This window comes from Helicobacter sp. MIT 01-3238, assembly GCF_003364135.1.
Taxonomy (GTDB): Bacteria; Campylobacterota; Campylobacteria; order Campylobacterales; family Helicobacteraceae; genus Helicobacter_B.
Genome location: NZ_NXLN01000004.1, coordinates 57,672 through 115,342, shown reverse-complemented (window position 1 = coordinate 115,342; position 57,671 = coordinate 57,672). Strand labels below are relative to the sequence as shown.

Genomic DNA, 57,671 nt, shown 5'->3' with positions numbered 1-57,671 from the left:
TAGGCGTAATCGCACTTCTATCAAGTAGCCAGCCACCAGCAACTAGGGATTCTTTGTTTGCTAGGGCGAGTTTTTTGCCACATTTTTGAGCGTGAAGCGATGGCAGTAGCCCCGCAAACCCCACAATCCCATTTAGCACAAACCCACTCTCACACCCCTCTATCATCTCACACATTTCGCTCTGCCCTACAAACACTTGTGCACCTTGTGGCTCTAGCTTGTCCAAATCTTCCCTAAAAGCAATAGCGACTTTTTTTGGCTTGTATCGTGCAATTTGGGCATTTAGCAGGCTGATATTTCGCCCTGCTGCTATTGCCTCTATGCGCTTGCCAAACTTGCAAGCAATCTCTAAAGCACGCACACCTATCGTGCCTGTGCTTCCTAGTATAATCATCTATGAAGCCTTACAATGCCCCAAAAAGCGCAGGGCTTATACTATCTCCCCCAAGCAAAAACGACAGCGCGAAATACATACCAATCGCCCCAAACAACAGCGCGTCAAGCCTATCTAAAATCCCTCCGTGTCCGGGCAAAATACTACCAGAATCTTTTACCCCTGCCATTCGCTTCAAATAGCTCTCATACAAATCCCCAAACACTCCACAAACCCCCACAAGTATGCTAAGCAAAATACACACAAAAAAATTCACACCCAATGCCCAAATCCCAACGACACTCCCCACCACCACACAAAATGCAAGCCCGATAATCACGCCCTCAATCGTTTTTTTGGGCGAAGTGGGACTAAAGGGGGTTTTGCCAAACAATCTCCCACCAAAATACGCACCAATATCACACAAAGCCACGATAACAATAAGCCACAAAATGCCAGCCAAGCCAAAATCCTCATATATGCTATACAATGCCAAAAACGGAATACTAGGATAAATAAATGGCAAAATATTTTTGGGAGCAAGGGTTTGCTTAAAAGCGAGATAAGAAGACATAGCCATACACGCTGTGATACCACAGATAACGGGGTTTGAACTAAAAAACGCACATATCCATACAAAAGTAGCGATGACATAGAGATATGCCTCATCATTGATATTATATAGATTTAGGCTTTCTTTAAATCCTAGCAAAAACAGCACTCCAAGAGTTGCCCACATAAGAAAGGAGTTGTTTATATACATTAGCAATGCCACAAATGCGATGAGTAGCACACCTGTGATATAGCGAGCCTTGTCTTTTTTGAGCATTTCTATGAAATTAGACATTTATATCCTTAGGAATTTTGGTGTTTAGGATTTTGTGTTGCTGAAATTGCTAAAAAATCGTAGTATTATACCAAAGAAAATAAATAAGCGATAAAAGCAAAATCCACACACGCAACATAAAATAATGCTATGTCAAAAATAGTGTGCCAAAACCTAAAAGGAGTGCTTATGAGAAAACCACCGCTAGCAAAACCGCCACGCAAAAACACAAAACCTACAAAATTTACAATTTCCAAAAATTCTACAAAATCTGCCAGCCACGAAAATGGCAAAATCACTATAAAACCAAATAAAAACCCCCGCGCAAAAAGCGTCCTAAAAAGTAAAAAATATTATGAAAATTTCATAAAAAAAAGTGTGAGATTTTTGCAAAAAGAAGCAAAAAAGCGCGGTGTAGAAAACTTCGTAGTGGGGCTTAGTGGCGGGATAGATTCTGCAGTGGTGGCTTGCCTTTGCAAAATGGCGACAAAAAAGCAAAAAACGCCAAAATATCCAAAAAAAAGCAAGCTATCAAATGGCACTCCTAGCAATGTTTTTGCCCTCGCGCTTCCCTCGCTTAGCTCAAGTGAGAAATCACTAGAGCACGCAAAAGAGCTAGCCACAAAATTTGATTTGCCTCTAGAGATTTTGCCTCTAGAGCATTATCAAAATGCCTTTTTGCAAACTCGCTCAAATAGCACTATGAGAGATAGCACTCACAAAAAGCCATTGCCACTTGAAATGGGCAATTTTTGTGCAAGGATTAGAATGGCACTTTTGTATGACTACTCTGCGCAAAAAAAGGCTATCGTCATCGGCACTAGCAACAAATCCGAGCTAATGCTTGGATATGGGACGATTTTTGGGGATTTGGCCTGCGCGATAAACCCTATTGGCTCGCTGTATAAAAGCGAGATTTTTGCCTTAGCCAAAATCCTAAAAATCCCAGATTCCATCATCTCTAAGCCACCAAGCGCGGAGCTATACGCAGGGCAAAGCGATGAAGCCGAGCTAGGATTTAGCTATGATAAAATCGACATTGTGCTAGAAGCGATATGTGAGAAATACGGAGACTTTAGAGAGGTAAAAAATTTCCAAAAAATCGACATAAAAACCTTGTGTGATAAAAATCCAAAAGACATAGTCAAAATGGCAAAAAACCGCATAACCCAAAATCTATTTAAACGCACACTGCCTAAAATCTTTGTGCCTTAGATTTTGCGAGTTTGGCAAAATTTATCACAAAATCTAGTAAAAATTTGCTTGGAAAAAATATGAAACAAGATTCCCCTCACAAAAAAATGCAAGATTTTAAAATGCAGGATTTTTTGGATAGTTATTTTTATAAGCCAAATTTTTTTCAAAAAATTCTAGCTTTTGCTCTTTTGCCTATTAGCTTTGTGTATTTGTGTGTAGCGACTTGTAAGCGTAAGTTTTGGCGTTTGGGGATTTTGGCGTTTGGGGGCGAGAATTTGTCTCTTGGTGTTTTTGCAAAATTTTTTGGCACAAAAAATTTTGGCGTGCCTATCATTTCAGTGGGAAATATCATCGCAGGCGGCAGTGGCAAAACACCTTTTATCATCTATCTAGCGCGGTTTTTGCTATCCAAATATTCAGTCAAAATCTGCATAATCTCACGCGGATATGGCAGAAGTAGCAAAGGGCTTGTATGGGTAGCAAAAGATGGGCAAATATGCGCTAGCGTGCAAGAAGCAGGCGATGAGCCCTACCTCATCGCAAAAAGTTTGATAGCCCAGCAAAACCTGCAGCAAGACACCAAAAAAGACACCCAAAAATGCTTGCAAAAAATATCCCTCATCGTTTGTGAAAACAGAGAAAAAGCCATAACAGAAGCTATCAAAAATCAAGCAAAAATCATCTTACTTGATGATGCTTTTAGATTTTGCTTTGATAAATTTGATATTATTTTGCGTCCTAGCAAAGAGCCGTATTTTGGGTTTTGTTTGCCAAGCGGGCTATATAGAGAATCTATCCGTGTCTATGACACATACACGCAAAAAAATGATGTGCAAAAAAAATGTCTGCAAAAAAACGCAGGACAAAAAAATATGTCAAAAAATATCACACAAAAAAATTTGGCGCAAAAACACTACCCTTTGGGAATCATACTCAAAGAGGGGGTAGATTTTGTGCGAAAAGTGCGCGTGGATAATCCTAGCTCCAAAATGCTCCTACTAACTGCGATAGCAAACCCATCTAGGTTAGAATCTTTTTTGCAAGACTACTCCCAAAACATACTAGGCAAAATCACGCTAAAAGACCACGCTACTTTTGAAAAAGACGCGTGTGAGAAGTGGCTAAAATCTAGCGGTGCGACTTCTATCCTTACCACGCAAAAAGACGAAGTCAAGCTAGAATCTTTTGGACTTCCGCTTAGTGTTATGAAGCTAGATTTGGAGGTAAAAATAGAAGCACTAGAGCCAATCATAAACTACATAGATACGACTTTAGGCACAATTTTGGATACAAATCCAAAGTTAGATACAAATTTAGACATAGATTTAGACGCAAAATAAAAAACTTTCGATAAAAATATTTCGCAAGATTTTTGAAAAACCTAGCTTATTTTTTACAATTCTTTTTAGATTTTACTTCAAATTCTCTAGCATTTTTTGATATGCCGCCTTTGTCCCTGCACGAGGTGTGCTACATAGACTTACAAGCACTATGGCGATACTTGCACATATAAATCCCGGCACGATTTCATAGATGGGGAAATTTAGAGCACTTGCCAAGAAATTTTTATACACCACGACAACCACCGCACCCGTTATCATTCCGCATATCGCACCACTTCGCGTCATTTTGCTCCAAAATAGCGAAAAAATCATTACAGAGCCAAAGCTCGCGCCAAACCCAGCCCACGCATACGCCACTATGCTTAAAATGCTTGAATTTTTATCCGTAGAAATCACAAAGGCGATGAATGCCACAAGCAAAACCCCAGCCCTGCCTAGATTCATAACCGTTTTTGAGCTTGCGTCTTTGCGAAATACGCGCTTATAAAAGTCCTCTGCGATAGTCGAGCTAGACACTAGCAGCTGCGAGCTAGCCGTGCTCATAACGGCAGCTAGTATGGCAGAGAGTAAAATCCCCGCTATCCACGGATTAAATAGTAGTTGGCTCATAACGATGAAAATCTTTTCAGGGTCATTCAAACTTAGCTCAAATTTATACACATAAGCAATGCCTAAAACACCGATAAAGCAAGCCCCAAGAAGCGAAATCGCCATCCACGAAATGCCTATAATTGTCGCTAGCGGAATCTCTTTTGTGCTACGAATCGACATAAATCGCACGAGTATATGAGGCTGCCCAAAATATCCTAGCCCCCACGCAAGTGCGGATATGATACTTATCCAGCCGACACTTTCAGTTATACCCATAGATAGCGCACTTGGCTTGATTTCTCGCACGATATTCATCGCCTCGCCAAATCCTCCTAAATGATATAGCATCACCACAGGGACGACTATAAGCGCACTCATCATAAGTAGCCCTTGAATTAAATCTGTCCAGCACACCGCTTTATAGCCACCCAAAAATGTGTAAGCCACGATGATTAGCGCACCTGTGGTAAGGGCGTATTCATAGCGCAAGCCAAAGGTGCTCTCAAATAGCTTTGCCCCACTTACTAGCCCGCTTGAAACATAAAAAGTGAAAAACACCAAAATCACCACCGCGCACACCACGCGCAAAATATGCCTATCATCATCAAAGCGCGTTTCAAAATAATCAGGTATGGTTATGCTATTTGCCACCACGCTTGTGTAGATTCTAAGTCTCTTTGCGACAAATGCCCAATTTAGCGTAGCCCCGATAGTAAGCCCTATGGCGATATAGCTCTCTATAAATCCACTCACATACAATGCCCCAGGCAGTCCCATAAGTAGCCACCCACTCATATCGCTTGCCCCTGCGCTTAGAGCTGATACCACAGGTCCAAGCGAGCGCGAGCCCAAAAAATAATCCTCCGTATTTTTGTTTTTCTTAAAAAAATAAAACCCAATGTAGAGCATCAAAGCTGAATATGTGATAAACATTATGGCGATTTCTGTGCTGATTTTTACAACTTCCATTTCTTTTGCTCCTTTTATTTTATTAGATTCTGCGACTTGCTAGATTCTTACAGATTCTATTCCACGAATACCTAGATTTCCGTAGCGATGATAAGAAATACTCAAAGACTTTTCATTGTGATAGTAGAGTAGCTCAAAACGCCCATTTATGAGCGGTTTGGGAGAGATGATGATTTTGGCATTTGCCGAAGCACTCTTATAGATTATGTCATTTTTATCTGCCTTTGCGTGATAGCGCACTCGCTCAAAATCTGGGATTTTATCTGCAAAATCTTTTGCACTCTCTTTGATAAAATCTGCCTTCAATCCCAAATCATCATAAATCGCAAAGTCTAGCGCAAAATCGCTACTTACAAGCAGTGGAATCCCCAAAGTATTTGCCCCGATAATCACGCCTAAAATATCGCTTAGCTCATCATCTGCGCAGATTCTATACGCCATATTTTTGATTTTGGTATAAGAAAAGAGATTTTCCTCCCCGCGAATACCGACATAATCCTTTGCCAAATCAAACTCATTTGCTTTGTGATATGCGTAGCTTTGCGCCATTAGAAGCGCGGTTTGTAGGGCTTCTTTTTGGCTAAACTTATCTTGTGCTAAAAGTGCTTCTATGTTTTTGCTAATGGGATTTTGCGCTAAATTGCTATCGGCTTTATTTTGTGAAATATCCAAAAATTGCGTAATATAGTTATAAATCCCTACTTTGCGTCCAAAGCCTATGGCAGATTTTTTTATCCCACCAAAAGGCTGACGCAATACAATCGCCCCTGTGGTGGGCTTATTTATATAGATATTGCCCGCTTCAATGTGGGTGTGAAAATACTCCCACTCTCGCTCATCTAAACTCTCAAATCCAGCCGTAAGCCCATAGCCTGTGGAATTTACTATTTCAATAGCGTGTGGCAAATCCCTAGCGCACATTACCGATAAAATCGGTGCAAAAAGCTCGGTTGTGTGCGTAAAATCCCCCTGTTTTGTGCCGTATTTGATACAAGGGGTCATTAGATATTCGTTGTTATCGATAAATTTCGGTGGCAAAGCCCACTCTTCATAAGATTCTAGCTCATTTATCGCCTTTTTAATTTTATCATTTGGCTTATCAGCTAACGCGCTAATTTTATTTTTCAAATCAAAAGGCGAGCCAACATTTAGCGATTTTGTCGCATCAAGCAATGCTTTTTTAAACTCTTTATCCTCATAGACTTCCTTTTCTAGCACGAGCAAGGAAGTAGCGGAGCATTTTTGCCCAGAATTTGAAAAGGCGGAGTGAATGATATTTTTTATCGCTGCTTCTCTATCTGCCATTTTACTAACTATGGTTGCGTTTTTGCCCCCTGTTTCAGCACTTAGCATAAGCGTAGGATTTGCTTTTAGCATTGCATAAGCCGTATCCTCTCCCCCTGTCAAAATCGCGCATTTCACGCTTTCATCACCCAAAAGATACTTGCTAATATCACTGCCATTGCTTGGCAAAAATATAAGCGCGTCTTTTGGAATCCCAGCTTCCCAAAAGCACTCACATAGCTTGTATCCTGTAAGAGTTGATAGCGATGAGGGCTTATAAATCACTACATTGCCCGCTGCCAAAGGTGCTACAATCGTCCCAGCAGAAATGCCTATGGGAAAATTCCACGGAGCGATTGTTACGCAGATTCCCTTTGCTTTAAAATTCGTGTTTGGATTCTGCAATTTTAACGCGTCTAATGAATGTGGATAAAACTCCACAAAATCTATTGCTTCGCTTACTTCGGCATCCACTTCGGCAAATGTTTTGCCAACTTCCCTTGCGGCTATGCCGATGAGTTCGCCTCGCCTTTGCCTTAGATTCTGCGCGACATTTGCCAAAATCTCATAGATTTCAGCGTGGCTTTTTTGTGGGAATTGTGATTGTTTTGCTACACTCAAAGCCTTTTTTATTTCACTCTCCCCTGCTAAATGCACGATTCCTATTTTTTCGCCCTTGATTTTTTCAAATACTTCCATTGCTACAAGGCTTTTATCTTTTATCTCCGCTCCCATAACAGGATAGATTTCAAGCCCTTTTAGATGTTCAAAATCCTTTTTTATATCCTGCGCCCACGCCCTATTTTGTGGCAAGATAAAATCCGTGTCGCTTTCATTGTCAAATTTTTTGCTAAAAAACGAGCCTTTTATTTTGATTCCTTTGTCTCGCTCATTTAGGCGATTTTGGATTCTGCGAGTGGAGTTATCAAGCGATTTTATACCTTTTAGCGAATCCAAAAATAGCTCTTTTTGCGCATTGTAGGCACTAGAATCCACTTTTAGATTGAAAAAATGTCGCATAAAATTATCCTCGCTCGTGTTTTCATCAAGCCTGCGCACAAGATAGGCTATGGCGTTGTTGAAATGCGCTTCATCACACACGGGCGCATAAAGTATGAGATTATGTAGCTTTGAAAGCTCGCACGCACATTGCAAACTCATACCCTCTAACATTTCAAAGGTAAAGTATTCAAGCGCGCCCGCCTCACTTATGCGCGTGTAAGCATAAGCGATTTCAAAGATATTATGACTAGCTATGCCGATATTGATGAATTTAAAATTCTCATTTTCAAGGACAAAATCAAGCATTTTGTTATAGTTGCTATCTGTGTCTATTTTGCGCTTAAAAGTCGGCAACGCCCAGCCTTTTTGACTTGCGATGGTTTCCTCACTCTCCATATTTGCGCCTTTGACAAAGCGGATTTTGATAGGTTGCATTCCGCTTTGAATGCGCTTCTTTGAGAAAGCGAAAAGTTTTTTAAGATATTCAAAAGAATCAGGAATATAGGCTTGAAGCACGATGCCAGCCTTTATATCAAACTTGCTAATGCTCTCCATAAACGCCGCAACTGTCAGCTCTAAATCTCTAAATTCCTCCATATCTAAATTGATAAATTTTGGTATGCCCTGTCTTTTTTGCTCGCTCAAAGCTATTTCATAAAGATAATCAAGCCTTTTTACCACCTCATTTTTAGAATACTCAAAATCAATGATATTGATTTGCGAAAAAATCGTAGTGATTTTTATGGAAATGTAGGTGATATAATCGCTTTTTATGGCTTCTTCATACTTTGCGATTCTATACGCGCTCTCAGCCTCGCCTAGCACTTCCTCGCCGATGAGGTTGATATTTAGCGTGATATTTTCCTGTGCCCTTTTTTGTGAATGCGCCTTTAATGTGCGCGAATCTAACACGAGCGATTTTGTATCATCGCGCAAATGCTTGACAAAAAAAGGCACGCTAAATTTGGGCGCGAATCTGCCAAAATTTAAAAAAGCAAAAAGCAAAAATTTCTCAAAAGGCGTGAAAAAATCCGCTATGCCGTATTTAGCCAGAGTATGAGCGATAAACTCAAAACTTACACTAGCATCTTTTGTGCGAAATGCCCTATCAAGTAGCTCGATTAGCATTATTTTATTGCGCGGATTTTCAAGCAGTTTTTGCATTTTTTGATGAAATGCTCTCTCATTGTCGCTTATGTTTTGTTCTATGCCGTTTTGCAATCTTTCTGCTAGGGCTAAAGTTTGCTCTATTATTTTTGTGTGATTTTGCATTTTTGTCCTTTGGTGGATTTGCTTTGATTTTGCTTTGTAAGCATTTATCAACATCTAGTGAAGCAAAATTGATTTAAAAACAATACTTAAAAATCATAAAATCCTAAAAATTTTTATAGATTTTTAGAAGCAAATCCTCACATATATGTATTTTTGTAACATTTTTATTAAGTTTTTATTTTTTCTAAGCCAAATTTAATGCGCGATTGTGTAGAGTGCAAGACTTATCTTTAGAGTTTTAAGGACTTAATATTGAGAAAACTTTTACTTTGTATAATGGCTATTTTTCGCAAGTGTGAGTATGGTGAAAGCAAAGCCAAAAGTGGCCATACTTGCCACAGGTGGCACGGTAGCAGGTAGCACGGATAGCAGGTTAGCCGCCCACAGGACACACAGCGGGAGTTTTGGGCGTAGATACGCTTATCCAAGCTGTGTCTGATATTAAAGATTTGGCTAAGATTATGGGTGAGCAAATCGCAAATGTCAATAGTCTAATCTATTTCACTTATATCGTTATATTCGCTAAATTTCATTGTATGAGTGCAATGTGGATACGCATTGCAAGCGATAAACTTGCCGTATTTACCATTTCTAACACGCAAAAAATCCCCACAATCAGGGCATTTTAGATTCCACTTCACTTGCGCAATGTCAAAAATTACATAATCGCAGTAAGGAAAATTTTTGCAACCATAAAAAGGCTTTTGTTTATCGGCATTTCTTAGCGTTAGCTCACCATTGCAGTGAGGGCATTTTAGCGAAGTGGTATCGGTAGAATTTATGCTGCTATCTATTTCTTTGACAAAAATTGAAGGATTTGCTTGATTTGAAAGAATATAAACGATATTGCGCGTGCGTGTCAAAGCGACATAAAACAAACGCCTTTCCTCTGCGTGTGGGTATTCGTTTTTCGCTCCCAAAACTAATTCTAAAAGCCTATCGTCCTCTATGGTGTTAGGAAAGCCATTTGCTCCGCCATCTGCGTTGATTAAAATCACAAATTCAGCTTCCAAACCTTTTGATTTATGCACGGTTTTATACTCAAATGTGAGTTGGCTATTGCGCTTGATAAAAAACAAAATGCGTGCGATTTTTTCCTCATCTTTGTTATTTCTGCCCAAAATAAGCACTTTGGCAGTTTTGTTTAGAGTGGCGATTTCCTCACAAGCCTTGCGAAAGGAAGATTCTATGTCGCCATTATGATAAAAAATTCTCACAGGATTTTCTTGATGTTTTTGTGAGTTTATATGTTTGCTGATTTGCTGCTTATTTGCGCTAATAAAAGGCTCTACAATATCTTGTAATTCTTGTGAATTTCTATGCGTAGAAGTAATATAACAAAACCTTGCATCGCTAAAATAATTTTTAAATTCCAAAAATATATTTATATCACACCCTGCAAAGCGATAAATCGCCTGCCAATCATCACCCACAGCAAACAACTTAGAATCTCCATTTTTTATCAACGCCTGCAAAAATCGCGCCCTGCTTTGCGAAATATCTTGAAATTCATCTACGATGATATATTTGTAGCGATAGTTTGCCAAATGCGGAATCTTTTTAATCGCTTGCATTATCATATCATCAAAGTCAATTTTCCCCTCACTTCGCAAATGTTCATAATAAACCCCATAAAAATACTCACAAATTTTCAAAAAAAGTAGCGTTCTTTTGTCATCATAATTTTCGTTTTTGTGTTGAGATTTAAGTATTTCAAAGGTTGTAGCATCGGGATAGCGAGCTTTGTAAAGATTTAAAAAACTTGCCATAAGGTTGAAAAAGGATTGTAAATTATAGCTTTTGTAAATATCATTTAGATAGTTTGAAATCTCTTTCATTGAAAGTGGATTGAGGGTTACGCCATTATCTTTTAGCTGTTGTTTTAGGGAGGTAAAAATATCGCCCTCGCTAAATTGATACGAATAAGTCTCTATGCAAATGGTGTTGTTTTCTTTATGTGTTTGTCTTTTCCAAGCCATTGCTTCTTTGTATTTTAGTGCGTCTTTTGGTGGGTATTGTGGAGTGTCGCCGTTTTTATCAACGCCATAATGCTCCAAATATATATCATAATCGCTAAGATAAAAATCAGGCTTGTATTGGCGTTTTTGTGGAGTTGAAGTGTTGATTTTATAGGGCTTTTCATATTCATAATTTATGCCGTTGATAAAAAGAAAATTTGCGATAATGAGTTCTTGTTGGCTTTTTACACATTCTTTTTTCAAAGTTTTTAGCCGTCCTTTTTGAGAGGATTGTGAGAGTATATCTTTTAGCGTGCGAAAATTTGCTTGTTTTAAAAAGGCAAATTTTTCGCCTAGCGTTTGGTAGGTTTCATCACTACTTGCAAGCGGATAAAGTGTGCAAAAGCGAAAAATATCCCAAACAATCTCCTCATTTTTAAATTCTTCAAAAATCTTTTTTATATAAAAAGATATGTCTTGTTCCTCTATGAGTGGCTTTGTGGAAGTGTTTTGTCTAATGATTTCTAAGCCCAATGAATGAAAAGTTTTTACTTTTAAGTTTGACTCTATCAAATGCGCCTTTTCTTGCAAATCATTAGCCGAAGCCTTAGAATATGATAAAAGCAAAATTTCATCTGCGTTTGCCTTGCCTCTGCTAAGTAGCCATTTTACCTTACCGCAAATCGTAAGTGTCTTTCCCGCTCCAGCCCCAGCTATCGTCAAAATCGAGCCACTATCGCTAAGCACTGCTCTTCTTTGCTGTGCGTCCAAAGATTTTCCGTTAATGGTATCAAAAATAATGTCATTGCTGTGCCTTGCAATAAATTCCTCATTATGTCGTTCTATTAGTGCGTCATCGCACTTAGGTGTAGGGTAGAAACTCTTACCAAGTGCTTGTATGCTATCTGTAAGGCTAAGCATCTTTAAGGCAGTTTTGCCATCTATAAACTCATCTTTGAAATCCGCACTAAGGCTTTGAAAATCTGCAATGAGGCTATATTGTTTGATAATAGTCGCGTAATTATCAAAGATTTCGCCTATATCACGCATATACCGCAAGTAATCATCTCTTTGCTTTAGCGAATGTGGCAGGGTGTATTTACTCGCTTGCAGGGCGATTTCATTAAGAGAGTGGATAGCCTCAAAGCTGTATTTATCAATATTTGCCAAAATATATTTGGCGCTATGCTTTGCTAGGGCTTCATCTAGCTTTTGTTTTAGCTGGGTGATAATGTCATTATGAGATTTTATAAGCAACATAATATGGTTAAAGTCATCTACTGTTTGGGTAGCTTTGCCGTATTTGGCTAAACCATTTGCAAGCGCGTGAGTATCCTTGCTAATGCTTATGGTGTCAAAAACTTTGAGTTGCTTTTCTAACTGTGCTATGCGTTTGCGCAAAATGGCTCTTTTGCGGATATAGCCAAAGAGCGTAAGTAAGGTATCAATAAACTTCATTTTTGTTCCATTTGGCTTACTTCCCCATTCCTGTCTAATTCTATCAAAATCTCCCTTACACCCACTTCATAACATTCAAATCTATGTGCAAAATTCCGCGTAAAATTACCATTTTTGTGTGTCTAGCACCGCGTTGTGAGTTGTGATTTGTGTGTGGTTTTTTTTTAGATTTTTTTGGATTTGCTAGATTTGCCATTAGCGTATTCTAGCTTAGAGCTAGATTTTTACTCATTGCTTAGGAGATTTTACATTTCATCACTACTTGTTTTTATGCAGTTATGAAGTGCGTTTATGACGCGCTCCTCCTCGCCACTGCCTATCGTGCTTAGTCGCAAAAGTGTGAAATCATATTTTGCCAAAATCGCGTTTTTTAGCTCATCGCGCTTTGATTGCGCGTTTTTAGCATTATGAAACGCATAGCCGTCAATTTCGATTGTCAAACGCGGCTTTTTATCCATTTTGTGATACACGACAAAGTCAATATGCGTTCGCGGATTTTGCGCGTATTTACGCTCTCTCTCATCTAGCCTACTCATATCGCCAATAACGCGTAAAAGCGGGATATGACACGCAAGGGAGAGATTAGCAAAGCCATACTTTTGCAACATATCAGTGAGAAAAACAAAGGCGATATTTTCAGAATCATATACCGAAATCTTGCGTTTGTTTTTGAGATATTTTTGCCTTGCTTCGTAGTTTTGCTTATAGAGCAAGTCAAATATGGATTTTACGCTACCTTGCTTGATTGCGAAGTTGTTGTATTGGATATATTTGATTAAATCGCCAATGTGGCTATTTGTGCGCTCAAAGTTTGGCGACACCACAAGGATTAGGTGCTTTTTTGCCCGAGTGATTGCGACATTAAGTATTTGTGGATTATCTACAAAATCGCTTATTTCGTTATTTACCACGCTAATGATGATTGCATCTTTTTCGCGCCCTTGAAATTTATGCACAGTATCTACTTGGATTTTGCTATCTCCTAGCGCGTTTTGCAAGGCTTGCTTTTGTTCATTATATGGCGTGATGATTCCTATTTGCTCATCGCTAATGTGCTTTTGCACACTTGGCAAAAGGCTTAAAATCTCATCGATTTCGCGTTGATTGTGCCTCCCTCTTGCGTGATTACCTTGTGAAGTAAATTGCAGATAAATAGCCTCCATTTGAGTGCTATTTCTTGAATCTTCACTTAAAATGATGAGCTTATTATCATAAAATTTTTGATTGCAAAATTCGATAATTTTGGGGTGGCAACGATAATGCTCCCTTAGCAAGACTTTAGGCACATTATCAAACCTCGCACAAATAGATGACAAAAAGCAATGCGCCAAATAATCATAGCAAGGCGAGATTTTGTAATGCGTGTTTAGGGCTTGTATTTGTGGCTTTATCGCTTCTGTGATGACATTTGGTAGCTGCTTTGTGTCGCCTACGATGATGATATTTTTTGCCATTGAGAGAGCGAGCGCACCTGTGGCTAAATCTACTTGCGAAGCCTCATCGCAGATGAGATAATCAAACTCTAGCTTTGGATTTAGCGCGTTTGAAATAGAATGCGTAGTGCTAAAAATCACAGGATATTGTGTGATAAAATCGTTATATTTTGCAAATAAATCATTTTGGCTAAATTCTGCAATTTTAAGATTGCTATATCTCTCTACCAAGTGGGATTCTAACTCTTTTTTAGAGAGAGTTTTTAGCGTGGTAAGAATGTCTTGCTTTTGCAAGGTATCTAGCGATTTTTTATCATTGTGGATTTTATCTTTTAGTTGTGAAATAGCGCACTCATAATACACATACTCAAAACCTTTGATAATCTCAAAAAGCGCGTTTTTATAAAACCTAAAATCCCCAATCCCACGAAAGAAAATAAGTTTTAGCTTAAGCCAAAAACTAATTTTTCTAGATTCTAAAATCTGTGTTTTGTCATACAAAAGTGCTTGTGTATTTAGCTTTGAGAGATTTTTTACCTTTGGCAAAATGCTTATTTTCTCTTGCTTTTTAAAATGTGCAAATTCCATTTCTAGCTTTGATAAAAGCGCGTTATCTTGCGCGATAGAATTTTGGAGGATAAAAAATTGTTGCAAATTTTGGTTAAGCACATCTATGTGTGATTTATCGTTTGAATTAGCGTAATCTAGCGTTGTTTGGTGCAATTTTTCTAGCTCTTTTGTGGGTTGATTTGCTATAAAATTTTCTTTATTTTCCTTTTTGCCAAGTAGCGCACAGATACAATCCAAATGGGTATTTGCTAGCTCAAAACTTGCAAGTTTTTCAAGCACATTTTGGATTGCGGAGTTGTTGTTTGACACCACAGCTATGACTCTATCGCGGTATAAAAGATTTGCGATGATATTTAGGATAGTTTGAGTTTTGCCCGTGCCCGGTGGTCCCTCAATAATGCTTATTTGACTTGTGAGTGCGTTTTTTACCGCTTCAAATTGAGAGAGATTTGAGCCAAAGGGGAAGAGCAATGGCTTATCATTGTGAAGTGCAGCGATTTTGGAGTTTGTATCTAGGTAGGTAAAAAGCGCGTTTTGTGATTCGCCATTCGTGCATTCTAGCTTGGAGCTAGGGATTTTTTCATACTCATTGCTTAGTAGAGATTTTTCTCCATCATCGCTCTTTAGCCCCACTTTCAAGGCGATTTGCCTAAAATACTCTAGCGTATTTTGCGCACCTAGCGATAATCTCTCAATCTCTAAAAGCCTAAAATTTTCTTTGGTATAAGAGTAGATTTTGCCTTGATTTTTAAACTTCACTTGCAAATTTCCATTTACAAGTTCATAGCTTTCTATGTCTTTTGTTTTATCTTGGTTTTTTAGGATAATTTTGTGCTCCATTTGCCTACTTCCTCCCCTTTTGCCTAATCCTATCCAAAATCTCTCTCACACTCACTTCATAGCATTCAAACTCCGCGATATTACTCTCTTTTAGCCATAGCTGTCCCTCGCCTACATTGCCTCTATGCTGTCCTATGGAGTAGTATTTGTTGTGCGCCACTTCATCACTTGAAAGCACAAAAAATTTTGTTTCATTCATAAATTCTGCGATAAACACAAAAACATCACAACAATCAGGTTTAATCTGTTGGAAATTCATATCAAAGGCTAAATTTGCATTATTTTGCAATGCTCTTGTAATAAGTGGTCCTTTTACATTGCGCGACACAGCACGAGAAGATTTCACTTCAATCCTAATTCCATCAAGCCAAAAATCATATTGTCCAGAATAGTTTGGGTCGAGCACTTTTGTTGGCACTTGAAGTTCTGGTATAAATTCTTTCAAGCGATTTTGTGCATACTGTTCGCCATAATTTCTTGGCGCAGTAATTGTATATGGATACAAATATAGGTATTCAGAACAAAAACTAATACATTCTTGTCTAGTAAGCACATAGTTACTTTCAAGATGTGCTAGTATGTTTATAATTCCATAAAGATATATTTTGTGCCCATCTATTGGCTCAATTCGATTTGAGTTTAATATATTGAAAGTATATATTTTTTGATTTATTTCTCTAATTAGCTTTTCCACTTAGCACCTTTTTTATGTGGTTTTGCTCATCGCTGCTGATTTGATACATCTCATAGATTTTATCTTGCAATATCGCTTCACTCGCGCTATCTGCGCTAATTATTTTACTAACCAACGCGCAAATCTCGCTATCTTGTTTGCTTGTGATTTTGGGGAATGGCAACTGCGCTAGATTGCCCTTTAGCACTTTGATTTCGCCAAATAGCACGCTATGCAAATATGCAAAAAGTTCAGAATTTAAAAAGCCTAGCGCGGCTTTGATTGACATATTGGGTATTTTGGGGATTAGGATATTTGCGCTATTTAAAAACAACGCCCCGCTTTCATCATAGGCAAACACAAGTTTGCTTGATATAAATTTATACACAAGTTTTTCGCTCGCACGATAATACTCATCTTTTGCCACCTGCTGAAATTTCGCCCTATCATAAAGAATAAAATTCCGCGCTTGCTTTAGATGATATGGTGCAATCTCTTTGCCCGTGTAGATTTTCTCACTTCCTTGAATCCGCTCTTTATGCAAGGCATTTTTGTTATCCCCCGTAACGATTCCTAACGCCCAAATGCTTTGATTCAAATCATATTTGCCAATGCTTTTTGCCTTTTTTATAATCTCTAAATCTTTGCCTGAAAGCGCGCTAAAGTTATGATTTTGGCTTTGCAAAAATGCTGATAGTGGCGTTACAAACTCATCATTATTTTTTATGATTTTGCATTTTTGAGATTTTGGGTTTGGTTGAGAGACTTTATCCGCTCTAGATTGAATAGATTTTTTATGCGTTATGCTTACAAACTCCGTGCTAACGCCACTAAAGACATTTGCATAATGCTTGATTTGCTCTAACGCGCCATTATGCAAGATAAACTCTCGCAAATCCCTATGTGCTTTAACATTTAGCATAGCATTTGGAAGCAAAAAATTCATAACACCATTTGGCTTTAGCTTGGCATAAGATTTGACAAAAAATAGCGAAAATCGCTCGCCTGAAGTGATAATGCTTTGCGTGGGGTTTGTATTTTTGGATTGCACTTTTTTGCCATTTTGATTTTTTTGGTAAGTTTTGCTCTCATAGATTTTAGCACGATAATTTTTTGCGCGATAAATCCCCCACGGCGGATTTGTGCAGATATAATCAAAACTCTTATTTAGACATTCACTCACGCCTTTATCGCTACACAGATTCTCCTCAAAGTCCAAAAAATCCGCGCAATAAATCTGCGGGATAAAATCCATATCGCTAAATTTTACAAGCATATTTATTTTTGCGATAAACACGGCTAGCGGATTATTATCAATGCCAAAAATTTGATTTGGCATAGCATTTTCCAAGCTAAGCATAAATGCCCCACTCCCACACGCAGGGTCTAAAAAAATCTCTCCATTGCCAAAATCTAGCCCCTTTGTCATTTCTCTTGTGATAGCGTGTGGCGTGTAGTAAGCACCAGAGATATTTTTCTCCCCCTCAAGCAAAAGGCACTGATAAATAAGCCCAAGCAAATCCACTTCATCGCAAGGCAGGGAAAAATCTAGTAAATCATCATAGCACTCAAATCCGCTTTGAAAATCCTGCACACAATCGAGCGCAAAATCTTTGTATGTGTCTAGCACCGCTTGTATATGGGCTTTACGCAAGAGATTTTTCGCTTTTAGCAGATTTAGCGCAAGGGAATATATGGCGTTTTTGGTGGAGTAGTTTTTTTGGATAATGAATCTCACAATGCGCTCTATAAGCGCGATATTTTTGGCATTGCAAAAATACTCCGTAGGGATAATATTTTTGCAAGAGAGTTTTTTATTTGCCCGAGTTGTGAGCTTGGGTTTTGTGATTTGCGTGTGGTTTTGTGGGTTTTTTAGATTTGCTAGATTTGACAATCTTGAATCTAGATTCTGATTTTGCAAGATTCCAAGTTTGCGCCAATTTTGCCTTGTCGCAGGGGATATGAGGGAATCTAGTCGCTCTAGCTGTAATGTCATTGCTAAGCCTCATTCGTGTTAAAATAATTTTAATATTGTGCCATTATTTGCAAAACAATTCAAATTGCAATATAATCGCCAAGTGTATAGAAAATCACAGAATCTAAAAAGGACACGCTATGCCACGCCCACGAAATAAAGATGAATTGATAAAAGACATAAATGCCGAGTTTAGCAAACTTTGTAAGATTATCAATGAGACGCCAAAAAACATTTTGCAAGATGATTTTAAAAGCCCCTTGCCGAGCAATTCTCGCGATAAAAACGCTAAAGATGTGCTTATCCACCTTTATGAATGGCAAGTTATGCTCCAAAATTTTATTAGCAATAATTTAGACTTTAAGGGTGGCAAATTCACTCCAAAGGCTGAGATTTCGCCCTTTTTACCACACCCTTATAATTGGCGCACCTATCCAAAACTCAATGTAGAGATTTGGCAAAAGCACCAAAGCACAAACTTTGAGAGCGCACTATATTTACTCAAATCAAGTCATCAAAGCATTTTAGCTCTAGCTCAAAAGTTCAGCGACAACGAGCTTTTTGACAAAAAGCATTTTGCTTTTACGGGTGCGACAAATTTAGGCTCTTATGTGATTTCGGCAAGTTGTAGCCACTATGTATGGGCGATAAAGCAACTTAAAAGCGGACTTAAACATAGCTAAAATCTAAAAAATCCCAAGTCAAGCACTGCACCATTACTTGCATTACTCACTAGCTTTTGATATTGTGCGAGCCACCGCGAGTGTAGTGGTTTATCAATAGGCTTAAATTCCGCCCTGCGCTTGGCGATTTCCGCTTCGCTTAGTCGCACATTTATGGCGTAGCTATCCACATCTATGTCGATTATGTCGCCGTCTTTTAGTAGCCCGATTAGTCCGCCCTCTGCGGCTTCGGGGCTGATATGCCCTATGCTTAGTCCCCTTGTAGCCCCGCTAAACCGCCCATCTGTGATGAGCGCGACATCTGCGCCTAGCCCCATTCCCATTATGAGGCTTGTGGGGCTTAGCATTTCTTGCATTCCGGGACCCCCCTTTGGTCCCTCATAGCGTATCACGCACACATCGCCTTTTTGCACTTTGCCCTTTATGATGCCCTTTATCGCTTCATCTTGGCTATTAAAGCACACAGCTTTCCCGCTAAACTTGCGCTCTCCTGTGATTCCCGCTGTCTTTATCACGCAGCCTTGTTCTGCGAGATTGCCAAAGAGTATCGCTAGTCCGCCCACCTGCGAGTAGGCGTTTTCTACCTTGTGGATTACACTCTCATCTTTGATTATCGCGTCCCTCACGCGCTCACCCAAGCTCTCGCCCGTGATAGTGAGCGCGTCTAAGTCAAGCAGTCCGTTATCCCTGCGCGAGATTTCTTTGATAAGCGCGTTTATGCCCCCTGCGTTGCCGACATCTTCCATAGCCACTTCGGGCAAACTCGGCGCGACTTTTGCGATATGAGCGATTTTTTTGCTAATGTCATTTAGCTCTCTTATATCTAGTGGCGCACCTGCCTCGCGCGAAATCGCTAGGATATGCAAAATCGTATTTGAGCTCCCGCCCATAGCCATATCCACCACCATTGCATTGCGAATCGCGGATTTATTGATGATATTGCGGATTTTGTAGCGTTCCTCGATTCTAGAATCTTCAAGCGATTGCAGGGCAATTTCACAGATTCGCCTTGCGGCTTGGCGCAGTAGTTCCTCGCGCTCTTTGCTTTGCGCTAGTGCCGTGCCATTGCCACTTAGGGCTATTCCTAGTGCTTCGCAAAGCGAGTTCATCGAGTTTGCCGTAAATAGCCCCGAGCAAGAACCACCGCTAGGACAGGCTTTGCACTCTATGTCTTTGAGTTCTGCCTCATCTATTTTTTTGACTTCATACGCGCCCACCGCTTCAAACACGCTATTTAAGGTAAGCTTCTCGCCTTTCTCACTAAACCCCGCACGCATAGGACCGCCACTTACAAAAATCGTTGGCACATTCACGCGCAGCGCACCCATAAGCATTCCGGGCGTGATTTTATCGCAGTTTGGTATGCAGATAAGCGCGTCAAGCTGGTGGGCATTCATCACAGATTCCACCGAATTAGCGATGATTTCACGGCTAGGCAGGGAGTAGAGCATACCATTATGCCCCATAGCTATGCCATCATCAACGCCTATGGTGTTAAATTCAAAGGGCACACAGCCATTTTTGCGGATTTCGTCCTTGATGATTTGGGCGTATTCGTTTAGGTAAAAATGCCCGGGAATTATGTCTATGTAGCTATTTGCCACGCCGATAAAGGGTTTGCTAAAATCCTCTTCACTTAACCCACAAGCCCGTAATAATGAGCGATTCGGGGCTTTTAGGTAGCCTTTTTTAATAACATCACTTCGCATTGTTTTATCCTTTTTGTTGTGTTTGTTTTTGCGACTTTTGCGATTGCTTCGTCGCATTTGTGGTTTGTCGTGTTTTTGCCTTGTCGCGTTTATTTTGTCGTGCACTGGGTTTGTTTTGTGATTTTACATTTGCATTTATCTTTGATATTATAATGAATTTTGATTAAATCCATTTGCGCGACTTTAAAAACCTCAAATCATTATTTGTCATATTGATGTCCTTTAAGCTCAAAATATCCAAAATGTAACCATAAATGTGTAAATTTTTTTGAATACTTCGGGCTTAAAAGCTCTTAGGTATGACAAAATGTAAGTTTTTGGATATTTTATTTGCGTTTAAGAAAGGTAGTTTTTGCAATGATTAAAAGTATTTAAATTTTTAGGATTTCCCTTTTTGTTCTTTTTGTAATCGCTTTAGCTCTTTTTCAAATTTTTTCCTACGCAAGATTGGTAGTTTATCGACAAATAGGATTCCATCTAGGTGGTCTATCTCGTGCTGCAGACAGATAGCAAGTGTGTCATTTGCCTGCAGTATATGCTCCTTGCCAAATCTATCTTGATATGCCACGCTCACGCTCTCAAACCGCTCAACATCCTCAAAAAATCCCGGCACTGATAAGCACCCCTCTTTATACAAAGTCTGCCCCTCTTTTTTTAAAAACACGGGATTTATGATTTCTAGCAAGTCTTCTTTGCGCTGCTCTGTCGGCACAGCATAGCTACCATCTTCTTGCAGCTCTGGCTGTGCGCCCTCCACCTCACGCGGGATATTTATCACTAGCGCACGGATAGGCTCCCCCACCTGAATCGCTGCTAGCCCGATGCCTCCACGCTCTATCATCGTCTCATACATATCATCTAAAAGCCTGTGTAGATTCTCATCAAACTCACGCACGAGGTTTGATTTTGTTTTTAGCTTAGAGTTTGGGTGCTTCAATATCGTCAATATCGGCATTTTCGTCATCTTGCTGGTAGATTTTGCAGTGCTGTTTTTCTTCTAGGGCGACTTTGAGAGTTGAGAGGCAAGCACTTTGGGTTTCTTCTATGGACCGTTCAGGCATTATCTTTGCGATACTTGTGGAGATGTCTAGCTGCAAGTTCAAATCCCCCACAAACACATCAGTGATTTGCGCGGCTTGATAGAGGGCGACACAGATTTCTTGGGCTTCTCTAATGTCAGAATATTTTAGCAAAATCCCAAAAATCCCCTCGCCTATGTAGCCGATAAAATCACTCGTAGGAACGTGCTTTTGCAAAAACTTTGCCAAAGTCTTTAGCAAAATCATAAACACAGGCGAATCCTGCCCGACATTTCGCGATAGCTCATTAGAAAGCGAGGAATACACTAAGATTGATGGGTGGTTAAATTCTTGGCAGAGTTGCTGTTCTTTTTGCAAGGCGGCGTTGAAAAAATTGCGATTATAGACATCTAGATTTAAATCATAGACAGAATTTTGGCTAATTTGCTTTAGATTTTTGTCAGTCTTTACATACAAGTCGCGGATTTGGTCTAGCTGCTTTGAAGTAATGGTGGTTACTTTATTCATATCCCGCACAAAAAAATCCATAACATTTCTTAGGGTAAGTTTGTTGTCTGCTTGCTCCATATCTTGGCTATATTGCCTTACTACATTTTGTGCGATTAGGAAGTTTTGATACACCACGGACATACAATTTAGCACTTGCTTTATCACGCGCAGGCTTTCTCCCACTGACTTTTCAAAGATAAGTGCGCGATTTTCTAGGTCTGATTGAAGTCGCATAATCGTGCGGATTTTTTGCTTTGTCGTGGGGGATTCTTTTTCTAAAAATTTCTCAAAATACAAGCGATAGTTTGAGGGTAGGCAGGGTAGGGACTCTTGCTGTATGGTTTGGACTGCTGTTTCTGAAAGTCTGCTAACCACACTTAAAAAATCCTCCCCATCGCCCGGGGCTATATCGCCCTCCTCGCCACCTCTAGGCACGGTAGGATTTACGCCAGAGAGAAATGGATTATCTGAGATACTTGCTTTATCTTCTTTTGCCATTTGTGCCTACCTTGTTGTGGGATTTGATTTTGGGATTTTGTGTAATCTTGTAGTTTTTGCTCTATTTTTTTCACTTGATTTTATTTTTGACTTGCTTTTGGCTTGATTTACTTTCGCTTTGATTTTGCTTTTTTGGCTTTTGTGGTTTGGCTACTTCGCGCTTCGCTCCAAAATCTTATCTATCAAGCCGTATTCTTTGGCTTCTTTTGCACTCATAAAAAAGTCCCTTTCGGTGTCTTGGGCGATTTTTTTGAGACTTTGTCCTGTCGTGCCAGCCATTATCTCATTTAGCTTTGCTTTTAGTCGCAAAATCTCTTTTGCTTGGATTTCTATATCGCTAGCTTGCCCTTGTGCGCCACCTAGAGGCTGATGAATCATAATGCGAGAATTTGGCAAAGAAAATCGCTTGCCTTTCTCCCCACAGCTTAGCAAAAACGCCCCCGCACTCGCTGCCTGCCCGATACAAATCGTGCAAACGCTAGGGCGGATATAGTTCATCGTGTCATAGATACTAAACGCACTTGTGATGACACCACCGGGGGAATTTATATAGAGATTTATGTCCTTTTCGGGGTCTTCTGCTTCTAGGAAAAGTAGCTGCGCGACAATAGAGCTAGCAACCATATCATTTATCTCGCCACTTAGCAAAATCACTCTGTCTTTTAGCAAGCGCGAGTAAATATCATAGCTTCGTTCGCCTCGCCCTGTTTTTTCGATGACATAAGGGATATAGTTCATTTCTAGCCTTTATGCTTTTGTAGATTTGGTATGTTTGCTAGCAGTGCTTTTGGATTTTCCGCTAGAAGTAGAATCGGCTTTAGATTCCGCATTTTTAGCCTTAGAATCTTTAGACTCTGCTTTTTTACCGTTTTCTTTTGTGGCGGATTCTGCATTTTTGCTTAGTCCGGCCTTTTTATCTAGTAGTGTATGCAGCACACGATTTTCTATAAGCGACATTTTTATAGCAGGGAGTAGGTTATTTTTTTGGTAATACTCTAGCACTTCTTTTGGATTTTGCCCGCTTATGAGTGCTTCATAATAAATCGCATTCATCACTTCCCTATCATCGATTGTGATATTTTGCGCTTTGGCAATCGCATCAATGATAAAAGTAACCTTGACATTGCTTTGGGCTTCTTGGCGATATTCTTCGCGCTTATCTTTTGCTTTTTTGGCATCTTGCTGATAGGTTTTTAGCTCATCTTGTGAGATAGTGGATAGGGCGTTGCGAAATAATATATCCATTTCTTGCTCGACAATTATTTCAGGCAAATCAAAACCAAAGCTAGAATCTAGTGCTTCTAGGAATTTGCTTTTCATCTCTTCATTGTAGTGCTGTGTTTTTAGCTCATTTGTCAAATCATCTTTTATGCTAGATTCTAGCTCTTTTAGTGTGGCATCCTCTTTGTCCATTAGCTTTTTGGCAAGTGCGTCATCTATGACTTGCTTAGCTTTTTCTTTTAGGGCATTTATTTTGACTTTGAAAGTAGCGGGCTTTCCTGCGAGATTTGGTGTGTGATAAGTAGCGGGGAATGTTACGCTGATTTCTTTTTGCTCGCCTATTTTTGCGCCTATGAGTGCTTCCTCAAAGCCAGCGATGAACTGCCCAGAGCCGATAGCCAAATCAAACCCTTCAGCCTTGCCCCCATCAAAAGCAACGCCATCGACAAATCCCTCAAAATCAATATTTGCGACTAAGTCGTTTTTGACACTTTTGCTAGTTGATTCTATGAGTGGGGCATTGCTTGAAGCGAGGTTTTCTAGTCTTTCTTTGATTTGCTTCTCTGTGGGAGTTGGGATTTTGGGAGTTGGGATTTTGGACTCATAATCGCCTAGTTCAAATTCAGGCACGATAGAGATTTTTATCTCTACTTCAATGTCATCTTTGCCTTTTTCAAACTTGCTTACTACGGGATTGCCGATTAGATTTTGCTCTTTTAGCTCCAGCTTTTCTAGGGCGAGTTTTAGCATTTCTTGGATAGATTCTCTTTCTGCATCTTGCTGCATAGAATCTTTATAACGAGATTTGATGATATGGGTTGGGACTTTGCCTTTTCTAAAGCCGTCTATTTTTAGATTTTTGCTTGCTTTTTGTGCGATAGATTCTAGCTTGGATTCTAAGTCTTTGAGTGCGATTTTGCCTTTTGCTATGGCGTTTGCAGCGTTTATCTTTGTCGTCTCAATGTTCATTTATGCTTCCTTTGGCTTTATGATTTATGCTTTTTGACTGCTTTGTCTTGCCCTATTTTGCCTTTTGCTTCGCGCTTTAAATGGCTTTAAGATTTTAGAGCAAAATTGTCTAGCATTTTAGCCAAAAATCCCAAAAAACATTATAAAATTGCGCAAAACTTTGCGCTTTTATAAGCGTTTGCGATTTTAGATTTTAGAAATATTTAAGGATTGCAATGTCGCTTGATTTGCTAAAAAACAAGCTCGCCACTCGCCCAAATCTCTCCCCACAATATGGCGTTATCCACAAAATCACTCCTACGATTATCTATGCGCGTGGGATTACGCCAAGTGTGGGCGATATTGTCAAAATATTGCACAAAGACAATAGCCAATCTCTCGGTATCGTAACTATAAGTGAGGGGAATGGCTTTGGGTTCAATCCTTTTGAATTTGTCGAAAATTTTGGCATACACGACAAAGTCATTATCCAAAATAACGGACTTACTTTCCCTGTGGCAGATTCTATGCTTGGCAGGGCTTTTGACCCGCTAGGACAGCCTATTGATGATGAGCCACCCCTGCAAAATCCTACTTTTGTGCCTATCATAAATCCCCCCATAAAAGCCCTAAAGCGCGGAATCATAGATGAAGTGTTTGATGTGGGTGTGCGCTCTATAAATTCACTACTTACTTGTGGCAAAGGGCAAAAGCTAGGGATTTTTGCAGGCTCTGGGGTAGGCAAATCCACACTTATGGGAATGATAGTGCGCGGGTGCAATGCTCCAATCAAAGTCATAGCACTTATCGGCGAGCGGGGTAGGGAAGTGCCAGAATTTATCCACAAGTCTTTGGGGGGGAGTTTGGAAAATACCGTGCTTATCGTAGCTACAAGCGATGATTCTCCGCTTATGCGCAAATACGGCGCGTTTTCGGCTATGGCAGTGGCAGAATACTTCAAATCACAAGGCAGAGATGTGCTTTTTATTATGGATTCTATCACGAGATTTGCTATGGCACAGCGAGAGATAGGGCTAGCACTAGGCGAGCCACCCACAAGCAAGGGCTATCCACCAAGTGTGCTCACACTTATGCCACAGCTTATGGAGAGGGCAGGCAAAGAGGAGGGCAAAGGCTCAATAAGCGCGTTTTTTACTGTCCTTGTGGAGGGTGATGACTTAAGCGACCCAATCGCAGACCAAGCTAGAAGTATCCTAGATGGGCATATCGTGCTAGATAGAGGGCTAAGCGATTTGGGTGTGTATCCGCCAATCAATATCCTATCATCTGCTTCGCGCGTAAGCAATGACATCATAAGCGATTCTCAAAAAGAGCTAATCCAAAAATTTCGCCGTTATTACTCACTTTTGCGCGAAAACGAAGTGCTTATCCGCATAGGCTCATATCAGCGAGGTAGCGACCCCGAGCTAGACTATGCGCTTGATTTAAAGCCCGCTATGGAGGCATTTCTAAAGCAAGCAGAAAAAGAAGTCATAAGTTTTGATGAAGCATTAGAGCAACTAGAGAAACTTTTTAGATGATTTTTGTTTTTGTGCGATTTTTAGATTTTGGTGTTTTTATTTTGTAAGTTTTAGCTCTAAGATTTCGGCATTTTCTAAGATTTTTTGGAGAATTTTCTATCGTTTTTGAAAAAAACATATTGCAAAAATGTATTTCAACAAAAACTAGCGCGATTCTAGCGCGGGTTAAACCGCGCTAGTTTGCTACTTTTGCACAGCTTCTTCGTATTGCTTTGCTACTTCCTCATACTCTTTGACTGCTATTTCGTAGTCATTTACTAGATTTTCAAAAACACTTACCTTTTCTAGCGCACTTTTTACGACTACTTCGTATTCTTTTACCGCTGTTTCAAACTTACTTAGCGCAACGGTATTGATACCCTCGCTACCATTTGAAGCATTTTCCGCAGGATTTGTAGCAGGTTTTACCCTGCTTCGCGCATTATCGACTTTGCTTTTTATGGATTTTGCTTTATTTAGCTCTGCGCTTGCCTTGCTCGCGGCACTTTTTGCATCATCGCTTATCTCCATTACCTTAAAAGTCGCAGCCATATACTCGCCCTCTTTTGCCTTTGCATTTTCGCTTGTGCTTACCTCTGTGTCGGCTTTTTGGTTTGCTTCTTTGTTTTTAGCTATGGCTTTTTTTGCAGCTACTATGGCTTTGCTTTTTGCTTCATCAGCCCTTGATTTTGTGGCTTTGGTTTTTTCTAGCACAGATTCTATTTTGCTTAGAGCTATTTTGTATTGATTTTCTGCTTGTGTGTATCTCTCATCAAGCACTTGGAAATCAGCCCCACTGCACAAATGTGTAAGCCCCGCAAAGCAAGCACACAAAGCTACCAATGCTATTTTTCTCATCTAAGCCTCCTATTTTGATTTTGCTAAACTTGATTTTGCTAGCCTAATTTTCTAAAAAATAAACGCCAAAAAGAGTTGGAATTTATCATAGGCAATGTCATAAATATCTCGCCCTCGCGTTTGAGTGATGATATTAGAGCCATTTATATTGTTGCTACCCGCAGCAGTATCAGGCTTTGTCTCATCTTTGCGGTTTGTCATATCGCCGTGCAAGTAGCGAAATCCTATGTTTATCACATTGCTTACTTTGTAGCCAATCCCAGCTCCATAGATGATTCCATCATAGCTTGTTTCCACTCTAGGAAACGCTCCATTTCCACTTTGATTTGTAGTGGGGTAAATATCAGTCATAAACAACCAGCCATAGCCCACAAGTCCTGTGAGATAAAATCCACTTTTTTCTATCCCTAGCATTACAGGGATTTCACTTCCCCAGCCCACGATTCCGTCATAGTCTTTTGTTTGGAATCCTCTATGGTCGCTCAAAATATTTGATTTCCCGCCAGCTTTTAGATAGATAGGGAAATTTACCCCAGCACCTGCTAGGAAGTTTATCCCACCCACCGCGCTTTCAATCGTGCGGATATAGACATTATATCCCAAATCCACCGCCCAATAATTTGCCTTGCCAAGCATAGTGTATGAGCCACCTACTGCGCCTTCGTTAAATATATACCAACGCCGTTCGGAATTGCTAGCATTTGCCCTAGAGCCAGAGACGATTGAGCCACTCGCGAAGTTTTTGGTAAATCTGCTTTGGTTGCTTTGTAGGCTTTTGTAGCTATTGCTAGCACTACTTTTTCTGCTTGAAGCACTCCAAGCACTGCTAAAAACGCCAGAAACTCCTACACTTAGCACAAGTGCCAAAAGTCCATTTGAGACTTTTAAAGCTAGATTTTTAGAGCTCAAATTTTTCAAGCTTTGTGTGTGTTTTTTCATTTTACACTCTCCTTTTAAGGAATTTTTGCTATGATACCAAATCGACAACAATACTAAATCAATAAACAATAAAAGTATTTTTGGAGCAAAAATTGGATTCTACCACCACTGAACTACCTGCTACTAAATTATCTGCACAAGCGCAATCAACCACCCCAAAATCATCTACACAAAATATATCACAGCCCACTTCCAAATCTTCTCAATCCACTCAATATGCTCAATCCACTCATTTTGTTCAACCTCTCTCACACCCATTTCTAGCACTCAAAGCCTCCGCAGGTAGTGGCAAAACATTTAGCCTTGCTTTGCGCTTTGTGTGGCTACTTTTTCGTGGCGCAAAGCCTAGCGAGATTTTAGCCCTTACCTTTACCAACAAAGCCACCAAAGAAATGCAAGAGCGCGTCCAAAACGCCCTAAAAGAGCTTGCAAACCCGCATACTCTGCCTACCTCGCCCTTTCTCTCACAGCTACAAAGTATGGGACTTAGCCTACAAGAAATAAAAGCAAATAGCCAAAAAATCTACCAAGAATTTTTGGATTCTACTCCTAGAATTTGCACAATAGATGCGTTTTTTAACTCGATTTTGCACAAATTTTGTTGGTATGTCGGGCTTAGCCAAGACTACCAAATGGGCGAGGACATAGAGGAGGAAGAGCTATTTGAGGAGTTTTTGGCGATTTTGTCAAAAAGTAGCATTGCAGATTCTGCAAATATCTTTGATAGGCTTATTAGATTTTGTTTTGATTTTGACATAGATTTTAGTCGTGTTATGGAGCATTTAGAAGTGTGGCACAATGACAAAATCCACTTCAATGATAAGTTTTTGCAAGAGATAAAATCCCACTCAATAGCTAAGACAAAAAAAGAGCTAGCCCAAGTAGAATCTAGCGTTTTATCCACACTTAAGCATCTAAAAGCCCTGCTAGAAAAAGGCAATGCCTCGCAACGCGCACTAAACGCAGTGCAAGCCACAAGTGCGCAAGAATTTATCAAAAAAAAGAGTTGGACATTTTTACAAAAAGATGAGCCAAGAGAATTTAATTTTTTTAAAACACCACTTAAAGATGAAGCAATAAATGCGGAGTTTTGCAAGCATATAGCAGTTCTAAAGCAATATCTAAAGCAATATTTTTTGCTAAAAGAGCGCGTGATTTTTGTGGAGCTAGAGAGGATTTTGGACGCTTTTGGCAGGGCAAAAAACCTATCTATACGGTCAAGCAAAAAACTAAGCTTTGCAAACTGTGCCCTAAAAGTGTATGAGCTACTTATACTAGGAGAGGGGTTAAATGTGGGTGCGGGTGGTATCGACCCGCAGTTTTTCTACTTTCGTATGGATAATACCATTAGCCATATTTTGATTGATGAGTTTCAAGACACTAGCCCTATGCAATACGCCATTTTACAGCCACTAATTGATGAGATATACGCGGGTAGGGGGAGGGATATACGCGGGCAGGTAGATGATAGAAGCGTGTTTTTTGTGGGGGATTCTAAGCAGTGCATTTATGGATTTAGGGGGAGTGAAGCGGGATTTTTTGATGAGGTTATTTCTCATTCGCCATTACATACACATAGCCTGCCACACAACTATCGAAGCAAAAAATATATCATTGATTTTGTAAATGCGTGCTTTGGCAAAATCTTTGCAGAGCAATACCAAAATCAGACGCTACCACAAAATCAAATATCACAAATACAAGATTGCACTACTAGAGCTACCACAAGTAGCTTTGCAAAAAACGACTTTGATATAAATGGCTTTATTTGCATTGCGCAAGATTTGAGCCAAAAATCAAACGAAGCAAAATCTAGCCCAAATAAAACCAAAACCATATCTAATGATTTTGGTGATTCTGCCAAATCCACTGATTCTACTGAATCTACAAATCCCGCAGATGATACAAGTGAAAATATCGTAGTTACGCAAGTGCTAGAGAGTTTGCAAACGCTATTTTTACTAGGCGTGCAGCCAAATGATATTGCGATATTGTGCTTTAGAAATGATGATATTTTTAGCATAAATGAAGCGATAAAAGAGCGGTTTAGAAATATCAAAACCACACCTGAAATCAAATCTGCCTTTGTCCAAAAGCCTAGCGTGCGCTTTATCCTAAGTGCGCTAAAATTTATCCAAAGTATCAAAGATAATCACACACAAGATAATGATAGCACACAAGAAAAATCCTCCAAAAACTCGGCTGATTTTTATGTGTATGAGTGCTTAAAAATCGCAGGCAAAAAAGCGTTTGATTTTCCACAAGAGAAGCAAAAAGAGCTACTGCAATCATACAAAAACACCCTAAAAGAATGCCTAAAAAAATCATATCAAACCACTTCTGCACATTCTGTGCATTTCGCACACTCTGCAAATTCTGCAAATGAAAAAATCATAAAGCCTAGCAAATGTATCCTAGAAATCATCAAATCTTTTCATATCTATGATAAAAATGCCCAAAAACTCCTTGAAGTAAGCCTCCAAATAGTGCAAACAAGACATAGCGAAACTCTTAGCGAGTTTATCGCTAGAGTAGAATCACAAAGCATCACACCACCAAAAGAGAATTATGCAGGTATTAGGATTTTGACTATTCACGCAGCAAAAGGGCTAGAGTTTCCATATGTGATTTTGGCTGATAGACTCGGAGGAGAGAGGCATAGTCCCAAAAATTTTGTCTATGATGACAAAGTATATTTTGTCCAAAAAAATAGAGAGATTGTCGATGAGGGATTTCGCTTAGCACTAGAAGTGGCTAAAAATGCCGAAAAAATAGAAAAAAATAATGTCCTTTATGTCGCTTGCACTAGAGCAAAAGATGGGCTTATCATCGTCCCCAAAGATGACAAAAGTGCGTTTGAGGAGATACTAAAATCCATTGATTCATCATCGTTTTTGGATAGCTCTGCAGGGATAGAGACGCTAAAAGGCCTGAAAGATAAAGCCACCAAAAAGCCACAAGCAAAAACAAAAGAGGAGCAAAAAACAACTAACCCCAAAATCCTAACCCAAATGCCCTTTGGCGCACAAAATCAAACACTAAAAAAAGAATCCCAATCATTGCCAAATGCCCTGCCAAACGCAGAAAAAATCCGCTTTGGTAATGCACTTCACTTAGCACTAGAATACGCGCTAGGCTTTGGAGTTGGCGATGAAATCTTGCGCAATATTTTGCAAAATCATTTTGGAGAAAGCATTGATATTTCACGCCTTTTAGCCCTCACTCACGCTACAAAAGAAAATCCGCGTTTCCAAGCGTTTTTGCAAAAATCACAAAATCCACAGCAGAATTTAGCGCAAGCGCAGGCTTCGCAAGAATCTTTGACACAGACTTCACAAGAGATTCCACAAGAGACTTCGCAAGAGAATTTGCAAGAGATTTTAGTAGAAGTGCCATTATTTTTTGATGGCGAACTAAAGCGTATCGACTTGCTTGTGCGGGAGGGAGATAGGATTTTTGTCTATGATTATAAAAGTGGGGCTTCTACCAAGCAGGAGTATAAAGATGAGCACAAAAAGCAAGTAAGTGGCTATGTCCGCGCACTAAAAAGCCTATATAGCGACTATGAAATAAATGGCTATGTCGCTTATATCCGTGATGAGATTGTGTGGGAATCCTGCGATAATGTGTAAAAATACACAAAAACCAACTAAAATAATGCCAAATTTTACTTAAAAATCCTAATCTTAAATTCTAATCTAAGGAAACACAATCTATGTTAAGCATTAGGCTTCCATTTTTTGTTAACACACTAGAGCGACAAACAAAGATTTTGCTACTTCTTATTGCGTTTGGTTTTTTGCTTGTATCTATCACGGGCTTGTTAGCACTTAGTGGGCTAAAATATGAGTATGACGCAAGTATAGGCTTTCGCGTGCACAAATCAAAATCCCTCCAAAATATCCAAAAATTCTACACTTCCTTGCCAGCTTATAATTCGCCAGCTTATAACCCCCTATCCCAAAATCAATTAGCCCAAAAAGAGCTAGAATCCAAATACCAATCCTTGCTAAAAGAATGGCAAGACTATGAGGAGGACACTGAGCAAAAAGTGATTTTGCACTCGCTAAAAATGCTTTATCAAAATCTATTTTTTGCCAAATCCATTGCCCAAGTGAGAGAAAAAATCGCTCAAAAAGACGCGCTTAAAAATGAGCTATCCACCCTCATAGAGCAGACAAAGGACATAATCGCCAAGCAAGATTATGCAAAGCAAGATTTTGCTAAACGAGATTCTAAAGATTTTGACAAGCACGCCACACAGCTACTTTATCACAGCATAGAAGTCAGCAACAAAATCAATGATATTTTTGAGAAAAATATCGAAATCTTTAGCCTACAAGATAGCATAACGGATTCTATGTATGCCAATACGATGATATTTTTGCTTGGGTTTATGATTTTTGTGAGTGTGGTTACGCTGTATTCTTCAAGCGTGTTTGTGGGATTTATGCGTGGCAAAAATGCTAGGCTAGAAAAAATCATTTTGCAAAAAACAAATGAGCTAAAAAAAACTAACCAAAATCTACAAAAAACTATCACCGAGCAAATTGAGCAATCACGCAAGAAAGACCAGATAATGTATCAGCAAGCCCGCCTTGCTTCTATGGGGGAGATGATACAAAATATCGCACACCAATGGCGACAGCCACTAAACTCACTCATCATTCTTATCCAAAATTTTAAGCTCAAATACGACAATGGCACGCTTAGCAAAGATATAGTACAAGCACAAACACAAGATGCCCTAAGGATTGCAAACAATATGTCAGACACCATAGAGAATTTTCGCAACTTTTTTCAGCCTCATATCAAAAAAAAGAATTTTTTTATTTGTGCGAGTATCAAGGATTCTATCGCGCTAATCAAGCCTACTTTGGAGCAAAACAATATCCAAGTGTTTTTTGAATATGAGGAAGATATTGAGATTTTTGGGTATGAAAATGCCTTTAGTCAAATCGTGCTAAATATCATCAAAAACGCCCAAGACGCACTCACGCAATGCGCACTTGATTTTAAGCAAGATTCTATGCACGATTTAGCCCAAGATTCTAGCGATTTTGACGCACAAAGTGGGATTATCCAAATCACTCTTTCGCGCAACTCTCATTGCGTGCTAACTCAAAGCACTCAAGCAAGCAAAACAGCTGATTGCGCTCAAATCTGCATAATGGATAATGGAGGTGGAATCAAAATTCCACAAATTGATAAAATATTTGAGCCATATTTCACCACCAAGCACAAATCCATAGGCACGGGCATAGGACTATATATGGCAAAGCAAATTATCGAAAAGCAAATGGGTGGCTGCATAGAGGTGGCAAACAGCGCGTGGGTGGCAAAAGAACTCAATAAAGAATGCTACGGAGCGAAATTTATGATAAGATTTCCATTGAATTTCAACAAAAACAGCACCATAAATGACTAAGGGGATAAAATGAAAGACTTAAAGGAGCTAAAAAACCTCACTCTACTTTATGTAGAGGATAATGAAGAAGTAGCAAGAGTTACCACAATGGTGCTAGAGGAATATATAGAGCGGGTTTTGGTGGTAAAAAACGGCATAGAAGCCTTGCAGATTTTCAACACCTATCAAGTCGATTTAATCCTAAGTGATATTTTGATGCCAAAAATGAATGGTATTGAGTTTGCTCGCAAAGTGCGCGAGGGTAAGCACAATGCCCAATGCCCTATCATCTTTACCACTGCGCACACAGAGGTAAACTATCTACTTGATGCCATTAGCTTAAGCGTAGATGGCTATGTGCTAAAGCCTATCAACATTACCGAGCTACTTCATACGATGCTTAAAGCTATATTGCCAAAAATCCAAGCCAAAGAAATAGAATCCAAAAATATGCTTTTAAGCGCGATAAATACTTTTGTAGGTGGCAAAAAAATCGAAATCATTCGCTTCTTGTTAGAGCATTGTGATGAAGAGGGGATTTTCTATGGAAGCTATGAGTATATCATAGAGGAGCTAAATGTAAGCAAGCCTACAATCGTAAAGACATTTCATCAGCTTATGGAAGTGGGCTTGCTTGTCAAAATACGCAACAAAGTCTATAAAATCTGCCTAGATAAATAGTGTAAAATGGCGATAAAGTAGTGGCAAAATCGCGCAAAAAGCGCAAAAATAAAGCAAAATCAAAAGTGGCAAAAAGCAGATTTGGCAAGATATATTAGGATTTCTGTGATACACTTAGCGCGACTTTGGCAAATCTATACAAGCCAGAGAACAAACACACAAAGGAGACATAATGAAAGTCTATGAAAATATCACCGACATCATCGGTAAAACACCAATCATCAGTCTAAAGCAAATCGCGCCAAACCTTTATGGCAAGTGCGAATTTCTTAATCCCAGCCATTCTGTCAAGGATAGAGCGGCGTATGCGATGATAGATGAGGCACTAAAAAGTGGCAAAATCAATTCTAGCACCACCATTGTAGAATGCACAAGTGGAAATATGGGAATCTCTTTGGCGATGATTTGCGCGAGCTTAGGGCTAAAAATAATTCTAACAATGCCAGAATCTATGAGTATTGAGCGTAGAAAAATGGTGCAGCTCTTTGGTGCGAAGCTCGAGCTTACCCCAGCTAGCGAGGGAATGAAAGGTGCGCTTAATAAGGCAAATGAGATTTTGGCAAATACGCCAAACTCCTTTATGCCAAGCCAATTTAGCAACCTTGCCAACAAAGAAATGCACAAAAGAACTACCGCAGTAGAGATTTGGGATAGCTTTGGGGCGGATTTGGACTACTTTGTAGCGGGCTTTGGCACAGGCGGGACGATAAGTGGCGTGGGCGAAGTGCTCAAAGAAAAAAATCCAAGCGTAAAAATCATAGGTGTAGAGCCAGCTGCCTCACCACTGCTTAGCAAGGGACAAGCAGGCGGGCATAAGATTCAAGGCATTGGGGCGAACTTTATCCCAGAAATTTTAAATCGTAGCGTTATTGATGAAATAATGTGCGTAGAAAATGATGATGCTATCGCTATGGCGCAAAAGCTCGGCAAAATCGGCATAATGGTCGGAATTTCCAGCGGTGCAAATGTGAGTGCAGCACTCCAAATCGCAAGAGCACACAGCGATAAAACTATCCTTACCGTGCTTAATGACACTGCGGAAAGATACCTAAGCACAGATTTGTTTAATACACTTTAATTTTACTCAAGAAGTTGCCAAGCCTTGATTTTAGGGCTTGGCTTTGATTGTGCTTGTCGCCAAAAAGTATTACTGCAAAACTTGCGGAATTTATCTTATTTTACACACAGGATTATAAAACTTCCAAAATCACGCATTGACACGCACATAAAGAGGGCAAAATCTTAGAATCTCTATTCTTTCCCATTTTGATTACATTACGACAACATTTTGACACACTCATTATTTATGTGGCAATACTACGATAAACACATTCTTTACAATCGCTTTTGACAACCACATTTCAATCTGCGCTTGAAATCTATTATAGGAAATCCACTTGCCAAAAAAACCTCACTTAGATTTTTTAGGATTCTTTTTTGTATCTTTTTTGTTAGATTTTGCTTTTGACTCTGCTTTGGCTTTTTTCTTGGCTTCTTTTTTCATCTCTTTTTTTGCCTTAGCATCTTTTTTGGATTCTTTTTTCACTTCTTTTTTAGGCTCTTTAGGCTTTTTCTCTTTTTTGGTGCTTTTTGGTTTTTTGCTCTTTATGCTTGGCGTAGCCCCTGCCTTGCTACCAAACCAATAGGCATATTTGAGATTCAAAGTAGTGGTTATACCATTAAACCTATCCTCCGCACCCTTATCAAATTTGTTTGCATAAAAAAGCCCATCATAGCCCAAACTTAGTTCGTGATTTTTCTTTATTAGCCAGATAAAATCAAGTGCTAGATTCCCATACCCGATAGGCAAATTTATAATTCCATTATCATCAAAAGCCCCGATACTAAAGCGCGCTCTTTGCGTGCTAAATATATTGTATCTCACACCTGCTTTGACGCTCGTGCGAAACACCTCTCCCCACATTTTATAGTAGCGCACGCTAAAAGAGGCTTGTGGCAAATGCCAAGAAATAGCGTTGTGTAGCTCATCTGCACCGATTTGCACAGGCTTTTTCATTGCCATATCTATGCTTGAGAGCAAATCATAGCTAACCCCGATTTCAGGGGCTACATAGCTATTGTATTTGTATTGATAAAATGTAATCCCCGTGCGCATTTCTGCACCCACACTCCACATAAGTGGCACTTTAGAAGCACTTGAAGCAGAGGTTAGCTTCACACTTTGCCCAGCTACTTGCATAGAAAATTGTGGGAAATCAACCCCGCCACGAATATTGCCTTTGATAAATCCCTCCCAAGCCCTTTTGCGAAATGCAAATGACTTAAAGTAGTGCATTCCTGCTTGCAAGGCGTTTGTTTGGATTTTTGTATCTGCTCCAAGTAGCTTGGTGCTAGTATTTACAAACTCATAGCCCACATAGCCACCGATGATTCCCGCTGCTCTTAGATTTTTTTGCAAGCCTACAAGCGTGCCTCCTACCCACTCTACTGCGTTAGAGCTACCCATATCCGCATACGAGTGCGCACTATAAGGCAGCACAAACACTCGATTATCCCTCCTGCCATTATATGGGATAAACATCGCATCTAGCTGGTCGATAAGCTCAAAATTATTATATTTTTTTAGATTTTGTGCCCTGCTTTGCTCCAAAGTCAGCTTTGCGACTTTTTGGCGCACTTTGTCGATAGAATCTTGGTTTTTTGAGCGCGTTAGCTTAGAAAACCTTTTGCTAGAATTTGTAAGCCTGCCCATATCCTCTTTTAGTTCTTTTAGCTGTGCTTCTTGCTCATAGTATCTATCGCTATGAAATGTCTTTGTCGTCATTGTATCAAGGATATTTTGCGTCATCACGCTTCTACGCATATAGCTTAGGGCAAGTGCGCGATACACGCTAGAGCCTTGAGAAGTGCTGACATCTGCTTGGAGAAAAAATCCATCTGAGCCTTTTGTAAGCCTTACGCCTTGCCCCGCTGTGATATGAGTGCCATTGATGCCTGTTAGTTTATCATCACCATCACCTTTAAGTATGAGGTTTTCATACCTGTATTCTACGCCTTTTTGCGCTCCTTGCCCAATGTTTATTATGATACTTTGTGGCTTGACATTATGGGTAGTGAGAGAACCCGCGATAAAAGAGAGATGTTGTTCTCTTGTTGTTGGGTTGCCTTTGGGGTTATTCCAAACAGCCCCACTACTATTGATATTTAGGCTAATCCCATCTAGCTCAAGTCGCTCTACTTTTATACCAATGTTGTTGCTACCTAGCAGGGCATTGCCCACGCCTTGCTCTATGCCATTTATAGTAGTCCTCTCACCTAGTCGCAGGGTTTTTATAGTTGTTGTTGTGGTGCTACTACCAGACTCAAGTCGCCCCAAATACGCACCAGAGCCAAAAACACTAAGTGTTTCCATATTTCCTGTGAGGATAAGCCTACCCACAACAGCACCTGCTCCTACTTCCACAGAGAGAGTTATGGGAGCATCTGCCCCAGACTTTTCATTGCGAAAATCAAACCAAGTGTTTGGTGCGCTGACATTGAGAAATCTTACATTATGTCGCCTATCAGTCGAGTCATTCTCATTCTTTTTGAAATAAGCTATTATGCGAGATGGGCTTACTATGTAGGAGTATGTGTTTGCATTGCCTATGTGGTAGTTTGTCGTGCGATATTGTGTTGTTTGTGTTATGGTGGTTAAAAATGCTTTACCTGACAAATCGCTACCTGTAAATCCCGAAGTTATTGCGCCCTCACACCTTACATCTCGGGTAGAGCTAGCATCATTTTCTACAAAAGTGCAAATAGCCATAGCAGTATTTGTGCAAATCCCACTAGCTAAGCCTATCCCAAGCAATGATTTTGCTAGCTTGCGCGTAAGTAGGATAAAAGCTGATTGGCTTATTTTGTTGTTATATTGATGTTTTGCACAAACCGACAAAGCGAGAGCACTTGGCTTTCTTAAAGCCACTTTCCTTAAAGCGAGTGCGTTTGCTTTTCTTAAAGCCCCCTCCCGCAGCACGAGTGGGGTTTGGGGGTGGGTATCTTTTACGCTAGTAAAAACGCGGGAAAATTCGTCATTACTAAAGAAACTACGGCTTCGCCTTGTTTTGCGAGCAAATGCGCTAGCATTTGCGTGGCAATCTATGTATTTTCTTTTTGACTTATGGATTGCTACGCAAGTCTTTTTGCTTGCTCGCAATGACGGAATGGTGTATTCGCTAGCAGTTGCCGACTTTGCTTGAGTTTTGGAGTGAGAATTTACCCACCCCCTAGCCCCCTCCGCAAGGGAGGGGGAACTAAGTATTAGTCGTGAACTACTCTCTCTCTCTCTCTCTCGTTTTGACATTATGACACCTTTTTGGCAGACTTTTTTGCATTTGCTACAACCCCTTTAAAAAGATAAAACCCAAAATCAAATAAAATCAAGTTCCTTTGGCTTCTTGCTTTGCATTATGACTTTTCGTATCTCACTAATCGCACTTGGCGTGCCTATCATTAGGAGTTTGCACTCACTTGTGATTACCACATCTGCATCGGGCATAGTGAAGTATTTGCCGTCTTTTTGTGTGATACCTACGATAAAGACTTTTGCGATTTCGTTGAAATGCCCATCCTTTAGTTTGCGAAGCACGAGCCAACTATATCGTGGCACAAACACTTCTTCTAAGTCAAGCCCTGTGTTGTTTTTGTAAGCAAATCTCTCAAGTAGATTTTGCATATCTGGGCGCAAAACCATAGCACTGATTCGCTGTGCCATAAGCTTGGGCGCAGAGATGACAATATCAGAGCCTAGTTTTTGGAGTTTGCCTTGCTGCTCCTCGCTGTGTGCGCTAGAGATGATATAAAGTGGCTTTCTATTTAGCTCTTGGGCAAATAGCTTAGATGATACGATGAGGGCGATATTATCAGAGAGATTTTTTGAGAATGTAACGATACCTCGCGCGGCAGATAGGTGGGTTTTTAGCATTGAAGTGGTTGATTGGGGGTCGCCTACGATATAGTATGGGTATCGATGAGAGATAGCCTCCTCCTCGAAGTTATCGCTATTATCCACCACGACAAATGGTATATGCGCTTCTCTAAATTGCTTGCTAAGCTCGATTGTGTATTCGTTGTGATAGCACACTACATAATGATTGCGCAATCTAGCGATATTATTTATCATTTTTCTCTCCTTTAGTATTCTAGTTAGCGTGCCTGCATTGACAATCCCTACGATAAAAGCCACGCTAAAAGTGATAATCCCCGCACCACACAGCATCAAAAACGCCGTAAAAAGTATTGCTAGTGGCGTGAAATTGCGCTCATTTAGCGCGCCAAATCCTGTGTTGGTAAAAGTGTAGGAAGATTGGAAAAATGCTTGCACGATTGAATAATCCTCGAGCAAAAAATACCCAATCGTCCCCACAAGGATAAACACCTGAATCAGCACAAGAGGTAAGCGAAAGGCTTTAAACTGCTCATATAGCTGTGGGGATAAATCTATATCTGGTTTATTGGAGTTGCCCCATTTGATGAATTTTTTGATTTTGCTAAGCAAGCTAAATCCTCGCTTTAATTTGACTTATGGATTTTGATGATTTTATAGATTTTGCTTATTTTGCTTGATATTTTGGACTTATATGACGAAGTGTAGATAAAGTTTATGTATTTTAAGGATTTTTAAGAATTTTGATTTTTTGCTTAGATTTTTTAGCTTGGACTTTTTATGCGGTTTAGACTTCGCTTGGCTTAGACTTCACTTAAAAGCCTAGAATCTAAAATGACTTATTTAGATTCTAGGATTAGATTCTAAGCAAGGATTTTTGCTTTAGCTATTGTGTTTTTTCATCGTTCGCAGTGTGGAGGCAGCGACTTTCACTCGCACACTTGTGCCATCTTCTAGCTTTATGCGGATACTTCGCAAGTTTGGCAAGCTACGCTTTTTTGTTTTGTTGTTTGCGTGGCTTACATTGTTTCCTACCATTGGTCCTTTGCCTGTGAAAAAGCATTTTCGTGCCATTTTCTATCCTTTGTTTGAATTTGCCTTTATTTGAATCTGCTTAAAAACAATCGCTTAAAACTTTTAAGCGCAAATAAAGGCGAATTTTAACAAAATTTTCTTGCAATCAAGCTTAAAACCTCACAAAATCCCTGCAAATATTTATACCAAAAGTATCGCCCTAAAATCCAAAGCCTATTTCAAGCATTGCCAAAATATTATTGCTCGCAGGGTATTGCACATTTACGATAGCTCCCGTTTGTCCTGCACCTGAAGTGTGTAGCAGTAGTTCGCTTTGCCCGATATAGCTATATCTGCCACTTACCTTTATGAAAAACAAAGCCCTATCGATTATGGGCATAGAGATTCCTATGCTTCCATTTAGCCCATATCCACTATCTTTGATTTCTGCGCGGTTGGCATAGGTTTGAGAGATATTGTAGTAGGAGTCAAATATCCACTTCGCGCCAAAAGCGTATTCTAGTGAAACTTTGCCTAGAGGGAATTTACCATCGATTTCTGCACCGATTCCACGCGTCTGAAGTTTGAATCCATTGCCTTGCTCATAGTCTCTTCTATACTTTTCTGCCTCATACAAAAGGTTTATAAAAAATGGCATTCTCTGATTTGCCACATTAAACCCAGCTTTGATTGGCAAAATATAAAACAAATCCTCCATTTTGCTGCCATATAGTCTAAACGCACTTCCGCTAAGGTTAGAATCCCCAAGCCCGATTTTGACATCAGTAAGCACTTGTAGCCGCTCTTTGTCATCAGTGATTCTAGCATACGCCCCCACTAGCCAGCCATAGCTTGTGATTTTGGCATTAGTGCCACTATCAAGTCCATACCACCCTCCAGCACTTGCGCGGATATTTAGGCAGAGATATTCATTGCAGATTCCAAAGGCATTGCTTGATATAGCACAAGTAAGCGTGCATATCGCTAGCAGTCTGCTTAAGAATGACTTTCGTCCAAAGCCTTGCACGCTAGAATCCTTGCTAATAGATTTTGTTGTTTGCATTGTTTGCTCCTTAATTTTCATAGTCTTTACGCGCTATCGTCTATATGCAGAGGTAGTTCTAGGGTTGCCACTTCTAGCATTATTGCCACTTCTTGTGGGGGTGCCACCTCTTGCATTGCTTGCTCCCCTTGCGTTGCTTCCACCTCTTGTGTTTGCTTGGCTTCTATTTTGAGTTGATGGCTTAGCGGTGGATTTTGCACCTCCCTTGCTAGTGCTTTTTGTGCTTGCAGGGGTTGATTGAGAGCTACTTCCTTTGCTTGTGTTTATGCTAAGCGTATAGCGGAAATACACCGCGTAGTTTGAGGTTGTGCTATGACGATAGCTCACAACCATTCCTAGTGTTTCTTGACTTCTTTGATACAAAATATGCTCAAAAAACGGCAAACTTACACCTACTTCTATGCCATTGTATTTCAAATAGTGTATGCGCATACCTAGATTTGCCCCCACATCTAGGTGGGTTTTTGCGATTGTTTGAGTGCCTTGTCGAGTAGCATTTAGTCTCCATTGCTCTTCTAGCTCGTTTATCCGAGCAGAATCATAAGTCTTGCCACCTATATAAAATCCCGCATAAAATCCCGCATCCACACTTGGCTTAGACACGGCGTTTAGTAGCACATCAAAGCTTCCACCATAAGCCATAACGCTAATATCTTGCTTTTGCTGCATATCATCGACAAAGCGTAGATTTGTATAAGTGAAATACCCGCCCAAGCGGAATCCAAACTTATCGCTGAAAAAATGCTTATAGCCAAGTATTCCGCCGTATTGCATATCGCTTACATTCTTATCGCTTGGATATTGAGCGAGTCCGTTTGTGCGGGTTTGCACTTTGTACACCAAGTCGCCATAGCCCACTTGCAGTCCTGCAAACACCCCGCTTACTTCGGCATTTGCGACACTGCACGCACCTGCAAGAAGTGCAGTGGCTAGATATTTGCCTATTTTTGTGCCTATCGTTTTGTTTATAGTCTTTCTCATAGAGATAGAGTCCTTTCGTATTTGGATAAACAACGATTATGGCAGAATCCACCTCACACACTTGTGCATAATCTCGCATATATTTTGATTTATATACAAGATTTTGCGCAAGATTTTGTGCTAAATCAGCACACAACTTGACTTGGCATACATTTGACGCATTTATGCGCAAATTTTACGCGCAAAATCTAACCAAATCTAGCAAAATCAAATTTATAGATTTTGGTGTGAAATCTTAAGGTTTTATCCTATTATCTTGCCATTAACTCGTTATTTTGATAGGCATTGTAACGCGTTTTTTTTTTTTTGTATGCAAAAAGCGTATTTTTTGAGTATTTTCCCCTGTAATTGTTACTATTGGTTACTTTTTGCACGAAAATTTTGAAAAATTTTTGCAAAAAATCCTAAAAATAAATAGTTTTTAAACACAATTTTGCGTAAAAAATCACAAAAATCATCAAAAATAAAAGGCATATACATTCATATTTTTTAAGATTTTTTTAATATAATGTCGCTTTGATATTTTTATAAACTTTAGCGAGTTTAGAAAATCACAGAGATTGCTTAAAAATTTGCCAATTTTTTAAGCAAAAAATCACTTCAGCAAAAGCACTTTTTAGCAAAATGATTTTGCTACCCCACACCCACCACACCTAAAGGCGCGTAAAAATGGAATTTTTATCTTATCTAACCGATGGGAATGTAACGACATTTTTTTTGCTTTTGTTGCGCTTTAGCGCGATTTTGGCGTTTTTCCCGTTTTTTGATTCCCAGCTTGTGCCTGTGAGTGTGCGCGGTGCGTTGGCGTTTTTTCTCACTATCGTGTTTTTGCCTTTGGCGCATTCTCCTGCTGTGATTACCAATCTGCCTGATTTGCTATATGCGGCGTTTATGGAAGTCGCACTAGGGTTTATGGCGTCTTTGCTACTTCAAGTGGTGTTTAGCTCGCTTGCCATAGCAGGTGATACGATAAGTTTCTCTATGGGTATGACTATGGCAAGTGCCTATGACCCAAGCAGTGGCAACACCCGCCCAATCATCGCTCAAGTCCTCATCATAAGCGCACTTGTGCTAGCCCTCGTGCTAAATTTTCATCATCTAGTCTTGCAATTTATCGCATATAGCCTTAAGATTTTGCCACTAGGAGAGGTGGCTTTCTCGCCAAATGTCATAAACTACATTATCCGCGCATTTGGTGGAATGTTTGCGCTAGGGTTTGCTATGGCTTTCCCTGTGCTAGGCATTATTTTGCTATCTGATATTGTCTTTGGTATGATTATGAAAACCCACTCACAATTTAATCTTTTTTCCTTTGGATTCCCTATCAAAATCGGCATAGCACTTTGTGTGATAATCCTCATAGTCCCCGGGATTTTGTATCATTTCAAAACCGATTTATACGAAGCCTTTAAGGCAATGTCGATTATTTTTGACTTGGATAGATAGTTTTATGTTAGGTAGTTTGGGGTTGCAAAATATTTGCCAAAATCTGCCCAAAATCCACTGCAATGAGTGCAAACAGCGATTTTACATTCCTAGTTAATTTTATCTGTGGCGAAATGTGGCAAGAAATTATCATAGACAACATCTAAAATATAGCATTTAGGAAAATATAAGATTCTAGCTCAAAACCTCGCCATATAGGCTTCCACCCTCATTGTGGCTTACTCGCACTCGTGCAAAATCCCCGATATTTAGCTTCACTCCTTGAATGTGTAGCAAGCGATTATTATCGCTTCTACCCTCGCTAAAGATTTGCTTTTCATCTGCATAAGTATTCTCAATAAGCACCTCATAGACTTTGCCTATCTCGCCTTGTGCGATTTCGCGCAAAATCTCTCTATGTCGGTTTTGCAATGCGCTTAATCTCTCTTGGGCTACTTGCTTTGGGATAGCATCTGCTTCCCCCCAAGAGTGCGCTAGTGTGTGCGGACGAGGCGAGTAGATAAAGCTATACATCGTATCAAATCGCACACTCTCTAGCACTTCTAGCGTCTCTTTGAAGTCCCTCTCACTCTCACTGGGAAAGCCCACGATAATATCCGTGCTAATGGTTAGCTCTGGCATAAGTGAGCGCATTTTTAGCGCACGCTTGATATACCACTCCTTTGTATAGCCTCGTTTCATTTTTTTTAGAATCGCACTAGAGCCACTCTGAAGCGGGATATGGATAGATTTGCAGACTTTTTTGTTTGCTGCAAACTCTTCTATAAACTCATCATCAAAATGCAGTGGGTGAGGCGAAGTAAAACGAATGCGCTCTATGCCATTTACTTCGCTTAGCAGTCGCAAGAGTTTGGGGAAATTTATGTCTTTATATTTGGATTCTAGCTCGGTAGAAAATCTAACCCCATAGTTATTGACATTTTGCCCAAGTAGCAAAATCTCTTTGACACCATTTTGGGCTAGCTTGTTTGCTTCATTTAGTAGCAAATCTGGCGGGATAGAAATCTCTTTGCCCCTAGTGTGTGGGACTATACAGTAGGCACAGGACTTATCACAACCGATAGAGATATTTAGCAATGCTTTGATTTTGCTTTGTCGCACACTTTCAAACGCATACAAACTATCATCATAATCAAGTGCGACTTCTACGGCTTTGTCTTGGTGGATAACCTGCGTGATTTTAGAGATATTTCGCGCTCCTAGCACGAAATTTACACTCGGGGCTTTTTTTATGATTTCTTTGCCTAGATGACTTGCGGTGCAGCCACAGATACCGATTTTGGCATTTGGCTTTTTGATTTGGGTGTATTGCCCGATTTCAGAAAACAGCCTGCGCTCGGGCTTTTCGCGCACCGAGCAGGTGTTTATCAAAATCAAATCCGCTTCTTTTGGCTCATCTGTGAGTGTGTAGCCCTCTTTTGATTCTAGCTCGGCTATGATATGCTCGCTATCGCGTTCATTCATCGCACAACCAAGCGTTTGGATAAAAAGTTTCATTGCAAAATCTAATTAAAGTCTAAAATTCATTGTTTTAGCGCACAAGTGCACTTCCAAAACCTAAATAATGCGAAATTCATAAATCATATCCGCGCTATCTAGTCCGTATCGCACTTCTCCCATATAGACGGTTTTGCCTTTTGCTTCTATGAGTGCTTTTGCTTTTTTTAGGTCTTTGTCCTTACAGCTTCTATCGAAGTATAAAATCTGCATACCCTCTTTTGATTCCACTTCATTTGCCAAATCTTCTATGACAATGCTAGTTGTTTGAGGTTTTGCCTGTCCTTTTGCCAAAGTCTGTCCTAAGTCCATTGATGCGAGTTTTAGCTCCATTTTTTCTCCTTAACGCGTTTTGTTTTCGCGCTTAAATTTTCGCGTTATTGTAACGAATTTGCCTTAAATTTTTGTTATAATCACGGAATTTGCAAAAGTTTTTGCTATGTTTTGATACTTGGATTTTTTAGGGATTTTATCCAAACTATTTCAAACAACGCGTAAAATCTAACAATTATCACAATCCACCACAACACAAGCTAAAAGGACTTACAAAATGGAAAAGATTTTAGACATTATTGAGCTTCTTGCGCACGAGAGGGGACTAGAGCCAGCGGCTGTCTCTCAAGTAGTCAAAGAAACGATTATAAAAACAGCAAAAAAACAATTTGGCGAGGAGCTAAACTATATCATTGAGGAGGACGAAAAAGAGCGCGATTTTAGGCTTATCCACGCTGTGATTGTGTGCGCTGATGATGATGAGAGGGCTAGCAAGGATTCCCAAAACTTTATTAGGATTTCAGAGGCAAAAAAAAGCGCACCAGATATAAGCCTAAATGACGAAATCCACTACGAAATAAGCCTAGAAAATATGAGTAGAAACGCAGTAAATGCGCTTTTTTCAGACCTTGGATACAATATCCAAAAAACTATCGACAATCAGCTATACACCACGCTAAAAGCGATGCAGGGCAAAATAGTCAGCGGACAAGTCATCGCCATAGATGATGCCCAAAACACGCACATAGAGATAAAAGAATCTGCTAGCGAAGTTCGCGCCATACTTCCGCTAAAAAACCGCATAAAAGGCGAAAAGTTTAAAATAAATGACACGGTAAGCGGGATTTTGCGTAGTGTGAAGTTTCAAAAAGACGGCGTGAGGCTAGAGATTTCGCGCACCACACCTAGAATGCTAGAAGCCCTCCTAGAAAACGAAGTCCCAGAAATCAAAGACGGCGAAGTGCTAATCCACAAAAGTGCTAGGATCCCGGGTGAAAGGGCAAAAGTAGCACTCTATACTGCCAATCCTAGAATCGACCCCATAGGTGCGACTGTGGGGACAAAGGGCGTGCGTATAAACGCGGTAAGTAGGGAGCTAAATGGCGAAAATATCGATTGTATCGAATACAGCGAAGTGGCTGAAATGTTTATCGCTAGGGCATTATCCCCTGCGCAGATTTTGGGGGTAAAAATAGAAAAAACCCAAGACATACAACAAGAATCACAAAATGAAGCGCAAGAATCTAGCGATTCTAGGCAAAGTAGCAAAAATGACAAAAAAAGCCCAAAAGCAAAAGTCCTAATCGCCACCGACCAAAAAAGCAAAGCTATCGGCAGAAGTGGGATAAATATCCGTCTAGCGTGTATGCTTACAGGCTATGACATAGAGCTAGAGGAAGTAGGCAAAGAAGCACCAAAAGAAGCCACACAAGAAGAATTGCAAGAATCTAGTCAATCTAGCGAGCTAATAGATTCTGCGGATTTGACAAAAGAGGAGCTAGAATCTAGCTTGGAATCCAGCACACAAGACACAAAACCAAAAGAGCAAGCAAAAGAATCTCAAGCAAGTGATTCTAGTGAATCTAGCGATTCTCAAAAAGTCGGCAAAGACGCCCTAGAATCCCTATTTAAGCAGTAGTTTTACGCGCAAATTTTAAGCGCATTTTTGCTATTTTAATCATTTGAGGGTTTTTATTATTTGGCATAGATGAAGTCTTTTGTGCCTTGCGCAACTTCGTGCCTTGCACAATTTTTGTATACTGCAATTTTTGTTTTGCACAATTTTTGCGCTTCTAAAATCACAAAAGTGATTTCACAAAAAACTTTACAAAACTTTACCCCACTCTTTTTAGATTTTACATATTGCGTTTTAGTCGTAGTGAAATTTGTATGCTATAATTCCCATTGCGCTAGATTTTGCTAATCTTGCTTTATTTTTGCGAGCATTCCAAAGATAATAAAGCAATAACGCAAACTATCTGCGCAAAAATCTAAAACACAAAGGAAACACAATGGATACAACAATGTCCTACACGCATTTACAACAAAAGTGCCAAGCAAGCGCAAAACTGCGCACTAGACGCGATTCCTCTCTCTCTCTCTCTCTCTCTCTCTCGTAAAATAGCTAGCGTAGTTTCTGCCCTAGCACTTGTTGGCATACTTGCTTCTACTACTTTCACGCTTCAAGCACAAACCTCCCAAAATCCACAAAGCACTGATGAGAAAATCAAACAGCTTGAAAAAGAACTGCGACTCTTAGAGCTACAAAAGCAGATTGACCAAGCCAAAAAAGAACAATCTAGCAATAAACCCGCTGATAAGGCTACTGGTGATTCTAGCGCGACAAGCACTACGCAATCTATCCAAACCACCCAAACCACACCGCAAAAGCCTACCAAGCATTATGATTATGGTTATGACCGCAGTGGTTTATTTGCAGGAGTGGAGCTAGGCTATGGCGAGCTGCTTAGTTCAGTTTCAGGTGTTGCTTATAAAGAAAAAGATGGCGGCTTCAAATACGGACTACTGCTAGGCTACAATAAATTTTTTGTCAAATATTTTGGTATCCGCTTTTATGGAAATGCCAATGTTACTCAAGTCTACGACAAAAGAAGTGGCGATTGGTTATTTCGGCTAAACTATGGCGTAAATCTCGATGCAATAGCAAACTTCCTTGCCACAGATTATGCAGATTTGGGTGCGTTTGTAGGACTAGGAGTGGGTGGGCAGACTTATTTTTTCACAGGGCAAAATAAAGAAGCTCTTGATGCTTTTGAGTCTATGGGTGTAAAGGTTAGTTATACTAGCTTTGATGTCGGGCTAAATGTGGGCTTACGCACAAATATCGCTAAACATTTTGGCATAGAAGTAGCTGCTCGTGTGCCTTTTATCAAGCATAATTTACTTGAACCTAAAGGTGCTTATGTATTGCAAGAAACTTATAGCATTTCTGCTAGGCTTTTGTGGAATTACTAGCGATATAGATTCTAAGCCACGACCTACACATTTGTGTTGTGCATTTGTAGCACTTTTTGCAAGTGTTGCAAATGTGTAGTGTGGCGATGCTTTCTAATGCCTTTTGGCAAAACTTTTGTCTTTGCTTTTTGATTCTGCCCAGCTTCTATTGAATTTATCCCTAGCTTCTAGCAAATTTACCCAAATTTACCCTGCGATAAGGCTTAAGCTCCCCTGTATCACAAGCGCGTTTATAATGTCGATAAAAAACGCACCCACCAAAGGCACGATGATAAAAGAAATATGGCTTGGTCCATAGTGTGAGGTAACTGTTTGCATATTTACCATAGCCGTAGGTGTCGCGCCAAGCCCAAATCCACAATGCCCAGCTGCTAGCACAGCCGCATCATAGTCTTTCCCACAGAATTTAAATGTTACAAACACCGCGTATAGCACCATAACGACAGCTTGTGTGGCAAGAATAACCACCATAGGCAGTGCTAGCGAGACAAGCTCCCATAAATTTATCGTCATCATCGCAAAGGCAAGGAAAAGCGAGAGGCTTACATTCCCGATTACAGAGACTTCCCTGTCAAATACTTGGTGGATTTTAAGCGCGCTTAAAACATTTCGCAAAATCACCCCACAAAATAGGCAATACACGAAAGTCGGCAAGTTGAAATCCTTTATGTATTGTATGTCAAGCCCTGCTAGATAGCCCCGCTCAAAGCCCTTAGCCAAAGTGCCTACAAGCAGACAAATGGCAATGAGGGCTAGGGATTCTATGAAACTTACAGAAGTGATGAGTCGCTCTTTTGTAGGGGCTTCAAAGCCGTGTGGATTGTCATCTTGGACTTTATCGGGGGTTTTTAGTTTGTAGTGCTTTACCAAAAACCGCGCCACAGGACCACCGATAATCCCGCCCATAATAAGCCCAAAAGTCGCGCACGATAGTGCCACTTCCGTAGCCGCGCTGAAGTTATAAGGCATAGATTTGAAAATATCTGCCCACGCCACACCCGTGCCGTGCCCTCCACTCATAGTGATAGAGCCACCAAGCAGCCCTACAAGCGGATTTACACCCATCGCATAAGCCGCACCAACGCCGATAAGGTTTTGCAAGATAAGTAGCCCGCAAACTATCACAAGAAAAATCCCAAGCAGTCTCCCGCCTTTTTTGAGCGAGGCAAAATCCGCACTAAGCCCCACAGAGGTAAAAAACGCTAGCATTAGCGGGTCTTTTAGTGAGGATTCAAACTTTAGCTCTAAGCCTGCAAATTTATACACACCAAAAATCACAACCGTAGCGATAAGCCCGCCCACGACAGGTTCTGGGATATTGTAATCTTGCAAAACTTTCACGCGAGCGATGATAAATCGCCCCAAAATCAGCACTGCCACCATAACGACAAGCGTGGAGTAAAAATCAAAGTGAAAAGTATTCATCATAAGCCTTTTTAGAAGTGTTTTAGCGTATCATAACACAAAAGAGAAAGTTTAGAAATGCAAAAATGCCAAAAAATACGAGCAATGATTATAGCATATTACATTGACTTAAGTGCTATGCAAAATCTGCTATAATTTAGCCTTGCTTTAACGGAAATATTTTAATACTTTAAGTGGCTTTTAGCGCGAAATCGCTTTGCAAAATCACATTTTGATAAAATCTCACTTCTTTGATAGCCCACAGATAAACCATATTCTTACCTTAAGGAGAATCTATGCAAAAAAAATCATTACACCTATCACACCAAACAAAAAAATCACAAATCCGCCTAAAAGCCGAGTGGGAGAAGCAAAGAGCGATTTTGCTTTCATTTCCCCACGCAAATAGCGATTGGGCTAGTCATATAGATGAAGCAAGAGCGTGCTTTGTAGAGATTATCAAAGCAATTACGCAGTTTGAAAAAGTCATCATCTGCCTAGATACGCAGGATTTGCAAGGATTTGAATTTTTGCAAAACGAGTTTGCTAGTGATTTTGCAAAACCTACGATAAAAAATCTCCACACTTTTTGCTTTAGCTCGCTAAAACTTAGCCAATCAATCACAATCGCATTTGTGCCGACAAATGACACTTGGGCTCGGGATTTTGGTGTGATAACTTTGTCATCACAAAGCCCCCAAAAACCACCAAAAAATATTTTGCTAAATTTTTGCTTCAATGGCTGGGGGCTAAAATATAGCGCAAATTTTGACAACCAAATAAACGCAAATCTAAAAAAAATGAAAATCCTAAAAGACACTATGCGCACGATAGATTTTGTGCTAGAGGGTGGCAGTATCGACACAGATGGGGCAGGGACTTTGCTTACTACAAGTGCTTGCTTGCTTGAGCCAAATCGCAATCCAAGCCTAAGCAAATGCCAAATACAATCCAAGCTCAAAAAAACGCTAGGCATAAGCCGAGTTTTGTGGGTGGATTTTGGGTATTTGCGTGGCGATGATACAGATAGTCATATCGATATGTTAGCACGATTTGTAGATAGGCAAACTATCGCTTATGTGGGCTGTGATGATACAAATGATGAGCACTATGAGGAGCTAGCAAAAATGCAAGCACAGCTAAAATCTTTTCGTCAAAAAAACGGCAAGCCCTATAAACTTATCCGTTTGCCCTTTGTAAGCGCGATATATGAAGCTAGTGATGATAGCGCAAGTAGCGACAAAAAAGAGAGATTGCCTGCGAGCTATGCAAACTTTTTGTTTGTAAATGGTGGGCTACTTGTGCCAACTTATGATGACAAAAACGACAAAAAGGCAATAGAGATTTTATCAAATGCACTGCCTCATTTGCGCGTTGTGGGGGTAAATGCACGCACGCTTATCAAATGGCACGGAAGTTTGCACTGCATAACTATGCAGCTTTATTAGTAAAAGCAAATGCTAAAAATTCACTGCAAAGGAATCACTCAAGGGGTTGGATTTCGCCCATTTGTTTGCACTTTGGGGAATGATTTGGGACTATGCGGAAGTGTGGCAAATGTCGGTGGCGATGGGATAATCTATGTAGATTTGCCATACACTTGGGATACTTGGGAAAATCTAAGCACAAATCTAGCAAATCAAAAAACAAGCATAGCAAGAACAAATGTGGCAAAAAAAAATGTAGCCAAGAGATTTGCGGAAAAGAATTTTGCAGAAAAGAAGTTTATAGCAAAAAAGTTTGTGCGATTTTTTGTGCTAGATTTGGATTTTTCTCTTGTGCTTTTGCCTCCTTTGCGCTCTTTACACTACTTGCACGATAGAGATTGCGCTGATTTTGCTAGCAAAAATTGCGCTAGCACAGATTTTAGCGCGTTTTTTAGCGCGTTTTTTGCTTCTCTGCCTACAAATGCCAAAATCCACTCTATAAGCATTTCTTATCTTTGTGAAGAGGATTATCATAAGGTGCGAAATATGCACAAATCTAGCCCTAAATCCACTCCAAAATCCACTCAAACTCGCAACAAAGATTCCAAGCAAAATCCAAAATCTAGTTTTGAGATTTTGGATTCTATCCCTGCTTTTTTTTCGCTAGATTCTAGTATTCCGCAGGATTTAGCTATTTGCAAGGAGTGCTTAAGCGATATTTTTTGCCCCACTTCTAGGCACTATCTCTATCATCTCATTTCTTGCACAAATTGTGGTGGGCGATACTCACTTATCAAATCCTTGCCCTATGATAGAGAAAACACAGCGATGAGTAAGTATGAAATGTGCCAAAAATGCAAGCAGGATTATGCAGATATGCAAAGCAGATTTTTTCACGCCCAACCTATCTCGTGCAATGATTGTGCCGTGCCTATAAGGCTTTATGAGGGTAGAGAGATTATCACAAAAGATAGAGATATATTTGATAGGCTAGCAGTGCTTTTAGATTCTGGCAAGATAGTTTGCATAAAGGGCTTAGGTGGGTTTGCACTTATCTGTGATGCGACAAATGCTAGTGCTATCACTACCTTGCGGGAGAAAAAAAATCGCCCAACCAAGCCATTTGCCATAATGGCAAAAGACATAGCCACCGCACAAAAAATCGCAAATCTAAACAAAGCAGAATCTAGCGCATTGTGCGAGGCGAGCGCACCTATCGTGCTAGCTTGGCAAAACAAGCAAAATCCACTAGGTTTGGCTTTGGAGCAAATCGCACCAAATCTATCCACTATTGGAATCTTGCTTGCAAACACGGCGTTGCATCATATTTGTTTTAGCATATTTGGTAAGCCCATCATCTACACAAGCGCGAATCTAAAAGGAGAGCCAATCATCACAAACCTGCAAGAAGCTCAAGAAAAGCTAGAATCTATCACAAGCTATTTTTTGGACTTTGAGCGTGAGATTTATAATGGCATAGATGATAGCATATTGCGCTTTATCGCTGGGGATATGCGCCCTATTCGCTTAGCTAGGGGCAAGACACCGCTAAATTTTGCACTGCCAAATCTGCAAAATCAAACGCCACAAAAATCAATAAACTTGCAAAATCAAACTTCCCCACAAAATCTGCAAAATCCAAAATCTTGTCCCAAACAAAATCAAGCAGATTCTATTAAGCACCACAAAAGCACTGATAAAGGCGAGATAAAAATCCTAGCCTTTGGAGCGCAAGATAAAAGCACACTTTGCTTTTGTGATGAAAAGCGATTTATGCTAAGCCATTATATCGGGGATTTATCTAGCGTGGCTACGCAAGAAAAATTTATCACAAATATGGAGTTTTTTGCCCTCGTGTATGATTTTACGCCACGCGTGCTAGTAAGCGATTTTCACCCCCGATATGAGAGTGTGAAGCTAGCAAAGCAAATTAGAGAGGAAAATTACGCCACCACAAAACATTTGCAAATCTATCATCATCACGCGCATTTGTGCGCGATTTTGGGCGAGGTGGCTAGCAGTGTAGATGAGGAGATTTTGGGGATTATATGGGATGGGAGTGGGCTAGGGGAGGATAGCAGTATTTGGGGAGGTGAGTTTTTATTTGGTGGGTTTGGTGGCATTCGTAGGGTAGGGCATTTTGGCGAGTTTTTCCTCTATGGTGGGGAGGTAGCGATAAAAGAGATTTGGCGTGTAGGATATGCCCTAAGCAAGTTATGCGGACACGAAAAAATGGTAGCCAAATACGAAACAGAAGTGATTTCAAAAGAGATTTTGCCACTGCTAAAAGTCGCTATCCAAAAGGGCATAAACTCGCACAAAACCACTTCGGTAGGCAGGCTATTTGACGGCGTAGCAAGCCTACTTGGAATCCTCCAAAACACGCGCTATGAGGGTGAAAGTGGCGCACTTATAGAGGAGCTGTATTATCAGTGTCCTAAGCTAGATTTTAAGCCATACACTTTTTGCTTGCAAAATGGTGTAGTAAGCCTAGAATCTTTTATCTATGAAATCTGTGAGGATATATTTTTGGGCGAGCCTTTGCCACATATCGCTAGGAGGTTTATTCACACGCTTAGTATCATCGCACTAGATTTTACAAAAGAGTTTTTAGGAAGCACGACAAGTGAAGCAAAATCTAGCCACAAGCAAATAAAAGTCGGCTTTAGTGGCGGCGTGTTTCAAAACAAGGCATTGTGCGATGAAATCCACGCGCTATTTTCTAGGGCAAAGATTCCGCACTTTTTTCACACTATCGTGCCGACAAATGATAGCGGGATAAGTTTTGGGCAAGCAGCATTTGGGCTATATGGTAAGCACTAGGCTAAATCCAAAACCACAGATGACAAAAATTATGGTGTTTTATTTGCTTGTGGCTAGCCAAAATGTTAGGAGATTTTGCCCGCATAGTTTTGGTGTAGTTTTGGCGATTAAATAGTGATTAGCCATAGTTGTTTAACAATCTTATTTATACTTAAAGGCAAATTTTTTGCAAGCAAATATAAAAATTACATAAGGAGCAAAAATGCAAGACTTTATCCAAAAAGAGATAGCCGAGTCAATCGCCACCCTAGAGCAAACCAAATCCCTAGAATCTAGCATAATCAAAGTGGCAAATCTCATCACAGACGCGCTAAAGCAAGGCAACAAGCTAATCACATTTGGAAATGGTGGGAGTGCTGCTGATGCACAGCATTTCGCCGCAGAGCTTAGCGGACGCTACAAAAAAGAGCGCGAAGCCCTAGCAGGAATCGCTATTAGCACAGACACTTCCGCGCTTACTGCTATTGGCAATGACTATGGGTTTGATGTGGTGTTTTCTCGTCAAGTAGAGGCTATCGCCAAGCGCGGAGATGTGCTTTTTGGGATAAGCACAAGCGGAAACTCTGCAAATGTGCTAAATGCTTTTGAGAGTGGCAAAGCTATGGGGTGCAAATGTGTGGGATTAAGCGGAAAAGGCGGAGGGAAAATGAATAGTTTGAGCGATATAAATCTTGTAATCCCAAGTGATAACACACCTAGAATCCAAGAAGCACATATTTTAGTGATACACATTCTATGCGGACTTATCGAGCTAGAATACTAAGCAAAATCCGCTTTCTAGCTTAAAGAGCCAAACACAAGCCAAAAATATACTAAGCTAATCTAAAATATGCAATCCCTAGCGCAGTTTGGCTTTGGCAATCTATATGAGCTAATCCTAACCCCCCCACATAGCTATCAAAACACAATGCCAATACAGAATTTGGCAGATAGCGTAGAAGGCGCGCTATCTTTGCAAATCACAGATTCTCGCTATCACCCAAAGGCATATACTTTTTATGGATTTTCAAAAAGCCTAAATGCAATGGTGGAGATTGTGTATTTTCACCCCAAGCCCTATCACAAAGCACTTTTCACACTCGGGCAAGAAGTCATAGTGCAGGGTAAAATGCGACTAAATAATGGCACACCTAGCTTTATCCAGCCTAAAGTCATAAAATCTCTTGGCGAGATTTTGCCTATTTTTAAGGTAGCAAAGCACAAATCCACCTCCATTCACTCCCTTTGTAAGACTTACATTACGCAAAAAAATCTAGCCAATCTAGGACTTCCTAGCGACATAGCACAAAGCATTATGGATATTTTCTATCCAAATGAGGAGTTTTATGCTCTCTATACTTCACACAAGGGCTTTAGTGGCAAGCATTTAGAAGCGTTGAAATTTGTAGAGCTTTTTTACTATGCTTTGCGACTTAGCAAGAAAAAAAGCGATTTTCCTGCCAAATGTGTATGCAGGGGGGATTATAGTGAGTTTGTCTCATCACTTCCCTTTAGGCTTACAAACGCTCAATCTCGTGTCATCGCAGAAATAGCGCGTGATTTTGGTAGTGGCAGGGCGGCGCGTAGGCTTGTTATGGGAGATGTGGGCTGTGGCAAAACTATGGTGATTCTCTCAAGTGTGATGATAGCATATCCGCAAAAATCCCTACTTATGGCACCTACTACGATTTTGGCAAAGCAGCTATATGAGCAAGCAAGATTGTATCTGCCTAGCTTTGTGCGTGTGGGGCTTATCACAGGGGATTCCAAAGAGTTTAAGATAAGCAAAGCCACACAAAAATCAAAAGGCAAAAAAGATAGCAAAGATTTTGACACACTTTTTGACTATGACTTCATCATCGGCACGCAAGCCTTGCTTTATAGGGACATTGAGGGGGAGGATTTCGCACTTGTGATGAGTGATGAGCAGCATAGATTTGGCACGAAGCAGCGATACACACTAGAAAAGCTAGCAAGTAGCACAAGGCAAAATTCTAGCGCGGATTTTGGTGCTAGCTTTGGCAAGGCTAAGGATTCTAGCGCAAATTCTAGTGCTAAGATAGATTCTAGCGTGGATTTCAAAGCAAAATCACAGGCTGATTTGCAAGCACACCTAGAAAAAAATCCAAAAACAAAACAAGCTAGCAAGCCCCATATTTTGCAGTTTTCTGCTACGCCTATCCCACGCACTATGGCGATGCTAGAATCCAAAATGATAGATGTCAGTATCATTGATGAGCTACCTTTCAAAAAAGACATTTCTACGCACATCATCACTCGTAGCGACTTCAAAGAGCTACTTGCACACATACAAAGCGAAGTAGCCCAAAACCACCAAGTCGCTATCATCTATCCGCTTGTGGAGCAAAGCGAAGTCATAGACTATCTCTCTCTTAGCGAGGGGGCTAGATTTTGGCAGGAGCGATTTAGTGGGGTGTTTATCACTTCTGGACAGGACAAAGACAAGCAAGAAGTGCTAGAAGCCTTTGCCAAAGAGGGCAAAATCTTGCTCGCCACCACGCTTATAGAGGTGGGAATCTCACTACCAAATCTCTCTACCATAGTCATAATCGCGCCAGAGCGACTAGGGCTAGCCACGCTTCATCAGCTACGCGGGCGCGTAAGCCGCAATGGACTAAAGGGGTATTGCTTTTTATACACCCAAAGCAATGGCGATAATGCGCGGCTAAAAGATTTTGCCACCCAAAGCAGTGGGTTTGAAATCGCTAGGCTTGACTTGGCTTACCGCAAAAGTGGAGATTTGCTAAGTGGGGATAAACAAAGTGGGGAAAATCTGCTTTGGGCTGATTTAGCCCAAGATGAGGACATACTAAAACGCGCACTAAAAGAGCTAAAGTAATAATGATAGAATTGTGGCAGAGGGTATTCGTTTATTTAAAAACTATTCATTAGATTAACCGTGTTTGGCTTTTTAAAAACCCCCTCCCTCTGCGGAGGGGGTTTGGGGGTGGGTATCTTTTGCGTTAGTAAAAACTCGGAAAAATTCGTCATTGCGAGGCAGTGGCTTTAGCCACAGCGAAGCAATCCACCACCCGTCATTGCTGGAATTTGATTTGTCAGATTCGTAGCAATCCACCCCCAATCGTCATTGCGAGCAAGTCGCAAGACTTGCGTGCAATGACGAAAAAGAACCCTCCCCCTTAATCCCCCTCCGCAGAGGGAGGGGGAAATAGATTGCTTCGGGCTAAAGCCCTCGCAAGGACGATTAGCGTGTTTTTATGAACACTAAGTGATTCTTTCAATGATTTGGATTGCCACGATTTTGCTTTCGCAAAACAAACGAAGTGAAGTTTCTTTAGTAAAATCTCGCAATTACGGAAGTGCTTGCGTTTGTTTTGCTCGCAGTTGTGTTTTTGTTGCTTGCAGTTGCTAGCCTTGCTTGAAGTGTGGAGGTGGTATCTACCCACCCCCTAGCCCCTCGTGCTAAGGGAGGAGGGAGCTTCAGGCTTGGGCGTTTAAAGTATGACAAATGTTTGAGTTATAAGCAAACACTTGCGAAGCAAAGTCAAAACAAAAAAATAAAATCAAAATAAAGACAAGTATTTATAAAAAAACAAAGTCAAATAAAATGTGAAGCGAATATAAAATAGTTGCATATACAACTATTTTGAAAAATATTAAACAATTTTATGCTATACTGCGCTTTTGGCAATGATTTGTCAAGACTTTTTAGGCATTTGATTTATGAATAGCAAAATGTCGCAACCCTGCGAGTTGCAAATAAATACAAGTTGCAAATGTAGCAAAAATACGCAAATTGCTTTTTGAAGCGCATTTTGCCAAGCACATTTGTCGCTTTAGATAAAAAGCCTTAGATAAGATTAGATAAAAATCTAAAGCTAAGCAAGACTTGAGAGAAAACTACACCATAAAAGCAGCAAAGATTTGGGAGCAAAATATGAGAATTTTATATGTCTTTTTCGTTTGTGGGGTATGTGCTTTGGGTGTCAAAGCAGCACCTAGCACGCTAGATTCTACACAAAGCACTTCTACCACTTCTACCACTTCTACCACTTCTACCACTTCTACCACTTCTACCACTTCTACCACTTCTAGCACTTCTAGCACTTCGCAAGATACCACATTGCAAAGTCCTTTTAGTCAAAGTCCAGCCTTTGATGA

Annotated in this window: 43 protein-coding genes and 1 pseudogene (2 of these 44 cut by a window edge); 18 read left to right on the top strand and 26 right to left on the bottom strand. The window is 40.2% G+C overall.

Annotation, left to right across the window (positions count from 1 at the left end; translation table 11 throughout):
- Positions 1 to 394, bottom strand: partial view of a 1-deoxy-D-xylulose-5-phosphate reductoisomerase gene (gene dxr, locus CQA40_RS02420; protein ID WP_115519374.1) — the start only. The gene continues 779 nt to the left of window position 1, outside the view; only the first 394 of its 1,173 coding nucleotides appear in the window; the start codon lies at positions 392 to 394; its stop codon lies beyond the left edge, outside the window.
- Between the two features lie 10 nt (positions 395 to 404).
- A complete protein-coding gene (locus CQA40_RS02415) occupies positions 405 to 1,220 on the bottom strand; it encodes a phosphatidate cytidylyltransferase (protein WP_115519373.1) in 816 nt (271 codons plus the stop codon).
- Positions 1,221 to 1,388: 168 nt separating this feature from the next.
- Here CQA40_RS02415 and nadE point away from each other — a divergent pair, with 168 nt between their 5' ends.
- Together nadE and lpxK are read left to right on the top strand one after the other, a co-directional pair.
- Positions 1,389 to 2,414 (top strand): NAD(+) synthase, encoded by a 1,026-nt coding sequence (gene nadE / locus CQA40_RS02410; RefSeq protein WP_115519372.1) that lies wholly within the window; start codon positions 1,389 to 1,391, stop codon positions 2,412 to 2,414.
- A gap of 59 nt (positions 2,415 to 2,473) precedes the next feature.
- Positions 2,474 to 3,736 carry a tetraacyldisaccharide 4'-kinase gene (lpxK, locus tag CQA40_RS02405; protein WP_147290142.1) on the top strand — a complete coding sequence of 421 codons (1,263 nt, stop codon included), beginning with the start codon at positions 2,474 to 2,476 and terminating at the stop codon, positions 3,734 to 3,736.
- Between the two features lie 72 nt (positions 3,737 to 3,808).
- Here lpxK and putP read toward each other — a convergent pair whose 3' ends face one another.
- Both putP and CQA40_RS02395 read right to left on the bottom strand, forming a co-directional pair.
- On the bottom strand, positions 3,809 to 5,299 hold the full coding sequence (putP, locus tag CQA40_RS02400; protein ID WP_115519370.1) for a sodium/proline symporter PutP: 1,491 nt from the start codon (positions 5,297 to 5,299) through the stop codon (positions 3,809 to 3,811).
- 39 nt (positions 5,300 to 5,338) lie between these two features.
- Entirely contained in the window at positions 5,339 to 8,839 is a 3,501-nt protein-coding gene (locus tag CQA40_RS02395; RefSeq protein ID WP_115519387.1) for a proline dehydrogenase family protein, read from the bottom strand.
- Positions 8,840 to 9,158: 319 nt separating this feature from the next.
- Between CQA40_RS02395 and CQA40_RS10980 the strand changes: the two are divergent.
- Positions 9,159 to 9,348, top strand: a pseudogene (locus CQA40_RS10980) (asparaginase domain-containing protein); the annotation flags it as partial.
- Here the strand turns inward: CQA40_RS10980 and CQA40_RS02390 are convergent.
- The 4 genes from CQA40_RS02390 to CQA40_RS02375 all read right to left on the bottom strand — a co-directional run bounded on the left by CQA40_RS02390 (position 9,349) and on the right by CQA40_RS02375 (position 17,785).
- Entirely contained in the window at positions 9,349 to 12,273 is a 2,925-nt protein-coding gene (locus CQA40_RS02390; protein WP_115519369.1) for a UvrD-helicase domain-containing protein, read from the bottom strand. It lies immediately after the preceding pseudogene.
- A gap of 245 nt (positions 12,274 to 12,518) precedes the next feature.
- A complete protein-coding gene (locus CQA40_RS02385) occupies positions 12,519 to 15,116 on the bottom strand; it encodes an AAA domain-containing protein (protein ID WP_115519368.1) in 2,598 nt (865 codons plus the stop codon).
- A 4-nt stretch (positions 15,117 to 15,120) separates the two neighbouring features.
- Entirely contained in the window at positions 15,121 to 15,462 is a 342-nt protein-coding gene (locus CQA40_RS10820; protein WP_147290141.1) for a hypothetical protein, read from the bottom strand.
- 331 nt (positions 15,463 to 15,793) lie between these two features.
- Entirely contained in the window at positions 15,794 to 17,785 is a 1,992-nt protein-coding gene (locus CQA40_RS02375) for an N-6 DNA methylase (RefSeq protein WP_115519366.1), read from the bottom strand.
- Positions 17,786 to 17,904: 119 nt separating this feature from the next.
- On the opposite strand from CQA40_RS02375, the gene CQA40_RS02370 reads away from it, so the two are divergent.
- Entirely contained in the window at positions 17,905 to 18,447 is a 543-nt protein-coding gene (locus tag CQA40_RS02370) for a ClbS/DfsB family four-helix bundle protein (RefSeq protein ID WP_115519365.1), read from the top strand.
- On the opposite strand, the gene ilvD is transcribed toward CQA40_RS02370, so the two are convergent.
- The 5 genes from ilvD to tig all read right to left on the bottom strand — a co-directional run bounded on the left by ilvD (position 18,444) and on the right by tig (position 24,373).
- Complete coding sequence (ilvD, locus tag CQA40_RS02365; RefSeq protein ID WP_115519386.1) at positions 18,444 to 20,156, bottom strand: dihydroxy-acid dehydratase; 1,713 nt, start codon at positions 20,154 to 20,156, stop codon at positions 18,444 to 18,446. The genes CQA40_RS02370 and ilvD overlap by 4 nt on opposite strands.
- Positions 20,157 to 20,535: 379 nt before the next feature.
- Positions 20,536 to 21,111: a peptide deformylase gene (gene def / locus CQA40_RS02360; RefSeq protein ID WP_115519364.1), complete on the bottom strand. Its 576-nt coding sequence runs from the start codon at positions 21,109 to 21,111 to the stop codon at positions 20,536 to 20,538.
- Complete coding sequence (locus tag CQA40_RS02355) at positions 21,074 to 22,183, bottom strand: diguanylate cyclase (protein WP_023927416.1); 1,110 nt, start codon at positions 22,181 to 22,183, stop codon at positions 21,074 to 21,076. Before CQA40_RS02355 ends, def begins: the two co-directional genes overlap by 38 nt.
- Before the next feature lie 150 nt (positions 22,184 to 22,333).
- Positions 22,334 to 22,921, bottom strand: coding sequence for an ATP-dependent Clp endopeptidase proteolytic subunit ClpP (gene clpP, locus CQA40_RS02350; RefSeq protein WP_023927417.1), 588 nt, complete (start codon positions 22,919 to 22,921; stop codon positions 22,334 to 22,336).
- Positions 22,922 to 22,930: 9 nt separating this feature from the next.
- Positions 22,931 to 24,373 (bottom strand): trigger factor, encoded by a 1,443-nt coding sequence (tig, locus tag CQA40_RS02345; protein WP_115519363.1) that lies wholly within the window; start codon positions 24,371 to 24,373, stop codon positions 22,931 to 22,933.
- Between the two features lie 215 nt (positions 24,374 to 24,588).
- Between tig and fliI the strand changes: the two genes are divergently transcribed.
- The gene (fliI, locus tag CQA40_RS02340) at positions 24,589 to 25,893 is read left to right on the top strand and encodes a flagellar protein export ATPase FliI (RefSeq protein WP_115519362.1); all 1,305 of its coding nucleotides are present in this window, start codon (positions 24,589 to 24,591) and stop codon (positions 25,891 to 25,893) included.
- A 183-nt stretch (positions 25,894 to 26,076) separates the two neighbouring features.
- Here the strand turns inward: fliI and CQA40_RS02335 are convergent, their stop codons facing one another.
- Both CQA40_RS02335 and CQA40_RS02330 read right to left on the bottom strand, forming a co-directional pair.
- On the bottom strand, positions 26,077 to 26,730 hold the full coding sequence (locus CQA40_RS02335) for a hypothetical protein (RefSeq protein WP_115519361.1): 654 nt from the start codon (positions 26,728 to 26,730) through the stop codon (positions 26,077 to 26,079).
- Positions 26,731 to 26,781: 51 nt separating this feature from the next.
- Positions 26,782 to 27,669: a hypothetical protein gene (locus CQA40_RS02330; protein ID WP_115519360.1), complete on the bottom strand. Its 888-nt coding sequence runs from the start codon at positions 27,667 to 27,669 to the stop codon at positions 26,782 to 26,784.
- 92 nt (positions 27,670 to 27,761) lie between these two features.
- On the opposite strand from CQA40_RS02330, the gene CQA40_RS02325 reads away from it, so the two are divergent.
- The 4 genes from CQA40_RS02325 (at position 27,762) to cysK (ending at position 34,835) form a co-directional block, all read left to right on the top strand.
- On the top strand, positions 27,762 to 31,301 hold the full coding sequence (locus CQA40_RS02325) for a UvrD-helicase domain-containing protein (RefSeq protein ID WP_147290140.1): 3,540 nt from the start codon (positions 27,762 to 27,764) through the stop codon (positions 31,299 to 31,301).
- 83 nt (positions 31,302 to 31,384) lie between these two features.
- Positions 31,385 to 33,097 (top strand): sensor histidine kinase, encoded by a 1,713-nt coding sequence (locus CQA40_RS02320; RefSeq protein ID WP_115519358.1) that lies wholly within the window; start codon positions 31,385 to 31,387, stop codon positions 33,095 to 33,097.
- Between the two features lie 9 nt (positions 33,098 to 33,106).
- Positions 33,107 to 33,757: a response regulator gene (locus CQA40_RS02315; RefSeq protein ID WP_115519357.1), complete on the top strand. Its 651-nt coding sequence runs from the start codon at positions 33,107 to 33,109 to the stop codon at positions 33,755 to 33,757.
- A gap of 172 nt (positions 33,758 to 33,929) precedes the next feature.
- Positions 33,930 to 34,835 carry a cysteine synthase A gene (gene cysK, locus CQA40_RS02310; protein ID WP_115519356.1) on the top strand — a complete coding sequence of 302 codons (906 nt, stop codon included), beginning with the start codon at positions 33,930 to 33,932 and terminating at the stop codon, positions 34,833 to 34,835.
- Between the two features lie 333 nt (positions 34,836 to 35,168).
- Here the strand turns inward: cysK and CQA40_RS02305 are convergent, their stop codons facing one another.
- From CQA40_RS02305 to CQA40_RS02285, 5 genes are all read right to left on the bottom strand, one after another.
- Positions 35,169 to 38,063, bottom strand: coding sequence for a hypothetical protein (locus CQA40_RS02305; protein WP_115519355.1), 2,895 nt, complete (start codon positions 38,061 to 38,063; stop codon positions 35,169 to 35,171).
- 66 nt (positions 38,064 to 38,129) lie between these two features.
- On the bottom strand, positions 38,130 to 39,257 hold the full coding sequence (locus tag CQA40_RS02300) for a TrkA family potassium uptake protein (RefSeq protein WP_023927427.1): 1,128 nt from the start codon (positions 39,255 to 39,257) through the stop codon (positions 38,130 to 38,132).
- Positions 39,258 to 39,527: 270 nt separating this feature from the next.
- On the bottom strand, positions 39,528 to 39,719 hold the full coding sequence (gene rpmB / locus CQA40_RS02295) for a 50S ribosomal protein L28 (RefSeq protein ID WP_023927428.1): 192 nt from the start codon (positions 39,717 to 39,719) through the stop codon (positions 39,528 to 39,530).
- Between the two features lie 160 nt (positions 39,720 to 39,879).
- Complete coding sequence (locus tag CQA40_RS02290; protein ID WP_115519354.1) at positions 39,880 to 40,722, bottom strand: hypothetical protein; 843 nt, start codon at positions 40,720 to 40,722, stop codon at positions 39,880 to 39,882.
- Positions 40,723 to 40,755: 33 nt separating this feature from the next.
- Positions 40,756 to 41,703, bottom strand: coding sequence for an outer membrane beta-barrel protein (locus tag CQA40_RS02285; protein WP_115519353.1), 948 nt, complete (start codon positions 41,701 to 41,703; stop codon positions 40,756 to 40,758).
- A 669-nt stretch (positions 41,704 to 42,372) separates the two neighbouring features.
- On the opposite strand from CQA40_RS02285, the gene fliR reads away from it, so the two are divergent.
- Positions 42,373 to 43,149 (top strand): flagellar biosynthetic protein FliR, encoded by a 777-nt coding sequence (fliR, locus tag CQA40_RS02280; protein WP_023927431.1) that lies wholly within the window; start codon positions 42,373 to 42,375, stop codon positions 43,147 to 43,149.
- A gap of 7 nt (positions 43,150 to 43,156) precedes the next feature.
- Here fliR and CQA40_RS11530 read toward each other — a convergent pair whose 3' ends face one another.
- From CQA40_RS11530 to CQA40_RS02270, 3 genes are read right to left on the bottom strand one after another with little or no spacing between them, the layout of a single operon-like run.
- Positions 43,157 to 43,282, bottom strand: coding sequence for a hypothetical protein (locus tag CQA40_RS11530; RefSeq protein ID WP_258864431.1), 126 nt, complete (start codon positions 43,280 to 43,282; stop codon positions 43,157 to 43,159).
- A 41-nt stretch (positions 43,283 to 43,323) separates the two neighbouring features.
- Positions 43,324 to 44,646 carry a tRNA (N6-isopentenyl adenosine(37)-C2)-methylthiotransferase MiaB gene (miaB, locus tag CQA40_RS02275; RefSeq protein ID WP_115519352.1) on the bottom strand — a complete coding sequence of 441 codons (1,323 nt, stop codon included), beginning with the start codon at positions 44,644 to 44,646 and terminating at the stop codon, positions 43,324 to 43,326.
- A 60-nt stretch (positions 44,647 to 44,706) separates the two neighbouring features.
- Complete coding sequence (locus CQA40_RS02270; protein WP_023927433.1) at positions 44,707 to 44,979, bottom strand: HP0268 family nuclease; 273 nt, start codon at positions 44,977 to 44,979, stop codon at positions 44,707 to 44,709.
- Positions 44,980 to 45,196: 217 nt separating this feature from the next.
- Between CQA40_RS02270 and nusA the strand changes: the two genes are divergently transcribed.
- From nusA to CQA40_RS10975, 3 genes are all read left to right on the top strand, one after another.
- Positions 45,197 to 46,558: a transcription termination factor NusA gene (gene nusA / locus CQA40_RS02265; protein WP_115519351.1), complete on the top strand. Its 1,362-nt coding sequence runs from the start codon at positions 45,197 to 45,199 to the stop codon at positions 46,556 to 46,558.
- Between the two features lie 690 nt (positions 46,559 to 47,248).
- Positions 47,249 to 47,371 carry a hypothetical protein gene (locus CQA40_RS11525; RefSeq protein WP_258864430.1) on the top strand — a complete coding sequence of 41 codons (123 nt, stop codon included), beginning with the start codon at positions 47,249 to 47,251 and terminating at the stop codon, positions 47,369 to 47,371.
- Positions 47,362 to 47,895 (top strand): outer membrane beta-barrel protein, encoded by a 534-nt coding sequence (locus tag CQA40_RS10975; RefSeq protein ID WP_181882799.1) that lies wholly within the window; start codon positions 47,362 to 47,364, stop codon positions 47,893 to 47,895. Before CQA40_RS11525 ends, CQA40_RS10975 begins: the two co-directional genes overlap by 10 nt.
- Before the next feature lie 186 nt (positions 47,896 to 48,081).
- Here CQA40_RS10975 and gltS read toward each other — a convergent pair whose 3' ends face one another.
- Positions 48,082 to 49,320: a sodium/glutamate symporter gene (gltS, locus tag CQA40_RS02250; protein ID WP_115519348.1), complete on the bottom strand. Its 1,239-nt coding sequence runs from the start codon at positions 49,318 to 49,320 to the stop codon at positions 48,082 to 48,084.
- A gap of 275 nt (positions 49,321 to 49,595) precedes the next feature.
- On the opposite strand from gltS, the gene CQA40_RS02245 reads away from it, so the two are divergent.
- The 4 genes from CQA40_RS02245 (at position 49,596) to CQA40_RS02230 (ending at position 56,388) form a co-directional block, all read left to right on the top strand.
- Complete coding sequence (locus CQA40_RS02245; protein ID WP_115519347.1) at positions 49,596 to 50,747, top strand: agmatine deiminase family protein; 1,152 nt, start codon at positions 49,596 to 49,598, stop codon at positions 50,745 to 50,747.
- 9 nt (positions 50,748 to 50,756) lie between these two features.
- Positions 50,757 to 53,549, top strand: a complete 2,793-nt coding sequence (locus tag CQA40_RS02240) for a carbamoyltransferase HypF (RefSeq protein ID WP_115519346.1) — start codon at positions 50,757 to 50,759, stop codon at positions 53,547 to 53,549.
- Positions 53,550 to 53,751: 202 nt separating this feature from the next.
- On the top strand, positions 53,752 to 54,312 hold the full coding sequence (gene gmhA / locus CQA40_RS02235) for a D-sedoheptulose 7-phosphate isomerase (RefSeq protein ID WP_115519345.1): 561 nt from the start codon (positions 53,752 to 53,754) through the stop codon (positions 54,310 to 54,312).
- 66 nt (positions 54,313 to 54,378) lie between these two features.
- On the top strand, positions 54,379 to 56,388 hold the full coding sequence (locus CQA40_RS02230; RefSeq protein ID WP_181882798.1) for a DEAD/DEAH box helicase: 2,010 nt from the start codon (positions 54,379 to 54,381) through the stop codon (positions 56,386 to 56,388).
- A 72-nt stretch (positions 56,389 to 56,460) separates the two neighbouring features.
- Here CQA40_RS02230 and CQA40_RS10970 read toward each other — a convergent pair whose 3' ends face one another.
- Complete coding sequence (locus CQA40_RS10970; protein WP_181882797.1) at positions 56,461 to 56,625, bottom strand: hypothetical protein; 165 nt, start codon at positions 56,623 to 56,625, stop codon at positions 56,461 to 56,463.
- Between the two features lie 64 nt (positions 56,626 to 56,689).
- The gene (locus tag CQA40_RS10815) at positions 56,690 to 56,956 is read right to left on the bottom strand and encodes a hypothetical protein (protein ID WP_147290139.1); all 267 of its coding nucleotides are present in this window, start codon (positions 56,954 to 56,956) and stop codon (positions 56,690 to 56,692) included.
- A gap of 491 nt (positions 56,957 to 57,447) precedes the next feature.
- Between CQA40_RS10815 and CQA40_RS02220 the strand changes: the two genes are divergently transcribed.
- Positions 57,448 to 57,671, top strand: the start of a protein-coding gene (locus tag CQA40_RS02220) for a TolC family protein (RefSeq protein WP_181882796.1). Its footprint extends 1,432 nt past the window's final position; 224 of the gene's 1,656 nt are visible here — the first part of the coding sequence; it begins with the start codon at positions 57,448 to 57,450; its stop codon lies off the right edge, out of view.

Coding starts and splice junctions, on each gene's coding strand:
- CQA40_RS02330 (WP_115519360.1), bottom strand. CDS start 27,669: ATGAAAAAACACACACAAAGCTTGAAAAATTTGAGCTCTAAAAATCTA.
- nadE (WP_115519372.1), top strand. CDS start 1,389: ATGAGAAAACCACCGCTAGCAAAACCGCCACGCAAAAACACAAAACCT.
- CQA40_RS02385 (WP_115519368.1), bottom strand. CDS start 15,116: ATGGAGCACAAAATTATCCTAAAAAACCAAGATAAAACAAAAGACATA.
- ilvD (WP_115519386.1), bottom strand. CDS start 20,156: ATGCGAAGTGATGTTATTAAAAAAGGCTACCTAAAAGCCCCGAATCGC.
- CQA40_RS02305 (WP_115519355.1), bottom strand. CDS start 38,063: ATGTCAAAACGAGAGAGAGAGAGAGAGAGTAGTTCACGACTAATACTT.
- CQA40_RS02315 (WP_115519357.1), top strand. CDS start 33,107: ATGAAAGACTTAAAGGAGCTAAAAAACCTCACTCTACTTTATGTAGAG.
- CQA40_RS02285 (WP_115519353.1), bottom strand. CDS start 41,703: ATGAGAAAGACTATAAACAAAACGATAGGCACAAAAATAGGCAAATAT.
- putP (WP_115519370.1), bottom strand. CDS start 5,299: ATGGAAGTTGTAAAAATCAGCACAGAAATCGCCATAATGTTTATCACA.
- fliR (WP_023927431.1), top strand. CDS start 42,373: ATGGAATTTTTATCTTATCTAACCGATGGGAATGTAACGACATTTTTT.
- rpmB (WP_023927428.1), bottom strand. CDS start 39,719: ATGGCACGAAAATGCTTTTTCACAGGCAAAGGACCAATGGTAGGAAAC.
- CQA40_RS02415 (WP_115519373.1), bottom strand. CDS start 1,220: ATGTCTAATTTCATAGAAATGCTCAAAAAAGACAAGGCTCGCTATATC.
- CQA40_RS02335 (WP_115519361.1), bottom strand. CDS start 26,730: ATGAGAAAAATAGCATTGGTAGCTTTGTGTGCTTGCTTTGCGGGGCTT.
- gltS (WP_115519348.1), bottom strand. CDS start 49,320: ATGAATACTTTTCACTTTGATTTTTACTCCACGCTTGTCGTTATGGTG.
- def (WP_115519364.1), bottom strand. CDS start 21,111: ATGCCGATATTGACGATATTGAAGCACCCAAACTCTAAGCTAAAAACA.
- gmhA (WP_115519345.1), top strand. CDS start 53,752: ATGCAAGACTTTATCCAAAAAGAGATAGCCGAGTCAATCGCCACCCTA.
- CQA40_RS02230 (WP_181882798.1), top strand. CDS start 54,379: ATGCAATCCCTAGCGCAGTTTGGCTTTGGCAATCTATATGAGCTAATC.
- tig (WP_115519363.1), bottom strand. CDS start 24,373: ATGAACATTGAGACGACAAAGATAAACGCTGCAAACGCCATAGCAAAA.
- cysK (WP_115519356.1), top strand. CDS start 33,930: ATGAAAGTCTATGAAAATATCACCGACATCATCGGTAAAACACCAATC.
- CQA40_RS02245 (WP_115519347.1), top strand. CDS start 49,596: ATGCAAAAAAAATCATTACACCTATCACACCAAACAAAAAAATCACAA.
- CQA40_RS02270 (WP_023927433.1), bottom strand. CDS start 44,979: ATGGAGCTAAAACTCGCATCAATGGACTTAGGACAGACTTTGGCAAAA.
- fliI (WP_115519362.1), top strand. CDS start 24,589: ATGTCGCTTGATTTGCTAAAAAACAAGCTCGCCACTCGCCCAAATCTC.
- miaB (WP_115519352.1), bottom strand. CDS start 44,646: ATGAAACTTTTTATCCAAACGCTTGGTTGTGCGATGAATGAACGCGAT.
- lpxK (WP_147290142.1), top strand. CDS start 2,474: ATGAAACAAGATTCCCCTCACAAAAAAATGCAAGATTTTAAAATGCAG.
- CQA40_RS02320 (WP_115519358.1), top strand. CDS start 31,385: ATGTTAAGCATTAGGCTTCCATTTTTTGTTAACACACTAGAGCGACAA.
- CQA40_RS02370 (WP_115519365.1), top strand. CDS start 17,905: ATGCCACGCCCACGAAATAAAGATGAATTGATAAAAGACATAAATGCC.
- CQA40_RS11530 (WP_258864431.1), bottom strand. CDS start 43,282: ATGATAATTTCTTGCCACATTTCGCCACAGATAAAATTAACTAGGAAT.
- CQA40_RS02390 (WP_115519369.1), bottom strand. CDS start 12,273: ATGAAGTTTATTGATACCTTACTTACGCTCTTTGGCTATATCCGCAAA.
- CQA40_RS02375 (WP_115519366.1), bottom strand. CDS start 17,785: ATGACATTACAGCTAGAGCGACTAGATTCCCTCATATCCCCTGCGACA.
- nusA (WP_115519351.1), top strand. CDS start 45,197: ATGGAAAAGATTTTAGACATTATTGAGCTTCTTGCGCACGAGAGGGGA.
- CQA40_RS02240 (WP_115519346.1), top strand. CDS start 50,757: ATGCTAAAAATTCACTGCAAAGGAATCACTCAAGGGGTTGGATTTCGC.
- CQA40_RS02290 (WP_115519354.1), bottom strand. CDS start 40,722: ATGCAAACAACAAAATCTATTAGCAAGGATTCTAGCGTGCAAGGCTTT.
- clpP (WP_023927417.1), bottom strand. CDS start 22,921: ATGAACTATATCCCTTATGTCATCGAAAAAACAGGGCGAGGCGAACGA.
- CQA40_RS02355 (WP_023927416.1), bottom strand. CDS start 22,183: ATGGCAAAAGAAGATAAAGCAAGTATCTCAGATAATCCATTTCTCTCT.